Below are 57671 nucleotides of genomic sequence, written 5' to 3'. Positions count from 1 at the left end.
GCGGTGCCGGACGGTCTGTGGTTGGCGACCAGGCAGTACCTGGGGCGGATGAACCAGTTGGATCCGCAGGTCGGCTGGGCGATGGCGGAGCGCTTGGCCGGGGATCTGGCGGCGCTTACCGGGGTTCCTGTGCCTCAGGGCGTGCCGCCGGCGGCTTATCTGGCGGCGGTGGTGCAGGAGCGGCAGGTCCGGGAGTCGCGCCGGGCGTTCGGAGGCGGGGGTGGTGTCGGGCAGTCCGGCGTCGCTCATGTCCACCATGTCCCCGGTGCGCCGGGTGCGCCGCCTTCCTATGGTGCGCCGGTCGTGCCGGTCGACCAGCGGTTTGGTGCCGCCGACCGGGTTCCGCCTGCGGCGCAGGAGGCCTCCCATCGGGACAGGCCGGTGGCGCCTGCGGAGGGGATGCCGCCGGCCGAGCGTCCGGCCGAGCGTCCGGCCACGGGGTTCGTGCCGCCCGCCTAGCCCCTTCTCGGTCGACGGGTTCAGTCGAAGGTCGACGGGGGCGATTCGAGGTCTTCCAGCTCGATGCCGGGTGCCGCGAGGACCACGTCGCCGGCGATGTGGACGGCGTGCTGTTCGCCCGTGTCCAGGGCTGTGACCTGGTATTCGTCCACGGTCAGGGGGCCGTTGTCAGTGGCGTGTGCTTCTCTGTTCACCAAGGCCCAGGACTGGTCCACGGTGTGTGGGGCGAGGACCGGGTCGGTGAAGGCGACGAGGCGTACGCGGGTCGCGGACGTGGAGGGGGTGAGGCGTAGGAGTCGGCTGATGGCGATGAGGAAGGCGGGGGATGTGCCGGTGAAGGCATGGGCCTGGACGTTGCCTTCCGTGGCGTGGGTGCCGGTGGGGTCGGTGCGGACCCAGGTGACGCCGTCGAGGGCTGCGCCGCGGACCTGCCAGTTGCCGGCGTGGAGTTCAAGGCGGAGGGGGCGGCCGAGGGCGTCGAGGGTGAGGTCGACGGAGCCGGTGTGATCGCCGGTGGGGGTGGTCAGCTGGGAGACGTAGCGCCAGCCGGAGGGGCCGGGGGCGCACTGGAAGTGTTCGTGAGCGAGGGGGGTGTGATCGTGCGGATCGTGGAGCGAATAACGGCCGCGGGGCATGGGGGTCCTGGGATGTGACGGGCTGGTCCGGTCACCTCGGCGGCCGGCGTCGGCGCTTGTGGCGGCGGCCGGACGGAGGCCAATGGGGCAGGCCCCCGACACGGGGGTGCGGGGGCCTGCCTCGGAGGACCGGGCGCTGAGGGGCGCGTCAGTGCACGGGTGCGCTCCTCAGCGGCGGGGCTGCGGACTCAGTAGCGGTAGTGGTCCGGCTTGTACGGGCCCTCGACCTCGACGCCGATGTAGGCGGCCTGCTCGGGGCGGAGCGTGGTCAGCTTGACGCCGAGGGCGTCCAGGTGGAGACGGGCGACCTTCTCGTCGAGGTGCTTGGGCAGCGTGTAGACGCCGGTCGGGTACTCGTCGGGCTTGGTGAACAGCTCGATCTGGGCCAGGGTCTGGTCCGCGAAGGAGTTGGACATCACGAACGACGGGTGGCCGGTGGCGTTGCCGAGGTTCAGCAGGCGGCCCTCGGAGAGAACGATGATCTTCTTGCCGTCGGGGAAGGTCCAGGTGTGGACCTGCGGCTTGATCTCGTCCTTGACGATGCCCGGGACCTTGGCGAGGCCGGCCATGTCGATCTCGTTGTCGAAGTGGCCGATGTTGCCGACGATGGCCTGGTGCTTCATCTTGGCCATGTCCGAGGCCATGATGATGTCCTTGTTGCCGGTGGTGGTGATGAAGATGTCGGCCTTGTCGACGACCTCGTCGAGGGTCGTGACCTGGTAGCCGTCCATCGCCGCCTGGAGGGCGCAGATCGGGTCGATCTCGGTGACGATGACGCGGGCGCCCTGGCCGCGCAGGGACTCGGCGCAGCCCTTGCCTACGTCGCCGTAGCCGCAGACGACGGCGGTCTTGCCGCCGATGAGGACGTCGGTGGCGCGGTTGATGCCGTCGACGAGGGAGTGGCGGCAGCCGTACTTGTTGTCGAACTTCGACTTGGTGACGGCGTCGTTGACGTTGATCGCCGGGAAGAGGAGGACGCCGTCGCGCTGCATCTCGTACAGGCGGTGGACGCCGGTGGTGGTCTCCTCGGTGACGCCGCGGATCTCGGACGCGAGCTGGGTCCACTTCTGGGGCGTCTCGGCGACGGTGCGGGTGAGGAGTTCGAGGATGACGCGGTGCTCGTCGGACTCGGCGGTGTCGGGCGAGGGGACCTTGCCGTCCTTCTCGTACTCGACGCCCTTGTGGACGAGGAGGGTGGCGTCGCCGCCGTCGTCGAGGATCATGTTGGGGCCGCCGGTGGGGCTGTCCGGCCAGGTCAGGGCCTGCTCGGTGCACCACCAGTACTCCTCCAGGGTCTCGCCCTTCCAGGCGAAGACCGGGATGCCCTGGGGGTTGTCGGGCGTGCCGTCGGGGCCGACGGCGATGGCGGCGGCCGCGTGGTCCTGGGTGGAGAAGATGTTGCAGGAGGCCCAGCGGACCTGGGCGCCCAGGGCGACGAGGGTCTCGATGAGGACGGCGGTCTGCACGGTCATGTGCAGGGAGCCGGTGACGCGGGCGCCGGCGAGGGGCTGGGAGGCGGCGTACTCCTTGCGGATCGCCATGAGGCCCGGCATCTCGTGCTCGGCGAGGGTGATCTCCTTGCGGCCGAACTCGGCCAGGGAGAGGTCGGCGACCTTGAAGTCCTGTCGGTTGTCGACAGTCGTCATTGCGAGCTGCTCCTCGGGGTTGGGTCGAGGTCTGGGTACGGCTGGTCTGCGCGGCGGCGGACACAGGGGTGCCCGAAAGGGACACAGGCATGCCCGCGTGCGCGCAGCGCAGTCCGTCGGAGGCCCTCTCTCCCTCGGTCGGTCCGTACGGGACCGCCCGACCGCCATCAGCAGCGACGTCTGGCTCCGTTCCAAGCTACACCGGAGGCGCGGGGAGGCCCCAGTCCACCTCCGAACAGATCACGCCGATCACGCTGGGTGAGGAGGGGTGGGAGAGGGGGGAAAGCCGCGGGGCCCGCCGGTGTTCGGCGGGCCCCGCGGGGTGGAGTGTGGGTCAGTGGTCGGCCGCGGGGTGGGCCGGGCCGCCCGGGGTGGCCTCGGGGTCGGCGCCCTTGGCCGCCTCGGCCTCGCTGTAGATGTCGGGCTCGAGGTAGATGACGCGGGCGATGGGGACGGCCTCGCGGATGCGGGACTCGGCGGCGTCGATGGCGCGCGCGACCTCGCTGGCCGTGTCGTCGTGCTGGACGGCGATCTTGGCGGCGACGAGGAGTTCCTCGGGGCCGAGGTGGAGGGTGCGCATGTGGATGACGCGGGTGACGGTGTCGCCGTCGACGATGGCGGCCTCGATCCTCTGGGTCTCCTCCGGGCCGGCGGCCTCGCCGAGGAGGAGGGACTTGGTCTCGGCGGCCAGGACGAGGGCGATCAGGACGAGCAGGACGCCGATGCAGATGGTGCCGATGCCGTCCCAGACGCCGTCGCCGGTGATGATGGCCAGGCCGACGCCGATGAGGGCGAGGATGAGGCCGACGAGGGCGCCGAGGTCCTCCAGCAGGACGACGGGGAGTTCGGGGGCCTTGGCGCGGCGCACGAACTCCTTCCAGGAGTGGTTCCCGCGCAGGGGGTTGGACTCCTTGATGGCCGTCCGGAAGGAGAACGACTCCGCGAGGATCGCGAAGACCAGGACGCCGACCGGCCAGTACCAGTGCTCGATCTCGTGCGGGTGCTGGAGCTTCTCGTAACCCTCGTAGATGGCGAACATGCCGCCGACCGAGAACAGGACGATGGAGACGAGGAAGGCGTAGATGTAGCGCTCGCGGCCGTAGCCGAAGGGGTGCTGCGGGGTGGCCTCGCGCTGGGCCTTCTTGCCGCCGACCAGGAGGAGGGCCTGGTTGCCGGAGTCGGCGAGCGAGTGCACGCCCTCGGCGAGCATCGACGACGAACCGCTGAAGGCGAACGCCACGAACTTCGATGCCGCGATCGCGAGGTTGGCGGCGAGTGCCGCCACGATCGCCCTGGTGCCGCCTGACGCGCTCATGTGTTCGCGTTGTCCCTTCGTCCTCGGGGTGGTCCTCGGGGCCGCTCGTGCCCTTTGCCCGTCCTTTGCGGTGGGCATTGTTGCAGCCCGGACCGTCATCCGTGTGCCCGGTGGGCGGAGCGGGATGCGTCAGGCGACGACGGTGGCGCGGAAGACCGTACCCGTTCCGGACACTTCGGCCTTTTCGCCCGCGGGGACGAAGACGGAGTGGCCGGGGGTCAGCGTGTGGTCGCCCGCCTGTACGGAGCCTGCCGTGCAGAGGAGGATCTGCGGGGTCGCGAGGGTGAGGTCGTGGGGGGCGGCGCCCTCGGGGAGGACGTAGCGGGAGAGGCGGAACTCGTCGATGGGGGTTTCGTAGACCTCTTCGCCGTCCGGGGCGGCCTCGGGGCGCAGCACGCCGGGGTCGCCGGGCTCGAAGCGGACGATGCGCAGGAGTTCGGGGACGTCGACGTGCTTGGGGGTCAGGCCGCAGCGCAGGACGTTGTCGGAGTTGGCCATGATCTCGACGCCGAGGCCGCTGAGGTAGGCGTGCGGGATGCCGGCTCCGAGGAAGAGGGCTTCGCCGGGCTGGAGGCGGACGTGGTTGAGGAGCATGGCGGCGATGACGCCGGGGTCGCCCGGGTAGTGGTGGGCGATGCCGGCGTAGGGGGCGTAGTCGCCGCCGAGGCGGTCGCAGGCGGCTGCGGCGGCCGCGACGGTGTGGGCCATCTCCTCGGGGTCGGCGGTGAGGATCGCGGTGAGGACCTCGCGCAGGGCGGCGTCCTCGGGGTGGGCGTGCAGGAGGTCGACGTACGGCTTGAGGGAGTCGACGCCGAGGCCGTCGAGGAGGTCGGCGGCCCGGGCGGGGGCGCGGAAGCCGCACAGGCCGTCGAACTCGGTGAGGGCGCAGAGGAGTTCGGGCTTGTGGTTGGCGTCCTTGTAGTTGCGGTGCGGGGCGTCCACGGGGATGCCGCGGCGCTCCTCGTCCTCGTAGCCCTCCTTGGCCTGTTCCAGGTTGGGGTGGACTTGGAGGGAGAGGGGGGCGCCGGCGGCGAGGATCTTGAGGAGGAAGGGGAGGCGGGGGCCGAACCTGGCCGTCGCCCTGGGTCCGAGTTCGCGCTCCGGGTCGGCCTCGATGACCTCGACGAGGGTGCCCCGGGCGGTGCGGGAGGGTGCGCCCGGGTGGGCGCCCATCCACATCTCGGCCTGCGGCTCGCCGGTCGGTTCGACGCCGAGCAGGCCGGGGATCGCGGTCGGGGAGCCCCAGGCGTAGGGGCGGACGGTGTTGTCGAGGCGGTCCATGCGGTGTCTCTGCCTGCCTGTCTCTCGGTGTGTCGCGGCGGCCCGCGGCGGTCTCGGCTCTGCGCGACGGCCGGTCGTCGGGTGTCCGCGGTGGTCGGTCGTCGGGTGTCCGCGACGGGTGCCGTCCGTCTGCGGACGGTCGGTCGGACGGTCGCCGGATCAGGCTCCCGAGGCGAGCGCCAGGTAAACGGCGGCGAAATCCGTGACGGCGATCAGTTCGGCGAGGCTGACGAGTTCGTCGCCGGCCTCCGGTTCGAGTTCGCTGATCGGTGTGTCGTGGCTGAGGGCCAGGTCACGGGCGGCGGGGGCGGCGGTGAGGCCGCCGATGGGGCGGTCGCGCAGGAGCACCACGCGCGCGTGCAGGGCGGGCGTTTCCTCGACACGGTCGCGGAAGAAGTCGTCCGGGTCGGCGCTCGCGGCGAGGGGGCCGGCGAGCAGGGCGCTGTGGGAGGCGAGGGCCTCGGGCAGTTCGGAGACGACGGCGGGTCGGCCGGAGAGTTCGGCGAGCGCGGCGGCGAAGCGGCGGCCGGTGGGGCCGGCGGAGGTGCCCTCGGTCCAGATCACGGGCAGGGAGTCGGCGAGTTCGGCGGCCAGGGTCTTCGCGGGGTTGCTGTAGGTCGCGATGGCGGGGCCGCAGCGTTCGGCGATGTGGTCGAGGCGGTCGGCGACCTTTTCCAGGGCCTCCGGCGGGGCGGAGAGGAGCGCGATGCGGTCCAGGAGCGCGAGGAGGGGGGTGAACAGGGCCCACAGGACACCGGGGGCGGACGCGGTGATGGGGGGTTGCTCGTCGTGTTCGTACGGCGCGCTCGCCAGCGGTACGAACAGGCCGTGGGCGGCGGTCACCGCTTCGGTGAGCGGGGAGCGGGCGGGGGCGACGGCGACGACGGTGCAGCCGCGGCGGTAGGCCTGCTCGGCGAGGAGCGAGAGGCCGGGTTCGGTGCCGTCGGGGGTGGCGATCAGGAGGAGGTCCACGGAGCCGACCCAGCCGGGGAGTTCCCAGCGCAGGGCGCCTGCGGCGGGGGCGACGCCGGTGGGGGCGAGGCGGGTGACCGGGCAGGCGGCGCCGGCGAGGGTGGCGAGGAAGTCGGCGACGCAGGTGGCGGCGGCGCCCGGGCCCGCGATGAGGATCGCGCGCGGGCGACCGTCCGGTTTGAGCTGGGGGACGCCGGCCTCGGTGGCGTGCCGGACCGCGGTGCGGACGCGGGCGCCGGCCTCGGCCGCTCCGCGCAGGAGGGCGCGGTGGTCCGCCTCGGCCAGGGCCTCCGGCGTGTCGAGCAGCGATTCGTCGAGCATGGCGTCAGTTCTCCGATCGCCGGGTCGTCGTCGGTGTGCGGGCGCCGGGGGGTGCCGGGTGTCCGGGATGGGTGTTCCCTGCGTCGCCCTCGTCACCCCTGGAATGGGGCGCGGTGTCGGGGCTGGGCGCCGGGGGCCCTTACGCGGGGCGGCGGGCCTCGTCGATGAGGAGGACGGGGATGCCGTCGCGGACGGGGTACGCCAGGCCGCAGTCCTGGCCGGTGCAGATCAGCTCGGTGTCCTGCTCCTTGAGGGGGGCGTGGCAGGCCGGGCAGGCGAGGATCTCCAGGAGGCCGGCTTCGAGCGGCATGGGGTGTCCCTTCGGGTGGGGTGGGGCTGCGGTGTGGGGTGCGGCGGGTGTGTGGTTGTACGGATGTGCCTGGTCAGCGTACCGCTGGTGGGGGTGGGGTGTTGGGGTGACCGTCGAGGGGCTTGCGCCCGCCGCCCCAGCCGTTTCCCACCCCAGGGGCTCCCCCTTCTGGGGGCTTTCCCTGCGGCCTGCCAAGCAGCTTCGGCTCTGCCAAGCAGCTTCGGCCCTGCCAGGGACTTCGGCCCTGCCAGCAGCTTCGGCTCTGCCAGGGGCTTCGCCCCTTCGACCCCAGCGGGCCGTCCTTCGCCTGCGCGGTGGGGCCGAGAGGCGGAAGTACGCCGTGTCAGCCCCGCAGGGCCGCGGGGCCGGTCCGGCCCCGCGGGTGGGCGCGCCCACGAGCCCCTCGCCGAGCCGTCCCTCAGCCCCGGATGACCCCGAGCACCTCGTCCCGGATCTTCCGCATGGTCGCCTCGTCCCGCGCCTCCGCGTTCAGGCGGAGGAGGGGCTCCGTGTTGGAGGGGCGGACGTTGAACCACCAGTCCTTGGAGGTGACCGTGAGGCCGTCGAGTTCGTCGAGGGTGATGTCCTCACGGGCGCCGTACGTGGCCTTGATCGCCGCGATGCGGGCCGCCTGGTCGTCGACGGTGGAGTTGATCTCGCCGGAGCCGGTGTAGCGGTCGTACTGGGCGACCAGGGAGGACAGGGGGGACTCCTGGCCGCCGAGGGCGGCGAGGACGTGGAGGGCGGCCAGCATGCCGGTGTCGGCGTTCCAGAAGTCCTTGAAGTAGTAGTGGGCGGAGTGTTCGCCGCCGAAGATCGCGCCGGTGCGGGCCATCTCGGCCTTGATGAAGGAGTGGCCGACGCGGGTGCGGACCGGGGTGCCGCCGTTCTCCTTCACGACCTCGGGGACGGCCCAGGAGGTGATCAGGTTGTGGATGATCGTGCCCTTGCCGCCGTGGCGGGCGAGTTCGCGGGCGGCGACGAGGGCGGTGATCGCGGACGGGGAGACCGGGTCGCCCTGTTCGTCGACGACGAAGCACCGGTCGGCGTCGCCGTCGAAGGCGAGGCCGAGGTCGGCGCCCTCCTCGCGGACCCGCTTCTGCAGGTCGACGAGGTTGGCCGGGTCGAGGGGGTTGGCCTCGTGGTTGGGGAACGTGCCGTCCAGTTCGAAGTACAGGGGGACCGACGTCAGGGGCAGGCCGGCGAAGACCGTGGGGACGGTGTGACCGCCCATGCCGTTGCCCGCGTCGACGACGACCTTCAGGGGGCGGATGGACGTCAGGTCGACGAGTGAGCGGAGGTGTGCCGCGTAATCCTCCAACGTGTCGGCCCTGGTGATGGTTCCCGGGGTCGGGGCCGGTTCGGGGGCGCCCGACTCCGTCCACCGCTCAACGAGTTCGCGGATCTCCGCCAGGCCCGTGTCCTGGCCGACCGGGGCCGCACCCGCGCGGCACAGCTTGATGCCGTTGTACTGCGCGGGGTTGTGCGAGGCGGTGAACATGGCGCCGGGCAGGTTCAGTGCGCCCGAGGCGTAGTACAGCTGGTCCGTGGAGCACAGGCCGATCTCGGTGACGTGCACGCCGCGTGCCGCCGCGCCGCGGGCGAAGGCGCCGGACAGGCCGGGCGAGGAGGGGCGCATGTCATGGCCGACGACGATCGCCCGTGCGTCGGTGACCTGGGCGAAGGCCGCCCCGAACAGCTCGGCCAGCGACTCGTCCCACTGGTCCGGGACCACTCCGCGTACGTCGTACGCCTTCACGATCTGCGACAGATCAGCAGCCACGGCCAAACCTTCCTGAAAGTCCTGTGAGTCACCACAAACTACCCGGAGCGACCGACAGTCCGCTGGGGGTCCGCCGTGTCCGACCCACAGACGTCACCTCGCGTGTGATCCACCGCATAACCTCAGGTCAGAGCCGCCCTTACGGAAGCACCCGGTCCGGGTGCCGGTGAGCCCCGGCCGGCCACGACGAGGCCCGGGACGGCCGCCGTGGCCACCCCGTCGACACGGAGGCGCGGACCGCCTCGGGTCATCAAGCACGCGCGCGTGCGTACGGCGGCCAGGGCGGCGGCGTCGGCGTCGGCGTCGGCGTCGGCTGCGCCGACTCGGGCGAGTTACGCGGAGGCGTCAGGGCGGAGGCGGCGAACTGGTTGACGGCGAAGGCGATTCCGTACGCCGGGCGGGCGGCCAGGTTGCGCGCAGACCACGCCGGCCGTCCACAGGGCCGACCAAGACAGCGGCCACGGCAGGGAGATGGTGTGGGCAGTGGGCGTCTGACTCTCTGCCACCGAGGCCATGGCGTCCAGGGCCTGATCGATGACCTGACCGAGGGTCAGACCCGCGGCACCTGTCGCGGGCGCCCCTGCCACCCCGGCTCCGTCACACGGAAAGCGATTTCCCGCTTCCCGGCCGAGCGGAAGGGTCGTGTCCGTGCCAACAGCGCGTCACCGGGCGTGCGCCCGCTCTCGCGGCGCGGCGGCTCAGTTGTCCGGCGACCGTAGAACCCGCAGGTGGCCGCGGCGCGCGACCTCCATCGGGTCCGCGCCCCGGCCTCCGCCGCCGGCTCCGGCTGCACGTTCCTGCGGGCGGGCCGCTTCACGGACGGCGTTGGCAAGCGCTTCCAGGTCGTCGCCACTGGGGCGCGCGGGAGCCGAACCGTCGAGGAGGCGGACGACCTCCCAGCCGCGCGGGGCGGTGAGGCGCTCGGAGTGCTCGGCGCACAGGTCGTAGCAGTGGGGTTCGGCGTAGGTGGCGAGCGGGCCGAGGACCGCGGTCGAGTCGGCGTAGACGTACGTCAGCGTCGCGACGGCGGGTCGGCCGCAGGCGGTGCGCGAACAGCGACGTACAGGGCTCACGACGTTGGACGGTACCGCACTCTTGAGCGGGCCGCGACGACTCTCCACCAGGTCACTCCACCGTGTCGTGTTGTGAAACGCCCCACAGACCACTCCAGTCATACCCCGCTGACCTGCGTGAACGCCAGTCCTCGGGGCAAGGAAGGTCGTCTGGGCCGGTCACCACTCGGCACAAACACCATCAATTGCCATGAGTTCGCCGGTCTCGGAGAGATACGGAATCGAGCCCAACCTTGGCTGGAATGGTCATCCTGCGACATGCCGTGCGGAGCGTCCGGACGGCGGCGGGTCGCTGCGTGGGGTCGGGCGGCCGGGCCCGGCGGGGACTACGCTTCGGTAGTGATGGACAGCCCCGTACCGCCCCGTGCCACAGGCCCCGGGCCCCGTCGTCGTGATCGCCACGGCCGGGGCATGCGGGGGCCGATCGCGCCCCCTCAGGTGCCGTTGGCCGCGAGCCGCGCCGAGGTGTTCGCGGATCTGGTGCAGGACTCCGTGGAGCGGCTGGAGCGGCGGTGGCCGCAGCTCGCCGAGATCGACTTCCTGGTGCTGGAGGTGCCGCGGCTGGACGGGACTCCGGGACCGTGGAACGACGAGGCGGTGCCGCTGGGCGGGGCGATGCCCGCACGCGAGGGGCGTCGCGCGCGGGTCGTCGTCTATCGGCGGCCGGTCGAGATTCGCACCAAGGGGCGCGACGAGCGGGCCGCGTTGGTGCACGAGGTCGTGGTGGAGCAGGTGGCGGAGTTGCTGGGGCTGACTCCGGAGACGGTGGACCCTCGGTACGGGGAGGACTGAGCGGGCGGTGCCCCGCCCGGAGGGACGGCTGCCCTGCCGCCGCCGGCTGCGGCGGCGCCCGTGATCGGCGGCTCCCCGCAGCCTTACTTCTGCAGCACCGTCAGGTCCTCGTCCGCCTGCGGTACCGCCACCGTGCCCCTGTCGTCCGGGAGGGTCTGGATGGTGAAGCCCTGGAGGCCCTCCACTGAGGTTGTCAGGGTGCGGGAGGCGTAGACGGGGACAGGGGTGAGGGATTCCACGGTCAGGGCGTAGGTGCCCTTCAGGCCCGCGGGGACGGGGAGTTCGACGTCCTGGGTGGTGCCGGACTTGATCGTGTACGTCTTGACGGCCGCCGTGCCTCCCCCGGTGCCCGCCGAGGCGGTGACCTTCACCTTCGCGGTGCCCCTGGGGGCGGTCAGGGAGAGGGTGGAGCCCTTGGCGGTGTTGTCCGCGACGGACGCGCGCGTGCCGACCGGGCTCGCGGCGGGGATGAACGCCGACTCCTGCTTGTCGCCCTTGCCGCGCACGACCCGTACGGCGGCCACGACCGGCACGGACTGGTCGGTGGGGGTCAGGACGAGCGAACCTGCCTCCCCGCGTGTGATGCCGCCCAGATCCACAGCGGTCGTCATGCCCGCCTTGACGTGCAGCGTCTCCTGTCCGGCGGGGGTGATCAGACCTGAGGGGGAGGCGAGTTGGACCTTCAGGTCCGCGTCGGCGTCGCCCGGTGTGAAGGCGACCAGGCGGACGGCTGTGGCGTCCTTGGGGATGCCGGGGATCACCAGGCTGCTCGCCGGGTCGGTGGACGCGGCCAGCCAGTCGCCGCCGAGCTTGTCGTCCAGGGCCTGTACAGCGGCCCCGACGCGGCCGCCGCGGACGTTGACGTGGACGGTGAGGTTGTCCTGTTTCTCGTCGGTGAGCGTGGACAGCAGGATCGGCTCGCTGGAGTGCGGCGGGACGGTGATGTCCTCGCCGACCGTGGTCGCCACGGCGCCGTCCTTGTCGTAGAGCTCGATGTCGGCCACGGCGGCGGAGTCGTCCGGGTTGGTGAGATGGACGTAGTCCGTGCGGTCGGCCGCGGTGCTGACGCCGGGGAACCAGAACTCCGTGTCCGGCGCGGTGCAGGTGACGCCGAGCAGGCCGCGGCCGGTGCCGGCGGTGACCTGAGTGGTCTCCTGGACCGTCCAGCCGGGCGCGAACTTGCCCTCGGCGGTGCCGATGAGCGCGGGCGCGTCGCCGCCGGAGGTGTCGCCGGTGGCGGGCGTGCCGGGTGCCTTGGGGGTGAGGACGGGCTTGGCGGCGGTCTTCTTCTTGCCGCCCGCGGCGCTCCCGGCGGCGGGCTTCGCGGGGGCGGACTGGAGTTCGGCCGTGCCGTCGCTTCCCGTGCCCTTGGTGACGGGCGTGAACGATGTGTACGTCGTCTCGGCGAGGTCGGAGGTGCTGGGCGCCGGGCAGAGCAGGCTGGTGCGCTCCACGGGCAGGACGGCGGCCGCCTTGGCGGTGTCCGTGCCGGGGGCGGCCGGGTCGGTGAGCGTGGCGAAGCCGGTGACGGCGGCGAGCGCGGCCGTGCCGGCGATCAGGGACAGGGTCGTGCGCTTCACTGCTGGCTCCCGTCGGGGCGCTCGCTGCTGCCGGTGCCGTGGGGGTGCTGGGCGGCCGGGTCGTAGCCGGGGTCGTAGCCGCCCTGGCCGTAGGACGACGGGTCGTATCCCTGCTGGTAGGCCTGGTCGTAGGCGGCCGCGGCCTCGGGCCTGCCCTCGTAGGCGTACGGGTCGTACTGGCCGGACTGGTAGGGGTCGTAGGCCGCCTGGTCGTAGGTGCCCGTCGGGTACTGCTGCTGGGCGCCCTGGTACTGCTCGTCGCCGTAGCCGCCGTACTCGCCGCCCGGGTAGCTCGGCGTGTCCCACTCTCCGTAGGACTGCTGCTGAGGCACCGCGACCGGGGTCTCCTCCTGCGGAGGAGACGGGAGTTCCTCGTCCTGGGCGGGTTCCTCGGACTCGGCCTGGGCGCGCAGGCGGCGGGCGCGGCGGCCCTCGCCGGCGGTGGCCGGGGCGGGCAGCGGCTCCTCCTCGGGGAGGTCGTCGTCGACGTCTCGGCGGCGGCCGGGGAGGGCGAGGACGACGAGGACGAGGGCGAGGAAGCCCTGCGCCCACAGCCAGGCGGTGTGGGTGAACGGGTCGTCGTAGGTGACGTCCAGGGTCCCGCCGGAGGCGGGGAGTTCGAAGCCCTGGGCCCAGCCGTCGACGGTGGTGCGGGTGAGCGGCTTGCCGTCCAGGGTGGCGGTCCAGCCGTCGGCGGCGGCGTCGGCCAGGCGCAGGATCCGGCCGTCGGCGCCGTCCGGGATCCTGGTGTGGATGTCGACCGGGCCCGCGGCGACCGGAGTGGCCGTGCCCTTGCCGGACTCGGTGACGATCGCCGCGCGGGAGACCTCCCGGTTGACCCGCCACAGGGCGCTGCCGTCCTGCTGGCTGAGCCGCTTCAGGCCGGGCGTGGCGTCCAGGACGCGGGTGACCTCGCGGGGTGCGCCCTTGTGGACGAGGACGTAGCCGACGGCGAACTGGCCGAGCTGGTCGGCCTGGTCGGCGCCGGAGCCGGCGACGAGGTTGGCGACGACCTTGTCGAGCCGGGCGTTCTCGCCGTCGGCGGCGGCGAGTTCGGCGTCGCCGAGGCGGGCGCCGGAGCCGCGGACCAGCATGTAGCCGACGTGGGCGGTGGAGTCGCTGTCGAGGACGAGGGTGCGGGACTGGTCGCGGTTGCGGGCCTCCTCGGCGACGAACGCGGGCACCTGGACGGGGTCGCGGCGCTCCAGCGGGCCGTCGGCTCCGCCGAGCATCCAGCCGACGGCGACGAGCAGCGGGCCCGCGACCGAGGCGAAGGCGATGAGGGCGGCGACCGGCTGGCGCCAGCCGAAGCTCTGCTCGGCGACACGCGCGCGTGCGCCGTCGGCGCCGAGGACGGCGGCGGCGAGCAGGGCGATGCCGTAGACGAGGGTGGCGGGGCCGGCCCAGGTGGAGCTGTTGGACAGGACGGCGAAGACGAGGCCCACCAGGGCGACCGCCCAGGCCGTCCAGATCCCGAACTGGCGCTCGCCGCGCAGCAGGGCGGCGAGCGCCGCCAGCACGATGCCGATGAGCATCAGTCCGTCGACCGTGCCGGGGCCGCCGGGGCTGGCGCCGAGCAGGTCGAGCGCGGAGGCCGCCGAGGGGCCGTACTCCAGGCCGGCCTCGGTGAAGAAGCCGAGCGGCAGCAGCGACAGCGACCAGGGCGCGAGGATCAGCAGGGGCGTGCCGAGCTGGGCCAGGAAGCGCAGGCCGTAGGCAGGGATGTCGGTGCGGCGCACGGCGAGGACGGCGAGGCCGAGGACCAGGGCGACGGGCCAGACGATCGGCGTGAACGCGGTGGTGATCGTCAGCAGCAGCGCGTACGCCCAGGCGGCCCGCCAGCTGCCGCGCGCGCCGGAGGAGTGGGCGAGGCCGCTCGCGGCGATGCCCGCGCGCGCGATGAGCGGCAGCAGGACGGCCAGGACGGCGGTGCCGATACGTCCGCCGGCGAGGGCGCCGGTGGCGGCGGGCAGGAAGGCGTAGACGACGGCGCCCCACGCGCGCAGGAGGCGGGAGGCGACCAACGTGCGGGAGGCGAAGTAGGCGGTGACGCCGGCCAACGGCACCGAGCAGACGAGCAGGACGGTGACGGCGAGGCCGGTCGAGCCGAACAGCAGGGAGGCCAGCAGCGCGACGATCGCGAGGTAGGGCGGCGCTGACGGGGTGCCGCCCGCGCCCACCGGGTGCCAGGCGTCCAGATAGCGCGACCACAGTTCGGAGGCGTCGGCCGGGGCGGGCAGCAGGGCGCCGCCCGCGAGCGCGCCGCCGCCCAGGAGGTTGCGGCAGGCGACGAGGGAGACGAGCAGCAGGACCAGGAAGAGCACCGGTCCGGGCTTGCGGGCGACGCGCTTGAGGCGGGCGAACTGTTCGATCTCCAGGAAGTCGGCGTCGTCGCCGCCGGGGCCGGACTCGATGGCGCCGCCGTGCCGCCCCGCGCCGGTGGTGGTCTCGGCGTCGGAGGCGCCGAAGAAGTTGCCGGCGACCTGCTCGACGGTGGCCCGCACGGTCGCGCCGGGCGGTGGGAACAGCGTCCGCAGCTCGTCCTTGTCGACCTGCGGGCGGCCGCGCCTGCGCCGCCCGGCGATGATCTTCTCGGGCCGCAGCAGCGTGCCGAGCAGACCGCGGATCTCGTCGACGGCCTGTCCGGGCACCTTGCCGACGAGGTAGGCGACGGTCCGCAGCAGCGTGCCGAGGACCAGGCGGACCAGGATCCAGGGCAGCAGGGCGGTACGGCTGTTGACGAGGAGGGTGTAGACGGCGCCGGCCTTGTCGACCTTGTGCGGGGAGGCCGTGGTGCGGCCCGCGCAGTCGACCGCGCGCCGCTCGCGGGAGGCGGCCTCGGCGTGTCGTACGACGGCGTCGGGGGCGACGAGGACGCGGTGGCCGGCGGCGTGCGCGCGCCAGCACAGGTCGACGTCGTCGCGCATGAGGGGCAGGCGGCGGTCGAAGCCGCCGAGCTCCTCGAAGACGTCACGGCGGATGAGCATGCCGGCGGTGGACACGGACAGCACGGGCCGGACGTGGTCGTGCTGGCCCTGGTCCTGTTCCCGGCGGTCCAGGCCGGTCCAGCGGCGGCCGGAGTGGGCGATGGTGACGCCGACCTCGAGGAGCTGGCGGCGGTCGTACCAGCCGCGGAGCTTGGGGCCGACGACGGCCACGTCGTCGCGGCCCAGTTCGAGTTCGTTGTCCACGACGCGCAGCAGTTCGGCCAGGGCGTCTGGTTCGGGGGCGCAGTCGTCGTGCAGCAGCCACAGCCACTGGACGGGTTCGCCGTACGGGAGCTCCGGCAGGTCGTAGGCGTCGTCGCGCCAGGTGCGCGTGACGGGGTCCCAGCCGCTGGGGCGCTTCAGGTACGGCAGCTCCTCGGGGCTGAGGACCGGGGCCGTGCGGTTGGCCTCCTCGACGGCCTGGCCGAATCCGGTGCGCCGGGCGAGGTGCAGGACACGGTCGGCGCCGAGGGCGTCGGTGACCAGCTGCGCGGAGTCGTCCGCGCTGCCGGTGTCGGCGGCCATGACGGACTGGACGGGGCGCTCCTGGCCGAGCAGCCCGGCGAGCGCGTCGGGCAGCCAGCGGGCACCGTCGTGGGAGACGAGGACCGCGGTCACCACATGACGCGGGAACTCAGGTGTGGCAGCGTCGTGTTGGGCTGCCGTGTGGCTGTGCACGGACATCGAGGTACGGGCCCCGGTTCGATGGACTGCGGTGGGCGCCTGCGCCGCGTGAGGGCGGCGGGGCGTCTCGGACGAGCGACCACACTATCGGCTGGGCATGGCGGCGGCCCGCCGCCTGTGGACAACCCCACCTGCGACGGGCCGTCGCACCGCCTTGTGGATACGTGGTGCCGATGTCCGGCCGTACCTGGCGCGGCCTCTCAGACGGCGGCCTTCTTCAGCCGGCGGCGCTCCCGCTCGGACAGGCCGCCCCAGATGCCGAAGCGTTCGTCGTTGGCGAGGGCGTACTCGAGGCACTCGGAGCGGACCTCGCAGGCGAGGCAGACCTTCTTGGCCTCGCGGGTGGAGCCGCCCTTCTCGGGGAAGAAGGACTCGGGGTCGGTCTGGGCGCACAGTGCGCGCTCCTGCCAGCCGAGTTCCTCACCCGCGTCGTCGACCAGCAGTTGCTGCACCAGCTCGGTCATGTGCGCCCCTCGCTCTGTCTTTCGCAGTCCCCGTGACGTTGCCGTTACCGTTTTCGGCTGAACGACACGAGTGAAATTACAAGTGTGCTGCTCCGGGCGAGTCAAGCCGAGATCTGCTATTGGGCCCCTGATTCACTCTGCGGAACCAAGGCCATGCGGTAAGTGTTCAAATCACCATAAACCTTGACAGGCAGATGAGGCCCCGACGGACCACCGGCCCCGCACAGCGCCTGTACGGGGAAGGACGCCCAGGGGTTCGATCCCGTTCCGACACGCGCGCGGAAGCGAACCGGATCACAGTTGGATCACGGGGTCGCAACGAGGCTTGCGCGCCCGGCATGTGCGCCATGTGTCCCGGTGAGGGCCTGCACAAACCTTTCACCTGAGAGGTGAACCTGATGAGGTGAACCGGTCCCACATCCTGGCCGTCGAGTTGACAGCCAAGGTGTGAACCGGTGTCCTTGTGGGCATGCTCGCGAACTTGGCGCCCACCTCGACCCGCACCGCCGGGTCCCACGGTGCTGCCCGCGCTCGCTGTAGCTGTTGTTGCTGTTCCAGCTGTTGAGCCCCACGCGTTCCAGCTGCTCCTGAGTCCCTGCGACTCGGCTGCTTGTTCCCACGCCCGGACCCGGGCATCCCGCTCGCCCGTGACCCGGGCGGACGGTACGCGACACCCAGCCCCCCTCTTCTCTTCCGCCGAGGAACCACCGCACCCCATGAACAGCGACAGCGACCTCCAGATCGCCGGCGACATCCTCGAAGTCCCGCACCTCCTCCAGGCTCAGCGCGAGCACCCGGCCACCGTCGCCGAGTTCGTCGGCCTGGCCCGCTCCATCGCCGCCGACCGCTCCCAGTGGGAGCACCTCGTCCAGTACGACGCGACGACGCGCTGGTACCACCGGCTGCGCACCGGTCCCGGCTACGAGGTGTGGCTGCTGTCCTGGGTTCCCGGGCAGGGCAGCGGACTGCACGACCACGGCCGCTCCTCCGGAGTGCTGACCGTCCTGGACGGCGCGCTGACCGAGCGCACCGAGCGCGGCACGCGCGCGTTGGGCGCCGGAGCGCAGCGGGTGTTCGCGCCCGGCTATGTGCACGAGGTCGTCAACGACGCGCTCGAGCCGGCGGTCAGCCTGCACGTCTACTTCCCGGGCCTGACCGAGATGCCCATGCACACCGCCCCTCACTGCGACGGCCGGGTCGAGCCGCGCACGGTGACCGCCTGAAGACCCGAAGAACGACTTGCGCGACGGGTTGTCGTACCCGCCTGCAAGACTGTCCCACCCGTCGCCCGGCCACCACCCCTCAACGAGTCAGCCTGGCGGCTGACACACTGTTTCAATGCGCATTGTGGTTCTGGCAGGCGGCATCGGCGGTGCCCGGTTCCTGCGTGGTCTGAAGCGGGCCGTGCCGGACGCCGACATCACGGTCATCGGCAACACCGGGGACGACATCCACCTCTTCGGGCTGAAGGTCTGCCCGGACCTCGACACGGTGATGTACACGCTCGGCGGCGGCATCAACGAGGAGCAGGGCTGGGGGCGGGCCGACGAGACCTTCCACCTGAAGGAGGAGCTCGCGGCGTACGGCGTCGGGCCCGCTTGGTTCGGGCTGGGCGACCGGGACTTCGCCACGCACATCGTGCGGACGCAGATGATCGGCGCCGGGTATCCGCTGAGCGCGGTGACCGAGGCACTGTGCGACCGGTGGAAGCCGGGCGTACGGCTGATCCCCATGACCGACGACCGCGTCGAGACGCATGTGGCGGTCGAGGTCGACGGGGAGCGCAAGGCGGTGCACTTCCAGGAGTACTGGGTGCGGCTGCGGGCGTCGGTGCCGGCCGAGGCGGTCGTGCCCGTCGGCGCCGAGCAGGCCAAGCCCGCGCCGGGCGTCCTGGAGGCGATCGCGGCCGCGGACGTCGTCCTCTTCCCGCCGTCGAACCCGGTCGTGTCCGTCGGCACGATCCTCGCCGTGCCCGGCATCCGGGAGGCGATCGCCGACGCCGGGGTGCCGGTGGTGGGCCTGTCCCCCATCGTCGGGGACGCGCCCGTGCGCGGCATGGCCGACAAGGTGCTCGCGGCGGTCGGCGTGGAGTCGACGGCCGCGGCGGTCGCCGAGCACTACGGGTCGGGGCTGCTGGACGGGTGGCTCGTGGACACGGTGGACGCGGATGTGGTGGAGCGCGTCGAGGCCGCCGGAATCCGCTGCCGGGCCGTGCCGCTGATGATGACCGATCTCGACGCGGCCGCGCAGATGGCCCGGGAGGCGCTGGCGCTGGCGGAGGAGGTGCGGGGCGCGTGAGCGGAGCACCCGAGAACGGCTACCGGGTCTGGGCCGTGCCCGGCCTGCCCGAGGTGCAGGCCGGGGACGACCTCGCCAAGTTGATCGCCGCCGCCGAGCCGGGGCTCGCCGACGGTGATGTGCTGCTGGTGACGTCGAAGATCGTGTCCAAGGCCGAGGGCCGCGTCGTCCGGGCGGACGACCGGGAGGCCGCGATCGACGCCGAGACCGTCCGGGTCGTGGCCCGGCGCGGGGCCCTCAGGATCGTCGAGAACCGGCAGGGGCTGGTGATGGCCGCGGCAGGTGTCGACTCCTCCAACACCCCTTCCGGCACAGTGCTGTTGCTGCCCGAGGACCCGGACGCGTCCGCGCGGGCGATCCGGGACGGGCTGCGCGGCGCCCTCGGCGTCGACGTCGGTGTCGTCGTCACCGACACCTTCGGGCGGCCCTGGCGCGCGGGGCTCACGGACGTGGCGATCGGCGCCGCCGGGGTGCGGGTGCTGGACGATCTGCGCGGCGGTACGGACGCGTACGGCAATCCGCTGAGCGCCACGGTCGTCGCGACGGCGGACGAGCTGGCCGCCGCGGGGGACCTCGTGAAGGGGAAGGCCGCCGGGCTGCCCGTGGCCGTGGTGCGTGGGCTGGGGCACGTCGTCGCCGCCGACGGCGACGACGAAGGGGCGCGGGCCATGGTGCGCGGCGCGCGCGACGACATGTTCCGGCTCGGTACGTCCGAGGCGGTGCGACTGGCGGTCACCCAGCGGCGGACGGTGCGGTCCTTCACGGACGAGCCCGTGGACCCCGGTGCGGTACGACGGGCCGTCGCCGCGGCCGTCACGGCGCCGGCGCCGCACCACACGACGCCGTGGCGGTTCGTGCTGCTGGAGTCGCAGGAGGCACGGGTCCGGCTGCTGGACGCGATGCGGGACGCGTGGATCGCGGACCTGCGGCGGGACGGCAAGTCGGAGGAGTCGATCGCCAAGCGGGTACGGCGGGGGGACGTGCTGCGCAATGCGCCGTACCTGGTCGTGCCGTGCCTGGTGATGGACGGGGCGCACACGTACGGGGACGCTCGGCGGGACGCCGCCGAACGGGAGATGTTCGTGGTCGCGGCCGGGGCCGGCGTGCAGAACTTCCTCGTCGCGCTGGCCGGGGAGCGGCTGGGGTCGGCGTGGGTGTCGTCGACGATGTTCTGCCGGGATGTGGTGCGGGAGGTGCTGGAGTTGCCGCAAGGGTGGGATCCGATGGGGGCGGTGGCCGTGGGGCACGCGGCGGAGGAGCCCCGGGCGCGGCCTGAGCGGGATGCTGGGGGGTTTGTCGAGGTGCGGTGAGGGGCTGGGGGCTCGGTGGGGGCGCTCTGGTCGGCCTACCCTCGTAGGACTCCGGCGCTCGGCTGTGGGGCTTGCTGCTCCTCGCCTTCCGGATCCGGTTCTGGTTCTGGTCTGGTTCGGGTTCCGATTCTGATCTGGTTCTGGGTCGGGTTCTGGTCTGATCTGGTCTGGTTTCTCTCTCTTCCGTTTTCCGCTCCCCCAAGATCGCGTTAGGACCTATTCGTGGCAGGACGGTTCGCTCCGCGGCCCACCCGTACGACCGTGCGCGGTGGGGAAGTCGCCGTGCCCGCGGGGGTGCCGCGGCAGGGCTCTGCGGCGGGACGGGTGCGGACCTGGGTGCCTCAGGGGCCGCTCGATCTCGGGCTGGTGCTGGGGCCCTTGCGGCGTGGGCCCGGGGATCCGACCTTCCGGGCGATGCCCGACGGGTCGGTGTGGCGGGCCAGTCTGACGCCTGTCGGGCCCGGGACGTTGCGGGTCGGCGTAGCGGCTGGTGGCGGTGGTGTGCGGGGGGAGGCCTGGGGGCCCGGGGCGGAGTGGCTGCTCGATCAGATGCCCGAGATGCTCGGGGCGGCGGATGATCCGGATGCGTTCGTGCCTCGGCATCGGGTGGTGGCGATGGCGCGGCATCGGCGGCCGGGGTTGCGGTTGACGCGGACCGGGCTGGTTTTGGAGTCGTTGATCCCGTCGATCCTGGAGCAGAAGGTCACGACCGATGAGGCGTATCGGGCGTGGCGGTTGCTCGTGCGGAAGTTCGGGGAGCCGGCGCCGGGGCCTGCGGCGGGCGGGCGGCTGTGGGTGATGCCGGCGCCGCGGACGTGGGCGTTGATTCCGTCCTGGGAGTGGCATCGGGCGGGCGTGGACAACAAGCGGGCGTCGACGATCCTGCGGGCGGTTCGGGTGGCGGGGCGGTTGGAGGAGGCGGTGCGGATGCCTCCGGCGGAGGCGCAGGCGCGGTTGGAGGTTGTGCCGGGGGTGGGGCCCTGGACGTCGGCGGAGGTGGTGCAGCGGAGTCATGGGGCGGCGGATGCGGTGACTGTGGGGGATCTGCATCTGCCGGGGATCGTGGGGTGGGCGTTGGCGGGGGATCGGGGGGCGGACGACTCGGTGATGTTGTCGTTGCTGGAGCCGTACGCGGGGCAGCGGCATCGGGCGGCTCGGTTGATTCTGCTGAGCGGGAAGGTGCCGGAGCGGCGGGCGCCGCGGATGCCCAGGGGGGACATCGGGCGGTTGTGAGGGGCGGGAGGGGGGTGCCCTGGGGGTGTTTTCGCCCCCGCCGCCCCTACCCTTCCCGTCCTCCAGGGGCTCCGCCCCTTCGACCCCACCAGGGGGCTCCGCCCCCAGACCCCCGGCGGGGCTGCGGCCGTGCTCCGCTCCGGGCTGTCCCTGAACCTGGGAGGGCCGTGCCCCTGGGGCCCGGTGGAGCCGTGCCCCAGGATCCCGGCGGGCTGCGCCCCTCCTGCACCCCTGACAGAGCTCCTGCCCCCTGCACCCCCGACAGGGCTCCCCCAACACCCCTTCTCTCGCCACCACCCCGCCCCCGCTCCAGCCAAGCAAGTACGGAGGCGCCGCCCTCTGGGCGTGTGCCCCCGTACTTCCGTGTCTCGGTCTACTGGTCGGAAGAGAAGCGCACCGCGCCTGCGGGGATGCGGGCGTCGCACCAGACTCGGGCGCCTTCGCGGAGTTCGTTGTCGGGGCCGACGATGGCGCCGTCGCCGATGACCGTGCCGGTGAGGACGGAGCGTTCGCCGACGCGGGCTCGGGTGCCGATGAGGGAGTCGGTGATGACGGCGCCGGGTTCGATCACCGCGCCGGGGAGGATTGTCGAGCCGAAGACCCGCGCGCCCTCGGCGACGAAGGCGCCCTCGCCCACCACCGTGCCGCCGGTGAGTTTCGCGTCGGGGGCGACCGTGGCGGTGGGGAGGACGAGGCGGTCGCCGCAGCGGCCGGGGACGGCCGGGGACGGGGCGCGGCCGAGGACGAGGTCCGCCGAGCCCCGGACGAAGGCCGCCGGGGTGCCCAGGTCCAGCCAGTACGTCGAGTCGACCATGCCCTGGAGGTGGGCGCCGGCCGAGAGGAGGTCGGGGAACGTCTCGCGCTCCACCGAGACCGGGCGGCCCAGCGGGATCGTGTCGATGACCGAGCGGCGGAAGACGTACGCGCCCGCGTTGATCTGGTCGGTGACGATCTCCTCGGGGGTCTGGGGCTTCTCCAGGAAGGCCAGGACCTTGCCGGTGTCGTCGGTGGGGACCAGGCCGTAGGCCCGGGGGTCCGTCACCCTCGTCAGGTGCAGCGAGACGTCCGCCGACGACGACTCGTGGGTGGCCACCAGCCGTCTGATGTCCAGGCCCGTGAGGATGTCGCCGTTGAAGACGAGCACCGGGTCGTCGGGGCCCGAGCGCAGCCGGGACGCGACGTTGCGGATCGCGCCGCCCGTGCCGAGGGGCTCCTCCTCCGTGACGTACTCGATGTGCAGGCCGAGCGACGAGCCGTCGCCGAAGTACGGTTCGAAGACCTCCGCCAGATAGCTCGTCGCGAGGACGATGTGGTCCACGCCCGCCGCCCTCGCCCGCGCCAGTTGGTGCGTCAGGAACGGCACCCCCGCCGCCCTGACCATGGGCTTGGGCGTGTGCACCGTGAGCGGGCGCAGCCGGGTGCCCTTGCCGCCGACCAGGAGGATCGCTTCTGTCACCTTCGTCTCTGCTTCCTGCCGGGACCGGCCGAACTGTCTTTCGGCCGGCCAGTGTATGCAGACCGTTGCGTGGCAACTTCGATGGCCGTGCGGTGTTGCATGCGGTGTTCCATGCGCTGTCCCCCCGACGGCTGTGGAATGTGCCCCCCACTGGACGTGTCCTCCGCCGCCTCCGGTTTCCGCCGGGGCCTCCCCAGGCCCGGGCGTCCCGGGCCCGCCTCAACGACCCTGGTAGCGGGCCGCAGTCGAGCGGGCCGAGGCGAGCTTGCCGTAGAGCTGCCGTCCTGGGCATTCCGTGGCGAAACCGTCCCGGTGGCCGGAGATCACGTTCAGTCGTACGTTCTTACCTTTTGCGTAGAGATTGCCACCACCCGACTTCAGGTATGTCTTTCCGCGCGGATTCGCCCCGAACAGGCCAAGCTTCCACGCCGTCAGACGGGCGATGGCGTTCACCGCCGCGGCGGACGGCTTCGAGGCGCTGAACGTACCGAGAACGGCGATCCCCATGCTGTTGGTGTTGAAACCCAGGGTGTGGGCGCCCAGGATCGGCTTGGTCACTCCCCCGGCGCGGCCCTCGTAGATGTTTCCGCACTTGTCGACGAGGAAGTTGTAGCCGATGTCCCGCCAGCCCATGCTCTTGACGTGGTAGCGGTAGATACTGCGGATGACCGAGGGCGCCTGGGAGCACGTGTAGTTGTTGCCCGTCGCCGAGTGGTGCACGAAGGCCGCCTTGACCGTCCTCGTGTAGCGGAACGCCGTCTCCCGCATGCTCTCGTCGGCGCCCCAGCCGCGCCGGGTGACGATGCGCGGGCGCGGGCCGATGTAGGGCTTCACTCGCTGGCTGTCCGTCAGTTCCCCTTGGCGCAGGGAGAGAAGTTCGTGTTCGGTTCCTGTGCGGTCGAGGGCGGGGATCTCGGTGGCGCCGAGGGGGGCGAGGTCCGTGTTGGCGGCGGAGGCGGCGACGGCCCGAGTGGTCGTCGCGGTCGCCGTCCGCGGGGCGTCGACGGGGGCCTGCCGGGTCAGGGCACGGCTGCGGGGCGGGCCAACGGGCGCGTGGGCGGCGGGCTCCGTTCCGGGATCGACCAGTTCGGCGCGCAGGCCCGCGGGGAGCGGAAGGGCCGCCGACGCGGTGAGGGGGCCGCGGGCGGTGTCCTCCGTACGGATGCCGGCGGCGGGGACGACGCGGACCTCCACGCCGTCGGAGTCGCCCACCCACAGGGGCGCGGTGGCGCCGCGGACGCCGAGCGCGGTGCGTTCGGGCGTGTCGGGGTCGGCGCCGTGGTCGGCGTTGTGGGTCTCGAGGTCCTGCCAGCCGGACCAGGCGCCGGTGCCGACGGCGCGGGTGCGGACCTGGACGCGGCCGTGCAGTTCGGCGTTCGGGTCGTCCCAGACGACGCCCACGAGGGAGAAGGGGTGTACGTCCCGGCGGGGCAGGCCCTGTTGCTCCGCGCCGGGGGCGCGGTCGCGGGCGGGGGAGGTCAGAGGCAGCGACTGGGTACTGCCGGGGAGCGGGGCGGCGGGGCTCGTGGCCAGGGCCGCGGCGGCGGTCGTCTCCACGGTCGGCGCCGGTCGCGCCGTCGCCGCGGTGGCGGGCGGCGCCAACGGAAGGGCGAGGGCCGCCGTACAGGTGACACCGATCGAGGAAGCAAGCAATCCACGCATGCGACCGATCCTGGACAGGGCCATACATATCCGCACATCGGGGAACTGACGGGCCGTCGGGCGCGTTCCGCCGAACCGGTGGCCCGGCGGCGGGTGTCCGGCGCGGTCGGCGCGTACGCTTGCGCGGGTGACTGCCATCGACCGTACCCCTGCCGACCTGCTGCGTTCCGCGCTCGCCGCGGATCCCGCGCGCCCACTGGTGACCTTCTACGACGACGCCACCGGCGAACGTGTCGAATTGTCCGTGGCCACTTTCGCCAATTGGGTGGCCAAGACCGCCAATCTGATCCAGGACGGGCTGTCCGCCGAGCCCGGCGACCGGGTCGCGCTGCTGCTGCCCGCGCACTGGCAGACGGCGGTGTGGCTGCTGGCGTGTTCGTCGACCGGGGTCGTCGCGGACGTCGCCGGGGACCCGGCGCGCGCGGACTTCGTCGTCGCCGGGCCCGGTCACTTCGAGGCGGGGCTGGCCTGCCGGGGCGAGCGGTACGCCCTCTCGCTCGCGCCGCTCGGCCGACGCTTCGTCCCGGCCCCGCCGGACGGTTACGCCGACTACGCCGTCGACGTCCCCAGCCACGGGGACCGCTTCGTGCCGTACGCGCCCGTGGACCCGGAGGAGCCCGCGCTCATCGTGGCCGGCGCGGAGTACACGGGCGCGGAGATCGTGGAACGCGCCCGCGCCGAGGCGGCGGACCTCGGACTGACCGGCCCCGGCTCCCGGCTCCTGTCCGGACTGTCGTACGACACCTGGGAGGGCCTCAGCGCCGGGCTGTACGCGCCGCTGGCCAGCGGCGCCTCCGTGGTGCTCTGCCCGAACCTCGACCAGGCGCCCGAGGAGACCGTGGCCAAACGCATCGACAGCGAACGGGTGACGGCCACGGCTCGATAGGGACACGGCACGGCTGGGCCCCGGCTCGGCAGGGACCGGCGCGGCCAGGCCCCGGCTCGACAGGGACCGGCGCGGCCAGACCCCGGCTCGACAGGGACCGGCGCGGCCAGACCCCGGCTCGACAGGGACCGGCGCGGCCAGACCCCGGCTCGACAGGGACCGGCGCGGCCAGACCCCGGCTCGACAGGGACCGGCGCGGCCAGACCCCGGCTCGGCAGGGACCGGCGCGGCCAGGCTCGGCGCCCTCTCGGGCGGTGCCCGCCGGGCCACCGGAATCGTCGGCCGACCCCTCGCCGGACCTTCCCCCGGCCCCTCACCACCCCTCTCTCGCCGGCCCGGCCGCCACCGGCCCCTGCGCCCCCGAGCCGCCACCACCCCCGTCACCCATTTGGACCACCCCCACCCGCACCCCCGCCCCACCCGGGCCATCGTCGTAGGAGCGGCACGACGTTCGCGGCACGGCACGTCGTTCGTACGGCGAGCAGGAGGGGTGGAGTCCGGGGTGAGCAGAGACGCAGGCGTGTCCGGGGGCCTCGGGCCGGGGGCGGGGGGCTCCGGCTGGGGGCCGGGGGTCGTGCGGCGTCGGCGGCGGCGGTGGGTGCGGTACGGGGTGGGGGCGGTCGCGCTGCTCGTCGTCGCGAGCGGGGTGGCCGGGTGGGTGCTGTACGCGAAGCTCGACGGGAACATCACGCCCGACGAGGCCGCCGCGGCGGAGCTCGGGCGGTACGCGAAGGAGCGGCCGACCGCGTTGGTGAAGGACGCGCGGAACATCCTGCTGATCGGGTCGGACTCGCGCTCGGGGTCCGGCAACCGCGAGTACGGCCGGGACTCGGGGACCGAGCGGTCGGACACGACGATCCTGCTGCACCTGGCCGCCGGGCGGCGCAGCGCGACCGCCGTCTCGATACCCCGCGACCTGATGGTGGACGTGCCGAGCTGCCGGCGGTCGGACGGGACGCGGACCGAGCCGATGTTCGCGATGTTCAACTACGCCTTCCAGGCCGGCGGCTCCGCCTGCACGATCCGGACGGTCGAGAAACTCACCGGGATCCGCGTCGATCATCACGTCGTCGTCGACTTCAGCGGGTTCAAGGAGATGGTCGACGCCGTGGACGGGGTGGAGGTCTGCCTCAAGGAGCCGATTCGCGACAAAGCGGCCAAGCTGCGGCTGCCGGCGGGGCGGGTGAGGCTCAACGGTGAGCAGGCCCTCGGGTACGTCCGCGCCCGCAAGACCCTCGGGAACGGCAGCGACACCGACCGCATGGACCGGCAGCAGCGATTCCTCGGCGCGCTCTTCACCAAGATGCAGAGCAACGACGTGCTGCTGAACCCGGTGAAGCTGTATCCCGTGCTGGACGCGGCCACGTCGTCCCTCACCACCGACCCGGATCTGGCGAGCCTGCGCGGGCTGTACGCACTCGTGCGCGGCCTGCGGGACATTCCCACCGAACGCGTGCAGTTCCTGACCGTTCCGCGGGAGTCGTACGTCTACAACGCCAATCGCGACCAACTCGTGGAACCCGAGGCGGAGAAACTCTTCGAACTGCTGCGTACCGACCGACCCGTGACCGTCACCCCGGAAGGCCCCTCGAATTCGGGCTCTGCGCAGTCGTCCGATCACGAGCCGTACGGATCGTCGCCGTCACCGGTCCCCACTTTCCGGGGGAACACAGCCGCGGAGGACACCTGTGCGTAGGCCGCGCGGCACCGCGGCGAGGTAAAGCGCTTCCCAAGCGGGTCTTTCCGACGAACTCCAGTTCAAGGAATTGGGATGGATTGCCCGGTTGTAGGGACGTGGAATTTGTCACCGTCGTCGCCCGACGCTGAACTGGGCGGATAGTGTGAGCGATCCGGTGCACCCGGCCAGAGGACCGTCCTGGGGTCGTGCACTGTGTGACCGAGACCCGAGCGCCTTGAAGGGGGAAAGGCGCCGCGTGGCCCCGACGGAGGATTCGGACAACCGTGGACGCGCAAGGCCGTGGGCGGGCGGACAACATCGATCCCGCAGACCAGTGGGTGCTCAATCCGAACACCGGCGAATACGAACTGCGACTGACTCCTTCCGCACCGCAGTCGGCGGTCCCCGGACCCCGCAGAGCCGACTCCCCTGTCCCGGGGGACACGGGCGCGGTCCGCAGCCGTACGGCGGCGCCGGCCCGGGACACGCCGGGCGTGCCGGGGCCGCGACGGCGCCGGGGCGTGCCGGAGGAGCCGCCGCCCGGCCGGCGCGGGCGCCGGCCGGAGAAGAAGAAGTCGAAGGCGAAGAAGGTCCTGCTGTGGACCGGCGGGATCACCGCCTTCACCCTGGTGGGCACCGCCGGCGCGGCCTACCTCTATCTCGAGCACCTCAACGACAACATCACCTCCCTCTCGGACGACGGCGCGAGCACCGGTGGCTTCAGCAAGGACAAGGCGATCAACCTCCTGCTGATCGGCACCGACAAGCGCACCGGCGCGGGCAACGAGGGCTACGGCGACTCCGGCAGCGTCGGCCACGCGGACACGACGATCCTGCTGCACGTCTCCAAGGACCGGACGAACGCGACCGCGCTGAGCATCCCGCGCGACCTCATCGTGGACGTCCCGGACTGCCAGACCGAGCAGGAGGACGGCTCCACCAAGGTCATCCCGGGCACGGAGAACGTCCGCTTCAACACGAGCCTCGGCCAGGACGGCCGTACGCCCAGCTGCACCATGCGGACGGTGACGGAGCTGACCGGGATCACCCCGGACAACTTCATGGTCGCCGACTTCAACGCGGTGAAGACGCTGACCACGGCGGTCGGCGGGGTCGAGGTGTGCCTGGCGAAGAACATCGACGACCCGGACTCGCACCTGAAGCTGTCGAAGGGCACGCACACCATCGAGGGCGAGCAGGCGCTGGCGTTCGTGCGCACCCGGCACTCGGTGGGCTTCGGCGGCGACCTGAGCCGGATCGCGATCCAGCAGCAGTTCCTCAGCTCGCTGATGCGGAAGCTGAAGTCGAACGACACGCTCACCAGCCCCAGCAAGATGATCAAGCTGGCGGAGGCGGGCACCAAGGCGCTGACCGTCGACTCGCAGCTGGACAGCATCAACAAGCTCAAGGACCTCGGTCTGGAGCTGGGCAAGCTCAACACCAAGAACCTGACCTTCACCACGGTGCCGGTGGTCGACAACCCGGCCGAGAAGGTCAAGGCCACGGTCGTCCTCAACCGGGCGACGGCGCCCACCGTCTTCCAGATGATCAGGGACGACGTCTCCTTCACCGAGGTGAAGCAGAAGGCGCAGGCGTCGAAGAACGCCGCTGCCGCGGCCGCCGCCGCCCGCCTCAAGGGCACCCAGTCCGCGGCCTCCGAGGTGCGGGTGCGGGTGATGAACGGAGGCGCCGAGGCCGGCAGCGCACAGGCCACTCTCAGCTGGCTGCAGAATGATGAGGGCGTGACGAAGTCCGAGAACGCGGGCAACGCGCCTCAGGAACTCAGCAGGACGACGCTCGAGTACGCGCCCGACCAGGCGGCGCAGGCCCGCAAGCTCGCCGCCATCATGGGGCTGCCCGGGACCGCGCTGAAGCCGGGCAAGAGCGTCACCAACGCCCAGGGTCTGCCGACGATGACGCTGACGCTGGGCAAGGACTTCGAGGGCGCGGGCGTCTCGCTCACGGCTCCGGCCAAGGTGCCGGACTCGGTCGACAAATCCACGGCGGACAAGGTCGAGTGCGCCAAGTAGGTAACCCTGCGGGCCCGTCAAGCGTCTGACTTGACGCGGGACGGGCCCGCGTCATGTCAGCGCACGGCGGTGGAGGGCAGGGGAAGTGGCGCGGAGCAGTGTGCGGGGGGCGGTTCCCGAGGTCGAGGACAACACGACGTCCACGACGGCGGCGTCCGACCAGGACGCGGCCCAGGACGGGCAGAACCTGGACGGCGGCGGCGAAGGCAGCACGGACGGCGGGACAGTGAGCGGGTCGGCCGGCGGATCGGACGCCGGCCCCGACAGCGGCCTCGGCGAGGGCGACGGGGGGCGCAGAGCCGGCCGCAGACGGCGCAGACGGCGCGTACTGCGCTGGTCGGCATCGGTGCTGGCGCTGGTGATACTGGGCAGCGCGGGGGCGGGTTACCTCTACTACAAGCACCTCAACGACAACATCAAGAGCGACGACCTCAACATCGGCGAGGCCAAGGACCGGGCGGCCGAGACGAAGGCCAACGCGGCCGGGCAGAAGCCGCTGAACATCCTGCTGATCGGGTCGGACGCCCGCGACACCGCGGAGAACCAGAAGCTCGGCGGCGCCAGGGACACCTTCAACGGCATCCCGCTCGCCGACGTCCAGATGCTGCTCCACGTCTCCGCGGACCGCAGCAACATGTCGGTCGTGAGCATGCCCCGCGACACGCTGCTGGACATCCCCAAGTGCACGGACCCGGACACCAGGAAGGTGTACCCGGCGCTCACCCGGGAGATCACCAACGCGTCCCTGGGACGCGGCGGCCCGGGCTGCACGGTGGCCACGTGGGAGAAGCTCACCGACATCCACATCGATCACTTCATGATGATCGACTTCTCCGGTGTGGTGTCGATGGCGGACGCGATCGGCGGCGTCCCGGTGTGCGTGGACGCCAACGTCTACTCGCACACCCGGGACGGCAAGGGCTCCGGCCTCAAGCTGGAGAAGGGCACGCACGACATCAAGGGCAAGCAGGCCCTGCAGTGGCTGCGCACCCGCTACGGCTTCGAGGACGACACCGACCTCGCCCGCGCCAAGGCGCAGCACATGTACATGAACTCGATGGTCCGCCAGCTGCGCTCCGAGGCCAAGCTGACCAACCCGAACGGCCTGCGCAGGCTCGCCGAGGCGGCCACGAAGGCGATCACCGTCGACGACGGCCTGGACAGCATCAAGAAGATGTACGACCTGGCGACCGAGCTGCAGAAGGTCCCGACCGAGCGCATCACCATGACGACGATGCCCAACCGCTACGACACCGTCCAGACCGGCCGGGTCGTGCCCACCAAGGACGCCGAGAAGCTGTTCCGGCTGGTGCGCGAGGACATAGCCCTGGACGGCAAGGACACCAAGAAGCCCACCGCCACCCCGTCGCCGACGGCCACGGACCCGGCCGCGGCGGACGACGAGATCGCGGTGCAGGTCCACAACAGCACCTACACCGACGCGCTGGGCGCGGCCCGCGGGCGGGCGACGGCGGTGAAGCAGCTGCTGGTCGGCAAGGGCTTCACCAAGGCCGTGGCGGACACCTCGCCGGCCACCGCCGAGGAGAAGACGGTGATCCGCTACCCGAGCGCCGACCTCCAGGGCGACGCCCAGCGGGTGGCGAAGGCCCTCGGCATCCCGTCGAGCCAGGTGAAGAAGTCCACCGACGTCTCCGGGGTGACGCTGTTCGTCGGCGCGGACTGGCGGTCGGGGTCCGCGTACAAGGCGCCGAAGCAGGACGACAGGACGCCCACGTCGGCGCAGACGATGAACGCCGCCGACACCAGCCAGTGCATGCACGTGGACCCGGACTACACCTGGTAGCCCGGGTCCGGCCGGCGCCTCGCGTCCCTCAGCTCGTCTCCGGGCTGAGGACCGCGGGGCGCCGGGAGGCGATGACCTTCTTGGCCAGCGACTTCGGGCTGGTCAGGAAGCCCCAGCCCCACGACATGTGCATCGTGGCGAGCGCCACCGGGATCCGCAGCCGCGCCTTCAGCGGCAGCCCCCTGCCGGCCGGCAGCGATCCGGCGACGATCGCCGCGAGGTAGCCGCCGGGGACGACGAATCCGAGCGGGGTGACGGCCGCGCCGACCACGATCCCGGCCGCTATCGCGCACACCGCGGCCGGCGGGGCGAGGTAGCGCAGGTTGATGGAGCCCTCGTGGTAGCGGGCGACCACGTGCCGCCAACGGCCGTAGTCCTTGTACTGCTTGGCGAGCGCCTTCACGCTGGGCCGCGGCCGGTACGACACCTTCAGCTCGGGCGAGAACCAGATCAGCCCGCCGGCCTCGCGGATGCGGAAGTTCAGCTCCCAGTCCTGGGCGCGGATGAACTCCTCGTTGTAGCCGCCCTGTTGCTCCAGCGCCTCGCGCCGGAACACCCCGAGGTACACGGTCTCGGCGGGCCCGGCCTGGCCGCCGGTGTGGAAGGCGGCGTTGCCGACCCCGATCTTCGAGGTCATGGCGGCGGCGACCGCGTGCTCCCAGTCGTTCTCGCCCTCGGCGTGCATGATGCCGCCGACGTTCTGCGCGCCGGTCTCCTCCAGGAGCCGCACGGCGGTGGCGATGTAGTTCGGCGAGAGCATGCCGTGCCCGTCGACGCGGACGACGATCGGATGCCGGGAGGCCTTGATCGCGGCGTTGAGGGCGGCGGGCGTACGCCCCGTGGGGTTCGGCACGGTGTGCACACGCGCGTCTTCGGCCACGAGCTGAGCCGCGATCTCGTCCGTGCGGTCCGTGGACGGACCGAGGGCGATCACGACCTCCATCTCGCCGGCGTACTCCTGCGCGAGGATCGCTTGGACGGCTCCGCGCAGATGCCGCTCCTCGTTGAGGACGGGCATGATGACGGACACGGCGGGGAGCTGCACGTCGGACTTGGCGTTCATAGGGGGTTCACGTTACCGCGAACGGGGGACACGCTCGCGCCCCGCCGGGTGCGCTGCCCCGGACCACAGATCGTATGGGCCTACGGTGCTCACGGCTCCCCCTCGTACGGCCGTCGCCCGGAGGTGACCCGCTTTGCCCCCCACCCCGCCCCGGTCCCCCGCCTCCCGGCCCCAGCACCGCCCACGGCGTCCGCCGGCGCGCCCCGTACGGAGGAAACGTCCCCGCTGGGCCGTGCGGGCGGTGATGACCCTGTCGGTCGTGGTCCTGGCGTCCGCCGGCATCGGACACTCGGTGGTCAGCACCCTCGACGCGGACATCGCCCGCGTCGACCCCTTCAAGGACATGAAGAACCGCCCGCGGGCCGGGCACGGCATGAACGTCCTGCTGGTCGGCACGGACGGCCGCGACCGGATCACCGAGGAGGAGCGCCGCAGATACCGCCTGGGCGGCGCCCCCTGCCACTGCACCGACACCCTGATGATCGTGCACATCTCGGAGGACCGGGAGCGGGCGAGCGTGGTCAGCCTGCCGCGCGACTCCTACGCCGAGACGCCCCCGCACACCGACGGGACCACCGGCCGGGAGCACCACGGCCACCCCGTGAGGATCAACGCGGCGTACGCGGAGGGCGGGCCGCAGCTGACGGTGCGGACGGTCGAGCACATGACCCGTGTGAAGATCGACCACTACCTGGAGGTCGACTTCACCAGCTTCATGAAGACCGTCGACGTCCTCGGCGGTGTGAAGATCTGTACGGCGAAGCCCCTCAAGGACACGTACACCGGCCTGGACCTCCCGCCGGGCACCCACACCCTCAAGGGCGGCCAGGCCCTCCAGTACGTCCGCTCCCGGCACGCCGACGCCTCCTCCGACATCGGCCGGATGAAGCGCCAGCAGCGCTTCCTGGCGTCCCTGATCGACCACGCGACCTCCTCCGGCATCCTGCTGAACCCGCTGAAGTTCCGTGACGTGGCGCGGGCGGTGCTCGGCTCGGTCCGCGCGGACCGCGGCTTCGGCACGGACGAACTCCTGAGCCTCGGCCGCGCGATGCGCACCTTCTCCCCCTCCTCCTCGGAGTTCACGACCGTCCCCATCGGTGAGATGGGACACGTGGTGAAGGGCATCGGCTCGACCCTGAAGTGGGATCCGGTCAAGGCGGAGCGCCTCTTCCGGTCCCTGCGCGACGACAAGCCCCTCGCCACGACCGTCGCCCCGGTGCGCAGCACGGTCGTACGCGTCGAGGTGCCCCCGCAGCGGATCCGCGTCCAGGTCGAGAACGGCACCCGCACCCCGGGTCTGGCCAAGCGGGTCGACGCGGCCCTGGCCGCCACCGGCTTCCGCACCACCGGACGCCCGGCCACCGCCCCCGTCGACACCGTCCGGCGCACGGTCATCACCTACGACCCCCGCTGGGACCGCTCCGCGAAGTCCCTCGCGGCGGCCCTCCCGGGCAGCGAGCTGCGACCGGCGCCGGGCCTCGGGGCGACGCTGAAGGTGACGGCCGGCTCGGACTTCCGCCAGGTGCGCCGGGTGCGGGCGGAGGATCCGGTACGGGGGGAGTTCGCAGTGGTGCGGGGCAACGAGGTGGGGTGCTCCTGACCGGCCGCCGAGCAGGGCTGCGCCGTCGAGAGGGCTCACCCTGCTCAGTCTTCGGGCAGCGCGGGGAGCAGCCGGCCGAAGTTCAGTCGTCGAAGCCCTCCGCTGACCGGCGCTCCCGGAGCTCCATGATGGCGCGGCGGCGGGCCAGCCGGTGGGTGCGGCGGATCTGGGCCTCCTGGTAGCGGCGCTTGTCGCGCTCGGTCTCGGGGAGGACCGGCGGCACCCGGCGCGGCTTGCCGTCGGCGTCGACGGCGGCGAAGACGAGGTAGGCGGAGCCGACCTGGGTGGGCGGCGCGGACTCGTTCCAGCGCTCGGCGAGGACGCGTACGCCGACCTCCATCGAGGTCCGGCCGGTCCAGTTGACCTGGGCCTTCACATGGACGAGGTCACCGACGCGGACCGGCTCGAGGAACGCCATCTCGTCCATGGAGGCGGTGACGGCGGGTCCGCCGGAGTGCCGGCCGGCCACGGCGCCCGCCGCGTCGTCGACGAGCTTCATGATCACCCCGCCGTGCACCGTGCCCAGGAGGTTGGTGTCGTTGTGGGTCATGATGTGGCTGAGGGTGGTGCGGGACGCGGATGTGGGCTTGCCGGGGATGTCCGACTCCGCTGCGGTGACCTGGTCTGTCATGTCCTCCACCTTATGCCGAGGGGGACAAGCCGGGATTTTGTGTCAGCTTGGCAACAGCGGCGCTCTGATTTTCCGACGCCCCTTGTAAGGGACACTGCCCTGACCGGCAGACTGGGGCGCATGAACAATTGGCCCGAGGGACGGTCCGACGACAACCGCGGCACCCGGTACGGCAGCGGCAGCGCGAGCGCACAGCCCGAAGGCGCGCGCGTCATGCGGCAGGTCCGCCGCGGTCCGGCCGCCCCGCCGCACAACCCCGGCGTCCCGCAGCAGCCGTCGTACGTCGACGGCCAGGGATACGGCGGCGACTACACGAACGCGCGCAATACCGGGTACGACAGCGGCTACAACACGGGCCAGGTCTACGGCGGCGGCTCCGACGGGCCGGGCGGCCAGGGCACCCGCGCCCCGCGCCCCGCGCCGAACTGGCGGCGCCGCATCAAGTGGACGGCGATCACCGTCGTGACCGTGCTGGCCGTGACGACCGTCGCCACCTACTTCTGGGCCGACTCCAAACTGCAGCGCGAGGTCGACCTGTCGAAGGTCATCGACCGGCCGGAGCAGGGCGAGGGCACCAACTACCTCATCGTCGGCTCCGACAGCCGCGCCGGCATGTCCGCCGAGGAGAAGAAGAAGCTCCACACCGGCTCCGCCGAGGGCAAGCGCACGGACTCGATGATGATCCTGCACACCGGCTCCAACGGCGACACGCTGATCTCGCTGCCCCGCGACTCGGACGTGGAGATACCCACGTTCGTCGGCTCCGAGTCCGGCAAGACGTACAAGGGCACCGGCCGGCACGTGAAGCTGAACGCGGCGTACGCGGAGGACGGCCCCGAGCTGCTCGTCCGCACGGTCGAGTACAACACCGGGCTGCGCATCGACCACTACGTGGAGATCGGCTTCGCCGGCTTCGCCAACATCGTGGACGCGGTCGGCGGCGTCGAGATGGACATCCCGCAGGACATCAAGGACACCAAGTCCGGCGCGAACTTCAAGAAGGGCAAGCAGACGCTGAACGGCGAGGAGGCCCTCGCGTTCGTCCGCACCCGGTACGCGCTCGCGGGCTCCGACCTGGACCGTACGAAGAACCAGCAGAAGTTCCTCGCGGCCCTGGCCCACCAGGTCGCCACGCCGGGCACGATCCTCAACCCGTTCAAGCTCTACCCGACCATGGGCGCCGGCCTGGACTCCCTGATCGTCGACAAGGACATGGGCCTGTACGACCTGGGCTCCATGTTCTTCGCGATGAAGGGCGTCAACAGCGGCGACGGCAAGTCCATGAACATGCCGATCTCCGGCTCCACCGGCGGCAACCTCGTCTGGGACAAGGCGAAGGTGAAGCAGCTGGTGAGCCAGCTGAAGAACGACGAGAAGGTCACGGTGTCCGGGTGACCGACCTGCCCGGCACCGGACGGCCGTTCGACGCGGTCCTGTGCGACGTCGACAACGTGATACGGAACTTCGACTCCACGCACCTGGAGGCGCTGGAACGCACCGCGGGGCTGGCGGAGGGCACCACCAAGAAGGTGGCCTTCGCCCCCGAGGCCGTCGATCCACTGCTGCTGGGCCGGATCACCGAGCAGGAGTGGGTGGAGTCCATCGCCCGCGGGCTGGCCGGGCTCGTGGACGAGGAGACCGGCTGGGCGCTCGGCACCGCCCTGCTGGAGTCCCCCTTCCACGCCGACGAGGCCGTGGTGACCCTGCTGCGCCGGGCCCGCGTCCGGGTGCCTCTGGTCCTCGTCTCCAACGCCACGCTCGGTCTGGAGCGGGACCTCGACGCCCTGGGCCTGGCCGAACTCGCCGACCACGTCGTCAACAGCGCCCGTGTCGGCCTCGCCAAGCCCGACCCGCGCATCCTCGCACTCGGCGCGGAACGGGCGGGCGTACGGCCCGGGCGGTGCCTGTTCGTGGACGACACCCTGGAGAACGTCGAGGCGGCCGCGGCGCTGGGCATGACCGCCGTGCACTTCCGCGAGGCGGCCGACCTGGAGCGGGCGCTGGAGCCGCTGTTCGCCTGAGCCGGGAGGCCCGGTCCGGGAGGACGTCTACGCCCTCCCGGAGGCCAGCAGGGCGACGTGCGGCAGTGCCAGCCGCCCGTCGCCGTCGCTGAACCCGGCGCTCAGCCGCTCGTACTCCCGCCGGATCCGCGCACGCGTCGCCGGTGTCTGGGAGGTCACGACGAGCCCGATCGTGGCGATCCCGCCGGCCGCGCCGCCCCACCACTCGTCGACACCGGCCCGGTGGTCCCAGGCGAGCTCGACGACATCCGTGGCCTCGAAGCCGGCCTCGCTCAGCAGCTGCCCGAACCCGTCCGGGGTCCGCGTGAAGTCCTCGGCGGGGTCCAGCCGGGGCAGGTGCGGCGGGGGCACGGCACCGGCCGCCTCGCAGGCCCGTCCCAGCAGGTCCTGCCCGGCGCCGCGCCGGGCGCCCCACAGGGTGAGCGCGAGCCGCCCGCCGGGCCGCAGTACCCGCCTCAGCTCGGCGAGCGCGGCACGCGGCCGGCCCACGTGGTTGATCACGAAGTTCCCGGCGACGGCATCGAACTCCCCGTCGGGGAAGGGCAGTTCCGGCAGTACGGCCGGCCGCGCGTCGATGCCCCGCTCCCGGGCCGCCGCCACCATCCCGGCGTCGGCGTCCACGGCCACCACCCGCGCGCCCCGCTGCCCGGCCGCCAGGGCCGCCGTACCGGTGCCGGTCCCGACGTCGAGGACATACCCGCCGGCCGAGACCCCCGCCGCGTCCAGGAGCGCCTCGACCGGGTGGGCGCACAGGCGCGCGAAGCTCGCCGCGTACGCGTCCGCCCGGCCGGCCCACATCCGTCGCTCGGCGGCGTCGAAGGCCTCCGTCGCTCCCGTGTCGATCATGCCGCCCAGCCTGCCGCACCCGGGAACACAGGGACAAGGGCACCCGCGGGGGTGCCCTTGTACGCGTTCAGGCGGCGGTCACATCGAGGCGCCCGCCATCGCGCGGCACATCTCGGCGCAGCGACGACAGGACTCGGCGCAGCGCATCATCTGGGCGTCGTCCGGCATGGCCATACACGCCTCGGCGCACATGTCGCACGCCCTGGCGCACATCGCGCACATCTCGGCGGACAAGGGCGAGCGGCGCATCATCATGTCCGCGCACATACGGGTCGTCTCGGAGCAGTCCATGAGCGCGCGCATGATCTGCATCTGGGCCTGGCCACCCATCTGCATACAGGCGCTCATGGTCTCCTCGCACACGTTGTGGCAGGTCATGCACGCCTCGACGCAGTCCTGCATCTCCTTGCTCATCGCGGTCATGCCTGCGGGCTGGGTCATGGCTCCTCCTGGGGAGACAGGGGCGGGACCCGGACGGGCCCGGACTGCCCCTTCCGTCGTACGCCTCCCGACCGCCCCGCGCCATTGGAGGACAGCACAACGGCCCCCGGCACGAGCCGGAGGCCGTCGTCGCCACAGGACACGAGCGCTCGCGTCGCCGACGCGGCCCGATGATCCGTTACGGCAGGTTCCGCGCCATCACGATCCGCTGGACCTGGTTGGTGCCCTCATAAATCTGCGTGATCTTGGCGTCGCGCATCATGCGCTCGACCGGGTAGTCGCGGGTGTAGCCGTAGCCGCCGAGGAGCTGGACCGCGTCGGTGGTGACCTCCATGGCCACGTCCGAGGCGAAGCACTTGGCGGCCGCGCCCTGGAAGGTGAGGTCGCTGTCGCCGCGCTCGGACTTGGCGGCGGCGGCGTAGGTCAGCTGGCGGGCGGCCTCGATCTTCATGGCCATGTCGGCCAGCATGAACTGGATGCCCTGAAAGTCGGCGATCGGCTTGCCGAACTGCTTGCGCTCCTGGACGTAGTTCCTGGCGTAGTCGAAGGCGCCCTGGGCGACACCCAGCGCCTGGGCGGCGATGGTGATGCGGGTGTGGTCGAGGGTCTTCATCGCCGTGGCGAAGCCGGTGCCCTCCGCGCCGATCATGCGGTCGGCGGGGATGCGGACGTCGTCGAAGTAGACCTCGCGGGTCGGGGAGCCCTTGATGCCGAGCTTCTTCTCCGGCGCGCCGAAGGAGACGCCCGGGTCGGACTTCTCGACGACGAAGGCCGAGATGCCCTTGGAGCGCTTCTCGGGGTCCGTCACGGCCATCACCGTGTAGTACTCGGAGACGCCCGCGTTGGTGATCCAGCGCTTCACGCCGTTGAGGACGTAGTGGTCGCCGTCGCGGACCGCCTTCGTCTTCATGCCGGCCGCGTCGGAGCCCGCCTCCGGCTCGGAGAGGCAGTACGAGAACATCGCGTCGCCCTTGGCGAGCGGCGCCAGGTACTTCTTCTTCAGGTCCTCGGAGCCGGAGAGGATCACCGGGAGGGAGCCCAGCTTGTTCACGGCGGGGATCAGGGAGGACGACACGCAGACGCGGGCCACCTCCTCGATCACGATGACCGTGGCGAGCGCGTCGGCGCCCGCGCCGCCGTACGACTCGGGCACGTGCACCGCGTGCAGATCGTTGGCGACCAGCGCGTCGAGGGCCTCCTGCGGGAAGCGGGCCTCCTCGTCCACCGCGGCGGCAAACGGCGCGATCTTCGCCTCGGCCATCGAACGGACGGCGTCGCGGAGCATGTCGTGCTCCTCGGACGGGCGGTACAGGTCGAAGTCAGCCGATCCGGCCAAGGTCTCTCACGCTCCAAAACACTGGGGGCGATCTCGCTAATTACCGTTAAGTAACTCAAATTTTAGGGGTCCGCCCACGCGAGTGATACGTGAGCTTGGCGACAGGGGGAATACCACCGGAGACCTGCCCGGCGTGGGGCGTCGGTACGCCTCTCCTTACTATGCTCGGGCAGCGCACCCGATCCACGTCCAGCCCAGGAGCACTTTCATGGCCCTCAAGATCACCGTGATCGGAACCGGTTATCTCGGCGCCACACACGCCGCGGCCATGGCCGAACTGGGCTTCGAGGTCCTCGCCCTCGACGTCGTCCGCGAGAAGATCGAGATGCTGGAGCGGGGCGAGACCCCGATGTACGAGCCGGGTCTGCAGGAACTGCTGCGCCGTCACGTCGCCGGGTTCGAGGGCTCCACCGGGCGACTGCGCTTCACCCAGGACTGGGCGGAGGTCGGCGCCTTCGGCGACGTCCACTTCGTCTGCGTGAACACCCCGCAGAAGCACGGCGAGTACGCCTGCGACATGTCGTACGTCGAGTCCGCGATCGCCTCCCTCGCGCCGCATCTGTACGGGCCCGCCCTGGTCGTCGGCAAGTCGACCGTGCCGGTGGGCTCCGCCGACCGGCTCGCCCGCACGATCGCCGCGCTGGCGCCGGTGGGCGAGGACGCCGAGCTGGCCTGGAACCCGGAGTTCCTGCGTGAGGGCTTCGCCGTCCAGGACACGCTGCACCCCGACCGGATCGTCGTCGGTGTGCGCAGCGAGCGGGCCGAGAAGCTGCTGCGGGAGGTGTACGCCGGCCCGATCGGCGAGGGGTCGCCGTTCGTCGTCACCGACTTCCCGACCGCGGAGCTGGTGAAGACGTCCGCGAACTCCTTCCTCGCCACGAAGATCTCGTTCATCAACGCCATGGCCGAGGTGTGCGAGGCCGCGGGCGGGGATGTCGCCAAGCTCGCCGAGGCCATCGGCTACGACGACCGCATCGGGAAGAAGTTCCTGCGGGCCGGTATCGGCTTCGGCGGTGGCTGTCTGCCCAAGGACATCCGGGCGTTCATGGCGCGCGCCGGTGAGCTGGGCGCCGACCAGGCCCTGACCTTCCTGCGGGAGATCGACTCGATCAACATGCGGCAGCGCGGGCAGATGGTGGAGCTGGCCCGGGAGGCCCTCGGCGGCGGTCCCTTCCTCGGCAAGCGGGTCGCCGTGCTCGGCGCGACCTTCAAGCCGGACTCGGACGACGTACGGGACTCGCCCGCCCTCAACGTCGCCGGGCAGATCCACCTCCAGGGCGGCCAGGTGACCGTCTACGACCCGAAGGGCATGGACAACGCCCGCAAGGTCTTCCCGACGCTGGGCTACGCCCGTTCGGCCGTGGAGGCCGTGCGGGGCGCGGACGTCGTGCTGCATCTGACCGAGTGGCGGGAGTTCCGTGAGCTGGACCCGGCGGAGCTCGGGGAGGTCGCGGCGGCCCGGGTGATCCTCGACGGGCGCAACGCGCTGGACCCCCTGCTGTGGCGGCAGGCCGGCTGGACGTACCGGGCGATGGGCCGCCCGACCGCCTGACGGGCACCGGGGCGACGCCGGTTCGGCCGAGGCTCAGTCGGCCGAACCGGCGTCTGGGTGCATTCTGCCGTACCCGCGCGGCGTGTGCGGTCCGAACTCCCCCCGGGTTACGGCGGCCTCGCGGCGGGGCACTCGTCTCCTCCGTGTGCGCCGCGTCCGCCGGACGCCGGCCCGAGCGAGGAGGCCCCGCATGGCACCCGTCGTCCGTCTGCGTTCCGTCGTGCTCGACTGCCCCGATCCGCAGGAGCTGGCCGCCTTCTACGCGGCCCTCGTGGGCGGGACGCCCGAGGCCGACGAGGAGGACGACGACTGGGTCGTCCTGCGGGTCCCCGGCGGGACCCGGCTCGCCTTCCAGCGGGCGGACGGCTTCACCCCGCCCGAGTGGCCGCGCGCCGACCGCAACTCCCAGCAGTTCCACCTCGACTTCGACGCGGGCGCGACCTGGGAGGAGGTCGACGCGGCCCACGAGCGGGCGCTGACGCTGGGGGCACACCCGCTGGACCTGGAGGACCGGGAGAAGAAGGACTTCATGGTGTACGCCGATCCGGCGGGGCATCCGTTCTGCCTGTGCCGGATCGAGCAGCCCTAGGGCGTGTTTCGAAAGTAGCGTCGTCTGCCCGAAGGGCAGGCCTGGCGGCGTCTGGTGCGTGCGATCGCAAGGCGGAGGGTCGCCCCGATACTGGTTGTATCGGGGCGATCCCGACAACGTGGCGAGCGTGCGTGCCAGGCGTCGCCGGGCAGACGGGACTTTCGAAACACGCCCTGGCTTCCAGGGGCGTGCGGCCGGGGCCTTCAGCCGTCCAGCGCGGCGATCGTCGCGTCGGACGGCCCCCGGGTCGCCTGCAGGTCCCGTGCCACGTCCTCCGCCGCGCCCAGGACCCGTACCGCGTTCTGCCAGGTCAGCTTGGCGAGGTCGGGCTTCGACCAGCCCCGGTCGAGGAGTTCGGCGATGAGGTTCGGGTAGCCGGAGACGTCGTTCAGGCCCTCGGGGGTGAAGGCCGTGCCGTCGTAGTCGCCGCCGATGCCGAGGTGGTCGATTCCGGCGACCTCGCGCATGTGGTCGAGGTGGTCGGCGACCGTGGCGACGGTGGCGGTCGGGCGGGGGTGCTGTTCCTCGAACGCGCGGTGGACCTTCATCGCCTCGGGGGTCGTGTCCAGGTCGTGGAAACCGTGGGCGCGCAGGTTCTCGCCGGCCGCGGCCGTCCAGTCGACGGCGGCCTGGAGGACGAACTTCGGCACGAAGGTCACCATCGCGACGCCGCCGTTGGCGGGCAGCCGCTCCAGGACGTCGTCGGGGATGTTGCGCGGGTGGTCGCAGACGGCGCGGGAGGAGGAGTGGGAGAAGATCACCGGGGCGGAGGTGGCGTCCAGGGCGTCCCGCATGGTGGTCGCCGCCACGTGGGAGAGGTCCACCAGCATGCCCAGGCGGTTCATCTCGCGCACGACCTCACGGCCGAAGGCCGTCAGCCCGCCGGCCTTCGGCTCGTCGGTCGCCGAGTCGGCCCAGTCCACGTTGTCGTTGTGGGTGAGCGTCATGTACCGCACGCCGAGCGCGTACAGGCCGCGCAGGGTGCCCAGGGAGTTGGCGATGGAGTGACCGCCCTCGGCGCCCATGAGGGAGGCGATACGGCCCTCCGCCCGCGCCGCCTCCATGTCGGCGGCGGTCAGGGCGCCCCGGAGCGCCTGCGGGTGGCGGGCGACGAGCCGGCGTACGCAGTCGATCTGCTCCAGGGTCGCCGGGACCGCGTCGGGCAGGTCCGCGCGTACGTACACCGACCAGTACTGCGCGCCGACCCCGCCCGCGCGCAGGCGGGGGATGTCGGTGTGCAGGTGGGTGTGCTGGTCGGTGGCGATGTCCCGGGCGTCGAGGTCGTAGCGGACCTGCTCGCGCAGTGCCCAGGGCAGGTCGTTGTGCCCGTCGACGACCGGGAACTCGCGCAGCAGCTCGTGGGCCTCCTCCAGCGAGGTCATCGGCGTCACTTCCCGAAGCCGAAGCCGTTGCCGGATCCCTCGACCTTGGCGCGCAGCCGCTTGCCCTTCTCGGTGGCCTGGTCGTTGAGGTCCTGCTGGAAGTCCCGCATGCGGGCCAGGAGGTCCTCGTCGTGGGCGGCCAGGATGCGGGCGGCGAGCAGGCCCGCGTTGCGGGCACCGCCGACGGAGACCGTGGCGACGGGGACGCCGGCCGGCATCTGCACGATCGACAGCAGGCTGTCCATGCCGTCGAGGTACTTCAGCGGGACCGGGACGCCGATGACGGGCAGGGGGGTCACCGAGGCGAGCATGCCCGGCAGGTGGGCGGCGCCGCCGGCGCCCGCGATGATCACCTTCAGCCCGCGGTCGGCGGCCTGCTCGCCGTAGGCGACCATCTCGCGCGGCATGCGGTGCGCGGAGACGACGTCGACCTCGTAGTCGATCTCGAACTCGTCGAGGGCCTTGGCGGCGGCCTCCATGACGGGCCAGTCGCTGTCCGAACCCATGACGATGCCAACAACAGGGCTCATTCGGTGATCGTGCCTCTCAGGTAACCGGCTGCGTGACGTGCGCGTTCGAGGACGTCGTCCAGGTCGTCGCCGTAGGTGTTGACGTGGCCCACCTTGCGGCCGGGCTTCACGTCCTTGCCGTACATGTGGATCTTCAGCTGGGGGTCGCGGGCCATGCAGTGCAGGTACGCGGAGTACATGTCGGGGAAGTCGCCGCCGAGGACGTTGACCATGACCGTCCACCTGGCGCGCGGGCGCGGGTCGCCGAGGGGGAGGTCGAGGACGGCGCGGACGTGGTTGGCGAACTGGGAGGTGATCGCGCCGTCCATGGACCAGTGGCCGGAGTTGTGCGGGCGCATCGCGAGCTCGTTGACGAGGATGCGGCCGTCGCGGGTCTGGAACAGCTCCACGGCGAGGTGGCCGACGACGTCCAGTTCCTTGGCGATCGTCAGGGCGAGCTCCTCGGCCTTGAGCGCGAGGTTCTCGTCGAGGCCGGGGGCGGGGGCGATGACCGTGTCGCAGACGCCGTTGACCTGCTGCGACTCCACCACCGGGTACGCGACGGCCTGGCCGTGCGGGGACCGTACGACGTTGGCGGCGAGCTCGCGGACGTAGTCGACCTTCTCCTCGGCGAGGACGGGGACGCCGGCGCGGAAGGGCTCGGCGGCCTCCTCGACGTTGTCGACGACCCAGACGCCCTTGCCGTCGTAGCCGCCGCGGACGGTCTTGAGGACGACCGGGAAGCCGTCGCCCTCGGCGCCTTCGCCGCCGTCGGGAAGGCCTTCCGCCGCGAACGCCGCCACGTCCTGCGGGTCGCTCACGATCCTGTGCCGGGGGCACGGGATGCCGATCGCGTCCAGCTTCGCGCGCATCACGCCCTTGTCCTGGGCGTGCACGAGCGCGTCCGGGCCGGGGCGCACGGGGATGCCGTCCGCCTCCAGGGCGCGGAGGTGCTCGGTGGGGACGTGCTCGTGATCGAAGGTGATCACGTCGCAGCCCCGCGCGAAGGCGCGCAGCGTCTCCAGGTCGCGATAGTCGCCGATGACGACGTCGCTCACCACCTGGGCCGCGGAATCCTGGGGAGTGTCACTGAGGAGCTTGAACCTGATGCCCAACGGGATGCCCGCCTCGTGTGTCATACGAGCGAGCTGGCCCCCGCCGACCATGCCGACTACCGGGAACGTCACGCCCCTAGGGTATCGGCCACGCCGGACGGCCGGATTCCCACGTCTCTCACGCGGACCTTTCCCGCCTCTTACCCATCTCTTCCGGGCTTCTTTCCGGCTGGTTCGCGACCCGTGAGTCCCACCACAGGAAACCTGTAGGTGGGGTGGTTAGCATGGCTGGGTTGACGAAACCGACACCCGGACGGGGGCCTGTACGACCATGGGACATGGTTCCTCGGGGCAAGGGCGGCTGCGCAGACTCGTCCACGAGCTCGCCAAGTTCGGCGCCGTGGGCGGTGCGGGGCTTCTGGTCAACCTGGGCGTGTTCAACCTCGTGCGGCACGTCACCGATCTGCAGGTGGTGCGGGCCAGTGTCATCGCGACGGTCGTCGCGATCGCGTTCAACTACGTCGGGTTCCGGTACTTCGCGTACCGCGACCGGGACAAGAGTGGGCGGACGCGGGAGATGACGCTGTTCCTGCTGTTCAGCGCGGTGGGGCTGGTCATCGAGAACGGGTTGCTGTTCCTGGCGACGTACGGCTTCGGGTGGGACAGTCAGCTGCAGAGCAACGTGTTCAAGTTCCTCGGGATCGGGGTCGCGACGTTGTTCCGGTTCTGGTCGTACCGGACGTGGGTGTTCCGGGCGATTCCCGTGCGGGAGGCTGTGGCGGGGGCCGAGTCGATGCTGGCGGCTGAGTCGCGGCGGGCCAAGGCGAGGCAGCGGGTCAGCTGAGGCGGGGTCTCCTCGCCCCCTCCGCCCCTACCCTTCCCGACCCCCAGGGGCTCCGCCCCTTCAACCCCACAAGCCCGTCTGGGGGGCACCCGGGCTGGGTGGGGGCGGGGACGGTGTGGGCGTGGTTATCTGACCGTGGGCTCGTCCGGTTCGTCCGGCCTGTCCTCCGGGGTCGTGCGGGACAGGAACATGCCGAACACCGGGGGCTGGGCCTGGAGCATCTCCAGGCGGCCGCCGTCGGCTTCCGCCAGGTCCCGGGCGACGGCGAGGCCGATGCCCGTGGAGTTGCGGCCGCTGATCGTGCGCTCGAAGATGCGGGCGCCCAGGTCGGCGGGGACACCGGGACCCTCGTCGGTGACCTCGATGACGGCCTGGTTGCCGGTGACACGGGTGCGCAGGGCGACCGTGCCGCCGCCGTGCATCAAGGAGTTCTCGATCAGCGCGGCCAGCACCTGGGCGACCGCGCCCGGCGTGCCCACCGCCTGGAGGTGGCGTTTGCCGGAGCTGACGATGGCGCGGCCGGCGCTGCGGTAGGCGGGCCGCCACTCGGCGAGCTGCTGCTGGATGACCTCGTCGAGGTCGAAGCTGACGGCGGAGCCGGTACGGGGGTCGCGGGAGTTCGTGAGCAGGCGTTCGACCACGTCCGTGAGGCGTTCCACCTGGGTGAGCGCGATGGTGGCCTCCTCCTTCACGGTGTCCGGGTCGTCGGTGAGGGTGATCTCCTCCAGGCGCATGGAGAGGGCCGTGAGCGGGGTGCGCAGCTGGTGGGAGGCGTCGGCCGCGAGCCGGCGCTCCGCCGTCAGCATGCGGGCGATGCGTTCGGCGGAGGAGTCGAGGACGTCGGCGACCCGGTCCAGCTCGGGGACGCCGTAGCGCTTGTGACGGGGGCGGGGGTCGCCCGAGCCGAGGCGCTCCGCGGTCTCGGCGAGGTCGGTGAGCGGCGAGGCGAGCCGGTTCGCCTGGCGGATGGCGAGCAGGACCGCGGCGATCACCGCGAGCAGCGCCACCAGCCCGATGATCAGCAGGGTCCGGCCGACCTCCCGGGTCACGGAGGAGCGCGGCTCCTCGATGACGACCGTCTCCCCTTCCTCGCCCTGGGCGTCACCCCGGATCACATCGCCCTCGGGCCGGCTGCCGACCTCGATGCTGGGCTGGCCGGGGATGCGGATCACGGCGTAGCGGTCGTGCGTGACCTGGTCGCGCAGGACCTCCGCGTCGACGGTCCCCGCTCCCAGGAGGCGGCTGTCCACGATGCTGGCCAGCCGCGCCGCCTCCAGCTCGACGCGTTCCTGCGCACTGTTGCTGATCGTGCGCGTCTCGACGATGACGAGGGACACGCCGAAGACCGCGATGACGACGAGGACGACCGCGAGGGTGGACTGGATCAGACGGCGACGCACGGGCCTCTCCGGGCAGCGACATGAACGGTGACCAAGGTGCCCCCTCCGGCAGGGCCGCGTCCCTCGGGGCGAGTACCTCGGGGGGCGCATCCCTCATGGGGGCTGGGCGGCTGTGTCGGTGTGCGGCTTCGCCTTCCGGCGTCGGCGCGCGGGACCGGCCCCGACCCCCCGGCGTCCGACCGCGCCTCCGGGCCCGCACCCGGTGCCGTATCCGAACCCGGACAAGGGACCCGGACAAGGACCCCGGATCCCGGACCCGGCCCGGCCTTGGGGCGAATCCCGCGGCGGCGACGCGAATTCGCCGCCGCTTCCAGGATTCAGCTCTTCTCGAAGCGGAACCCGACTCCCCGGACCGTCGCGATGTACCGCGGGTTCGCCGCGTCGTCGCCCAGCTTCTTCCGCAGCCAGGAGATGTGCATGTCCAGCGTCTTGGTCGACGACCACCAGGTCGTGTCCCACACCTCGCGCATCAGCTGGTCCCGCGTGACGACCCGCCCCGCGTCCCGCACGAGGACCCGCAGCAGGTCGAACTCCTTGGCCGTGAGCTGGAGCTCCTCGTCGCCCATCCACGCCCGGTGCGACTCGACGTCGATGCGTACGCCGTGGGTGGCGGGCGGCTGCTGGGGTTCGGCGGAGCCGCGCCGCAGCAGAGCCCGGACGCGGGCGAGCAGCTCGGCGAGACGGAAGGGCTTGGTGACGTAGTCGTCGGCGCCCGCGTCCAGGCCGACGACGGTGTCCACCTCGTCGGCGCGCGCGGTCAGGATCAGGATGGGCACGGCGTGGCCCTCGGCGCGCAGCCGGCGGGCCACCTCCAGGCCGTCCATGCCGGGCAGGCCGAGGTCCAGCACGACCAGGTCGACGCCGCCCTGCATTCCTGCGTCGAGCGCGGACGGTCCGTCCTCACGTACCTCGACCTCGTACCCTTCCCGGCGCAGGGCACGGGCCAGCGGCTCCGAGATGGACGCGTCGTCCTCGGCGAGCAGTACACGGGTCATGAGCCGATGGTAGTCCGCACGGGGCTCGGCCAGAGGTGTGATGCGGACCCCGGTTTCTTACCGAGGGACATCCCGGACAGCGCCCCCTCCCCCCGATCGGCCGATCTTGGTACGGACCTGCGGTCCAGGGATGCCATGATGGTATGGACCTTGGAAACCCGGCATGCGGTTCCTTGATCACCTGTGATTCGCGTCTCAAGTCCTTCCATTTCCGGCACTGTCCTGCCGTATGGTGAAACAACGCCTGTAGCACCGCGGGGACCTTTGGCGCTCGACTTGACGCTGAAGGTCTCTTTTGTGTGCGGGCCGGCTTCCGCCGGCCTTCGAAAGGAATGACCTGTGGCCGGGCCCCCCACCGTCGAGGGGCGTGGATCCCGGTGGTCGCCGTCCGCCGCTTCCGAGACCCGGAGCGGACTCCCCCCGGGCGTGGGTGGACGGGCCGATCCCGCCGGTGCCGGCCTCCCCAACCGGGCGCACAACGCTCCACTCAAGCGTCCCGACCAGCAAGGAACGACCATGGCGTCCAGCCTGACGAAGGACTCGGCCCTGCCGGGCACCCCCGGCTCCGGGAAGACCTTCTTCGGCCACCCCCGGGGACTGGCCACTCTCTTCATGACCGAGATGTGGGAGCGGTTCTCCTACTACGGCATGAGGGCTCTCCTCCCGCTGTACCTCGTCGCTCCGGGCGGTCTGCACCTGAGCGCCGGCACCGCGACGGCGATCTACTCCGTGTACGTGTCGCTGGTGTATCTGCTCGCCATGCCGGGCGGCTGGTTCGGCGACCGCGTCTGGGGTCCGCGCAAGACCGTCGCCGTCGCCGGTGCGGTGATCATGCTCGGCCACCTCACGCTGGCCCTGCCGTCCTCCGGCACCTTCTACGCCGGACTCGGGCTGGTCGCCATCGGCTCGGGTCTGCTGAAGGCCAACATCTCCACAATGGTCGGCCATCTCTACGACGGCCCGGACGACCCGCGCCGGGACGGCGGCTTCACCGTCTTCTACATGGGCATCAACCTCGGCGCCTTCGCCGCGCCGCTGGTCATCGGCACCATAGGGGAGAACGTCAACTGGCACGTGGGCTTCGCGCTGGCCGCGCTCGGCATGGCGCTGGGCCTCGCCCAGTTCCTGATCGGCAGCCGCCACCTGGCCGAGCGCTCCAGCGTCGTGCCGAAGCCGCTGTCCGCCGAGGAGAAGACCTCGACGCTGCGCAAGGCCGCGATCTGGGCGGGTCTCGCCGTCGTCGCCTACGCCGCCGTGGGCATCTCCGGCCACTACACCCTGAACTGGATCCTGGTTCCGCTGACCCTGCTCGGCGTGATCATCCCGACCCTGGTGCTGGTCCGCATCAAGCGTGACAGGGAGCTCGACCCGTCCGAGCAGAAGTCGATGTCCGCGTACATCTGGTTCTTCGTCGCCGCGGCCGTCTTCTGGATGATCTACGACCAGGGCGGCTCGACCCTGTCGATCTTCGCCGACTCCTCGGCCGAGAACAGCGTGTTCGGCTGGGACTTCCCGGTCTCCTGGTACCAGTCGGTCAACCCGGTCCTGATCATGGCCCTGGCCCCGGTCTTCGCCTGGTTCTGGCTCGCGCTGAACCGGCGCGACAAGGAGCCGAGCACGATCGTGAAGTTCGCTTCGGGTCTGGTCCTGGTCGGCGCGTCCTTCTTCCTCTTCCTCGCCCCGCTGTCGATCGCCGAGGGCGGTCACAAGGCGGCCGCGATGTGGCTGGTGGCGATCTACTTCGTCCAGACCGTCGGCGAGCTGCTGCTCTCCCCCGTCGGCCTGTCCGTCACCACGAAGATGGCGCCCGCCAAGTACGCCTCCCAGATGATGGGCGTCTGGTTCCTCGCCGTCACCGCCGGTGACGCGACGACCGGACTGCTCTCCATCGCCGGCGTCGACCTGAACAAGACGGGCGTCGTGGCCCTGGAGGCCACCCTCGCGGTCGTCGCCGGTGTGGCGGTGTGGATGTACCGGAACAAGGTCAAGGAGCTGATGGGCAGCGTTCGCTAGAACCTGCCGGCCCGGCTGAACCGACGGAGGCCGCCGCACCCGCGTGGGCTGCGGCGGCCTCCGTCGGTTTTCGGGGGCTCTCGGTCTTCGGCGGCTCTCACAGGGCGCCGTACTCAGGTGCAGCCCCGCGCCCCCCGGGGTCCGCTACCGCGTCCTTCGTCCTGGCATGAAGGTGAACACCGCACCACCCAGGAGGACCGCCGTGCCTGCCACCAGGCCCAGCGCCTTCAGCGTCCCGTGGTCCGCGGCGCCCGTTTCGGCGAGGCCGCCGCTGGTCGACGTACTCCCGCCCGAGGACGACGCGTCGCCGCCGGACGCGCCGCTCGCCTGTTCCGTGGTGTCCAGGGTGAGCGAGACGGACGTGCTGTCCGGGACGCACGACGTCTTCGTGCCGAGGGCGTCGATGGTCAGGCCGCCCGGGGAGAGGGTGGTCACTCCGGTCGCGCCGGGTTTGTAGGTGCCGGTCAGGTCGGGGATCTCGATCGGGTCGCCCTGCTTGATCAGCGCCGAGTTCGTGGGGCCCTCCACCTTCACCGAACCCTTGTCCGCGCCGCCGAGCAGGACCAGCATGGTCGGCTTCACCGAGTTCGCCGGGATGTTGATCGGGCTGTTCATCACCGACTTCTTGAACTGCACGGTGAGGTCGTAGCTCCCGCCGTTCTTCTTCGCGTTGATCTGGATCGGCGAGGTCGCCTTCTGCTGCCCGATGGGCGACTTGCAGGTGTAGGGGATGTTCACGACCTTGCCGGTGAAGTCGGTCTGGCCGCTGCCGCCGGTCTCGCTCGCGGAGGCGCTGGGCGAGCTCGAAGCGCTCGGCGACGAGGACTGGCTCGGCGAGGCGGAGTTCGACGGGTCGGACGACGGGCTCGATGAGGGGGAGACGGACGAGGAGGGGGAGGTGGACGAGGACGGGGACGACGAACTCGAGTTGCCGCCCCCCGCCGTCACCGTGATGGTCGCCGCGGGCTGCACCGGCTCCGTCGGCGCGCACCTGGTGTCCGTGGAGAGGGCGTTGACGACGTACGCGTCCGGCGTCAGTGTCACCTGCCCCTCCGCCGTCAGCTTCAGGGTGCCCTTCATGTCGGACAGCGTCATCGCGCCGCCCTTGGGGATCGGCGGGTTCTCGCGCGGACCCTGCATCGCGATGGCCGCGGTCTGCGCGCCGGCCGCCTTGAGCGTGCCGGACGGCTGCACCGAGTTCGCGGGCAGGTCGATGATGTCGGGGTTCTTCGAGGCGGCCTGCGTGAACTTCCAGACCACGTCGACGGTGTCGCCGACCTTCGCCGTGGCCGGCGCGGTGATCTCGACCTTGGTGGTCCCGTTGACGTCGGGCAGGCCGATGCCCGAGGGCGGGACGCACTTGGTGGCGTAGGACACCTCGGCGGCCTGGGCCTGCCCGGCGGTCACGCCCAGCAGGGCGGCGGCCCCGGTGAGCAGGACGGCGGCGCCGGCCGCGGCAGCTCTCTTCCGCCGTCCGGTACCGGGCGGTGCGGCTCTCTCGCTCTCGCTCACGTGGATCCCTTCCTGGTCGAAGTCGTGGGACTGGTCGGACGGTCGTCGTGCGGTGCGGAGAGCCGGCCCGCCGTGCCCGGACCGGAGTCCGGGGTGAACCACGGCAGGGTCGAGTCCGGTGCGGGCGCCGCCCGGTCGGGAGCGTCCTTGCGCCGGGTGATGCGGGGGCGGCCGGCGGACGGACGCGGACCTCCTCGGTGGCCTCCCGCCGGGCGTGGCCGTACCCGGTCCACCACCGCCATCCCGACGCGGAACACCGCCGCCGGCACGACGAGGCAGAGCAGGATCCAGAACAGGGTCACGCCCCAGGGGCGGGCGACGCCCCACGGCTGTTCGGCGAGAACCTTCCCGCCGTACTTGACGGAGACGGTGTAGTCGCCGTGGGCGCCGCCGCCGAGTTCGACGGGCAGTTCGACGCGGGCCTTCCTGCCGGGGTCGATCGTGCCGCGCCACTGCCGTTCGTCCCACTGCGGGGCGAACACGCCGTGGGCGGTGCCGACGTGGAAGACGGGGTCCCGCACGGGCGCGGTGCCGACGTTGCCGACGGTGAAGACCAGCGTGCGGGCGGGCGGGGCGCCGAACCAGGTGAGCAGCCCGTCGTCGCCCTCCAGCCGAGTGTCGGTGAGCACCGACAGGCGTCCGCCGGACGCCTCGGCGGGCAGCGGTTCGACGGGATGCCCGGCCACCTGGAAGGCCGTGTCGGCCTGTGCCTTCGCCCCGGTCGCGGTGGCCACATGCACCACGCAGGGGCACGGCACCGGCGGCTCGGCCACCGGCAGCGCCCGGCTGAAACGGCCGTCGGCGTCGGTGGTCACGGCCCGGCCGTCCGCGTTGGCGCAGGTGTTGGTGCCGCCGACGATCCCCCTCGACGGCGTGGCCTGCCCGCAGATCAGCAGCATCAGCAGCGTGCGCGGCCGCCAGCCGCTGCCGCTGACGGTGATCGAGCCACCGGCCCCCGCCTGTGACGTGGACAGCTTCACGGCCGGGGTGTCGGCCGCCGAGGCCACCCCCGGCCAGGGCAGCAGGAACAGCGCCAGCACCGCCGCCAGCGCCGCGATCCGCACCTTCCCGCTCACGCCGGCTCCCCCTTCGCGCACGCGAGTCCGGCGGTACGGCGCCGACGACGGCGGACGGCGACGGGGGCGGCGGCGATCAGCAGCGCGCCGGCCGCCGTTCCCGCCGCCGCGTCCCACGGCACGAACCGCGCCGACGCCCGGCCGGTGGCGTGCGCGCCGCCGGACGCGGTCACCGTCAGACGGACGGTGACCGCGTCCAGGGCCGGGCGGTCGGGCCAGGGTTCGTCCAGGCGCAGGCGCCGGCCCGGGGGCAGGCGGACGGGCAGGGTGCGCGGGGCGCGGTCGAGGACGGCTCCCAGGACGCCGTCGGCGTGCACGGCGAGACGCGGGACGAGGGCGGTGGTGCCGCGGTTGACCAGCTCGTACGTGATGCGGTCGGCGTGCACGGTCACGTGCTCGACGGTCAGCGCGGGCAACTCGGGCCCGCCGACCCGCAGCAGCAGCCGTACGGTCGCCCGGCGGCCGCCCGTGTCCCGGACGACGAGGGCGCCGGAGCGGTCGCCGGGGGGCGCGTCCGGCGGGACGGTGAGGGTGAAGGGGACCTCGGCGCGGGTGCGGGCGGGGACGCGCAGGGCGGTCCGGGCGAGGGTGACCGGGAGGTTCGTGCCGTACAGCCGGACGGTGAGCGGACGGGTGCCCGGGTTGGTCACGGAGAGCGTGTCCTGGAGCACCGCGCCGGGCGCGCCCTCCGCGTAGAAGGACGGCCGTCCGCCGCCGGAGGGCGTGGCGGACCAGCCGTCGGCGGCGGGCTCGGCGGCCGGCACGAGCGGCAGGGTCAGCAACAGGGCACAGACGGCGGCGTACGGCATCGGCGGCTCCGTTGGGCCGGGGCGGCGCGAAGCGCCTCGTGGCGGGGTGGTGGTCGGTCGGGCGACGGGCGGGCCGGACGGAGGTGGCGGTCAGCGCGTCTGGTTGCGCCGGGTCAGCCACAGGGCGCCGGCAGCGCCCGCGAGGAGGACCGTGCCGCCGAGGGTGGCGAGGGCGATCGCGGAGTCCTCCGGGCCGGTCTGCGGAAGCTCACCGCCCGAGCCGCCGTCGTTCTGCGTTCCGCCGCCGCCCTTGGCCGTCACGTCGAGGGTGAGCGACGGGCCGGGGTCCTTGGTGGGGGTGCAGGTGGTGGTCGTACCGAGCGCCTTGATGGTGAGCACGCCCGGCGTGAAGGTGACCTTGCCGGTCTTCCTCGGGGTGTACGTGCCGCTCAGGTCGTTGATCTTGATGGGGGTGTCGGCCGGGACGGCCTCCTGGTTGGCGGGCCCCCTGACCGTGAGGGTGCCGCTGTCGGCGCCGCCCAGCTTGATGGTGGCGCTCGGGTTCATCGCGCCCTTGCCGAGCTCGACCGGGCTGGAGGAGACGCCCTTCTGCCAGGACATGGTGATCCTGTAGCCGCCGCCGCTCTCGACGCTCTTGATGTCGATGGGCGAGACGGCGCTCTTGTTGCCGATGGGCGTCTGGCAGGCGTAACTGACGTCGACGACCTCGGCGCGGGCCGCGGGGGCGGCCATCCACACCACCGGGCCGGCCAGGGCCGCGGCAGTCGCCAGCGCGGCGGTTCGCTTCCGGTACGACACGGTCCCCTCATTCCTGCAGGTCGCTTGCGCCAGTTCCTGACGGCGTATCAGATCGGGCCGTCAAGGTACGCCCGGGGCCGTGAGGAAGGAAGGGGAGGGGCACGCCGGAGTTGTGACGATCCGGCGGGCGCGGGAGGGGGGCGGCGTGGAGGACGCCGGTGCTCGGCGGCCCGGCGACGGGGGCGCCCGGGCGCAGGGGAGCGGCGTGGGGTGCGCCGGTGCTCGGCAGTCGGCGACGGGGGTGTCCGGGCGCCGCGGGCGGAGGACGTCCGGGAGCCGCGGAGCGGAGGGCATCGTTCGGAGGAGCGGGTTGGCGGGTGGCGGATCCGGCCACCGGCCGGGAACGGCTGCCCGGGCGCGGCGGGCGCAGGACGTCCCGGCGCCGCGGAGCGGAGGGCATTCAGAGGAGCGGGTTGGCGGGTGGCGGATCCGGCCACCGACCGGGACGGCAGACGTGGGTGCTCGCGAGGCGGGAAGCCGCATCGGCCAGGTCGGTCCCGGTTTCGGCGGGGACGGGTCGGATCCGGTTTCGGCAGAGATCGGTCGGATCCGGTTTCGGCAGAGACAGGTGGGATCCGATGTCGCCGGAAAGGTCCGGCAGAAACGATTCCCGCGTTACGCCGGAGCGCCCAGCTCCGCCCATACCGTCTTGCCGGAGACGCCCGGCGTCCGTACGACGCCCCAGTCGAGGCAGAGCCGCTGCACGATGAACATGCCGTGGCCGCCGGGGCGGCCCGCGCGGTGGGGGGTGCGGGGGGCCGGCTGACCGGTGCCGCGGTCGGTGACCTCGACGCGGATGACCTTGTTGTCGCAGCCGAGGAGGAGCTGATCGGGACCCTCGGCGTGCAGGCAGGCGTTGGTGACCAGTTCGGAGACGACGAGCAGCACGTCCTCGGCGGCGGCCCGCTGGTCGGCTGTGGCGGCGGGCAGCCAGCCCCACGCGTACAGCGCCTGGCGGGCGAAGTCGCGGGCGAGCGGAACGACCCCGCTCTCGCCGTCGAAGCTCAGCCTGCGGACCTGACGACCCGCCGACGCCCCGGAAGCGCCGCTGGGCTCCGGGCCGCGGTCGCCCGGCGAGTAAGGCCGGGTGGTGCTCATCAGCGCTTCACCTCACCGATTCACCAGTTCATGATTCACGATTCGAGATTTCAAGAGTGCGGAAGACTGCGGGAGTACAGGATCCAGTACACACGGTTCCCGGCCGTCGCACGGTCGGTCCGCTCATCCCGCCCCCTCCTCAACGTGCTGTGCCACCGACATGTTCAGGTTGTTCTCCTGCCCGACGGAACCGGCGGAACACCCCTCATTCGCCCGTATGTGACCTGTCCTGGGCACCCGCCGCCCGTCCGGCGCAGCCGTGACGCGTGGGACCGGCCGCTCGGGCGGTGTCGGCCGGGGCTCCCGGTGCGGGCCGCGGGCCGTGCGCGGGGTCAGCCGTCCCCGTCGGCGAGGGCCGCTTCGACCGTGTCGTGCACGGTGAAGACGGCGTCCGCGCCGGTGATCTCGAAGACCCGTGCCACCACGGGCAGCATGCCCGCCAGGTGCACCCCGCCCCCGGCCGCCTCCGCCTTCAGGCGGGCGCCGAGCAGGACGTTGAGCCCGGTCGAGTCGCAGAACTCCAGCCGGGAGCAGTCGACGACGAGTCTGTTCAGTCCTTTGGCGAGGCAGTCCTCGAGTGGCTCACGCAACAGATCGGCCGTGTGGTGATCCAACTCACCGGCCGGGGTCACGACGGCGCTGGAGCCCTCTTCCCGCACCTCCACCAGAAGCCGGCCAGACTGTGCGCTGCCGACCGTCCCGTGGTCCATGCCGTGTCTCTCCCGAGGTCGTGACTGCTTGCTGACGCCCTCGAACACTACGCCTTCGATACGCACTCCAACAGCCGAACAATCACCCACAAACGGACATAACTCAACAAAACGCACTTGCGATCCGCTGAGTAAAGCGGGTAGGGCTAGAGGAACACGTAACCGACACGGCCGGCTTTGGAGGCGCCGCACACCGTAGTGCACGCACTGGCTTCGGCAGCCATATGCCGAGAACGATGGAGGACATCATGTCATCCCGGCTCGACGCACCGCATACCCACAGGGAGACGTCGACACCCCCTCCGGAAGAACTGAATCCCCTCGCGCAGGGCGGCGAGCCCGCCGACGCACTCGCCGGACTTCCTGAGATCCCCCCGTACGACGAGGTCGGACCCGTCGACGCGCGGGCCCTTTCCAAGACCCTCTTCGAGCGGCTGGAGTCGCTGGAGGAAGGCACGTACGAGTACTCGTACGTGCGCAACACCCTCGTCGAACTGAACCTGGCGCTGGTCAAGTTCGCCGCCTCCCGCTTCCGCTCCCGCAGCGAGCCCATGGAGGACATCATCCAGGTCGGGACGATCGGCCTCATCAAGGCGATCGACCGATTCGAGCTCAGCCGGGGTGTGGAGTTCCCCACCTTCGCGATGCCAACCATCGTCGGCGAGATCAAGCGCTTCTTCCGCGACACGTCATGGTCCGTGCGCGTCCCGCGCCGGCTGCAGGAACTGCGGCTCGACCTGGCCAAGGCCGGTGACGAACTGGCCCAGAAGCTCGACCGCGCCCCCACCGTGGCCGAGTTGGCGGAACGTCTCGGCATCTCCAACGACGAGGTCGTCGAGGGCATGGCCGCCTCGAACGCGTACACCGCCTCCTCGCTGGACGCCCAGCCTGAGGAGGACGACTCCGAGGGCGCCCTCGCCGACCGCATCGGCTACGAGGACCACGGGCTCGAAGGCATCGAGTACGTCGAGTCGTTGAAGCCGCTGATCGCCGAGCTCCCGCCCCGCGACCGGCAGATCCTCTCCCTGCGCTTCGTCGCCGGCATGACCCAGTCGGAGATCGGCGAGGAACTCGGCATCTCCCAGATGCACGTCTCGCGCCTGCTCTCCCGCACCCTGGTACGGCTGCGCAAGGGCCTGACGCTGGAGGAGTAGGCACACCTCCGGCCACGCCTCCGCCCGGAGACCAGTGCGGCCCGCGCCCGGATGAGTGACGTCCTCTCCTCATCCGGGCGCGGACGTGCTCCCCGACCGCACTTCAGCGGTCCGGAAACCCGCCCACGAGGCCCCTTCCGGACCAGGATCACGTCACCGCGGACTGACCAGTACGTCAGCAACCGGGCGCCCGGTGAGGGAGGCGACCTCGGAGGTCGCCGGGGGCTTCGACGACGGCACGGGCGCGGACGGGATGACCCGGCCCGGGGGCTCACGCGGAAGGGCGAGGCCCGGCCGCGGGGTGCTCAGACGACCCGTACGCCCCGGCGCCACACCTGCGAGACCAGCGGCACCCCCGGCCGGTAGGCCAGGTGGACGTGGCTCGGGGCGTCCAGGAAGGCCAGGTCGGCGTACGCGCCGGGGGTGAGGCGGCCGATGTCGGTGCGGCGCAGGGCTGCCGCGCCGCCCGCCGTGGCCGACCAGACGGCCTCGTCGGGGGTCATGCGCATGTCCCGGACGGCGAGCGCGATGCAGAACGGCACGGACGAGGTGAACGACGAGCCCGGGTTGCAGTCCGTGGACAGGGCGACGGTGACGCCCGCGTCGAGGAGACGACGGGCGTCCGGCCACTCGGCGCGGGTGGAGAACTCGGCGCCGGGCAGGAGCGTGGCGACCGTGTTGCCGTTCGCGAGCGCGTCCACGTCCGCGTCCGTCAGGTGGGTGCAGTGGTCGGCGCTGGCGGCGTCCAGTTCGACCGCCAGCCGCACGCCGGGGCCGTAGGAGAGCTGGTTGGCGTGGACGCGGGGACGCAGGCCCCTGGCCTGGCCTGCGGTGAGGATCGCGCGGGCCTGGTCGCCGTCGAAGGCGCCCTCCTCGCAGAAGACGTCGATCCAGCGGGCGTGCGGGGCGCAGGCGTCGAGCATCTCACCGGTGACCAGGGCGACGTAGGCGGCCGGGTCGTCGGCGTGGTCCGGGGGGACGATGTGGGCGCCGAGGTAGGTGACCTCGTCGGTGTGGGCGGCGGCGATCCGCAGGGCGCGGGACTCGTCGGCGACCGTGAGGCCGTAGCCGGACTTCGTCTCGAGGGTGGTGGTGCCCTGGCGGAGGGCCTCGGTGAGGTAGCGGGTGAGGTTGCGTTCGAGGTCGTCGTCGGTGGCGGCGCGGGTGGCGGCGACGGTCGTACGGATGCCGCCCGCGCTGTACGGCCGCCCCGACATCCGGGCGTTGAACTCCTGCGTCCGGTCGCCCGCGAAGACCAGGTGGGAGTGGGAGTCGACGAAGCCCGGGACGACCGCCCGGCCACCGGCGTCGACCCGATTGTCAGTGGCGGGTGCTTTGCTTGATTCACCGGTCCACGCGACGCGGTCGCCGTCGATGACGACAGCCGCGTCCTGGATCAGTCCGAGGGGGGATCCTCCCCCGTTCTCGAATTTGCTCGAACGGGGGGACTTCCGTCCGAGGGAGGGGTCGTTGGTGACCAGGGCGGCGATGTTGGTGATGAGCGTGCTGGCGGTGCTCGCGGAGTGGGCGGGGCTGTCGGTCGTCGCGTTGCTCATGGCGTCCTTGCTGGCCTGGTCGGCGGTGGGGTGGGGTTCGGGGGCGGAGGCGGGGGGCCCC

The 57671-nt window shown here is 72.0% G+C and carries 48 protein-coding genes (1 of these 48 running past the window's edge); 18 read left to right on the top strand and 30 right to left on the bottom strand.

From position 1 onward, the window contains the following. Nucleotides 1-459, top strand: partial view of an RDD family protein gene (locus tag ACPT94_RS39255; protein ID WP_425247981.1) — the 3' portion only. Its footprint begins 531 nt before the window's first position; only the last 459 of its 990 coding nucleotides appear in the window; its start codon lies beyond the left edge, outside the window; it ends in the stop codon at nt 457-459. A gap of 20 nt (nt 460-479) precedes the next feature. Here ACPT94_RS39255 and ACPT94_RS39250 read toward each other — a convergent pair whose 3' ends face one another. The 8 genes from ACPT94_RS39250 to ACPT94_RS39215 all read right to left on the bottom strand — a co-directional run bounded on the left by ACPT94_RS39250 (nt 480) and on the right by ACPT94_RS39215 (nt 9843). After that, on the bottom strand, nt 480-1094 hold the full coding sequence (locus tag ACPT94_RS39250; protein ID WP_425247980.1) for a hypothetical protein: 615 nt from the start codon (nt 1092-1094) through the stop codon (nt 480-482). Between the two features lie 188 nt (nt 1095-1282). Beyond that, a complete protein-coding gene (gene ahcY / locus ACPT94_RS39245; protein WP_360347517.1) occupies nt 1283-2740 on the bottom strand; it encodes an adenosylhomocysteinase in 1458 nt (485 codons plus the stop codon). A gap of 334 nt (nt 2741-3074) precedes the next feature. Next, nucleotides 3075-4055 carry a cation diffusion facilitator family transporter gene (locus ACPT94_RS39240; protein WP_425247979.1) on the bottom strand — a complete coding sequence of 327 codons (981 nt, stop codon included), beginning with the start codon at nt 4053-4055 and terminating at the stop codon, nt 3075-3077. Nucleotides 4056-4184: 129 nt separating this feature from the next. Continuing rightward, entirely contained in the window at nt 4185-5336 is a 1152-nt protein-coding gene (gene manA / locus ACPT94_RS39235; protein WP_360347513.1) for a mannose-6-phosphate isomerase, class I, read from the bottom strand. A gap of 159 nt (nt 5337-5495) precedes the next feature. Beyond that, entirely contained in the window at nt 5496-6629 is a 1134-nt protein-coding gene (locus ACPT94_RS39230; RefSeq protein WP_360347511.1) for an SIS domain-containing protein, read from the bottom strand. Nucleotides 6630-6768: 139 nt separating this feature from the next. After that, complete coding sequence (locus ACPT94_RS39225; RefSeq protein WP_360347509.1) at nt 6769-6939, bottom strand: Trm112 family protein; 171 nt, start codon at nt 6937-6939, stop codon at nt 6769-6771. Between the two features lie 418 nt (nt 6940-7357). Next, entirely contained in the window at nt 7358-8722 is a 1365-nt protein-coding gene (locus ACPT94_RS39220) for a phosphomannomutase/phosphoglucomutase (RefSeq protein WP_425247978.1), read from the bottom strand. 698 nt (nt 8723-9420) lie between these two features. Then, nucleotides 9421-9843, bottom strand: a complete 423-nt coding sequence (locus ACPT94_RS39215; protein WP_187826098.1) for a DUF3499 domain-containing protein — start codon at nt 9841-9843, stop codon at nt 9421-9423. 294 nt (nt 9844-10137) lie between these two features. Here ACPT94_RS39215 and ACPT94_RS39210 point away from each other — a divergent pair, with 294 nt between their 5' ends. Then, nucleotides 10138-10587 carry a metallopeptidase family protein gene (locus ACPT94_RS39210; protein ID WP_360347503.1) on the top strand — a complete coding sequence of 150 codons (450 nt, stop codon included), beginning with the start codon at nt 10138-10140 and terminating at the stop codon, nt 10585-10587. An 83-nt stretch (nt 10588-10670) separates the two neighbouring features. Here ACPT94_RS39210 and ACPT94_RS39205 read toward each other — a convergent pair whose 3' ends face one another. The 3 genes from ACPT94_RS39205 to ACPT94_RS39195 form a co-directional block, all read right to left on the bottom strand. Further along, the gene (locus ACPT94_RS39205; protein WP_425247977.1) at nt 10671-12167 is read right to left on the bottom strand and encodes a DUF5719 family protein; all 1497 of its coding nucleotides are present in this window, start codon (nt 12165-12167) and stop codon (nt 10671-10673) included. Next, the gene (locus ACPT94_RS39200) at nt 12164-15838 is read right to left on the bottom strand and encodes a glycosyltransferase family 2 protein (RefSeq protein WP_425247976.1); all 3675 of its coding nucleotides are present in this window, start codon (nt 15836-15838) and stop codon (nt 12164-12166) included. Before ACPT94_RS39200 ends, ACPT94_RS39205 begins: the two co-directional genes overlap by 4 nt. 200 nt (nt 15839-16038) lie before the next feature. Next, a complete protein-coding gene (locus ACPT94_RS39195) occupies nt 16039-16302 on the bottom strand; it encodes a WhiB family transcriptional regulator (RefSeq protein ID WP_030792866.1) in 264 nt (87 codons plus the stop codon). Between the two features lie 716 nt (nt 16303-17018). Between ACPT94_RS39195 and ACPT94_RS39190 the strand changes: the two genes are divergently transcribed. The 4 genes from ACPT94_RS39190 to ACPT94_RS39175 all read left to right on the top strand — a co-directional run bounded on the left by ACPT94_RS39190 (nt 17019) and on the right by ACPT94_RS39175 (nt 21143). Beyond that, nucleotides 17019-17525, top strand: coding sequence for a cysteine dioxygenase (locus tag ACPT94_RS39190; RefSeq protein ID WP_360347496.1), 507 nt, complete (start codon nt 17019-17021; stop codon nt 17523-17525). Between the two features lie 115 nt (nt 17526-17640). After that, nucleotides 17641-18600 carry a 2-phospho-L-lactate transferase gene (cofD, locus tag ACPT94_RS39185; RefSeq protein ID WP_425247975.1) on the top strand — a complete coding sequence of 320 codons (960 nt, stop codon included), beginning with the start codon at nt 17641-17643 and terminating at the stop codon, nt 18598-18600. After that, on the top strand, nt 18597-19910 hold the full coding sequence (locus tag ACPT94_RS39180) for a coenzyme F420-0:L-glutamate ligase (protein WP_425247974.1): 1314 nt from the start codon (nt 18597-18599) through the stop codon (nt 19908-19910). The genes cofD and ACPT94_RS39180 overlap by 4 nt, the downstream gene beginning before the upstream one ends. Before the next feature lie 222 nt (nt 19911-20132). Next, nucleotides 20133-21143: a DNA-3-methyladenine glycosylase family protein gene (locus ACPT94_RS39175; protein WP_425247973.1), complete on the top strand. Its 1011-nt coding sequence runs from the start codon at nt 20133-20135 to the stop codon at nt 21141-21143. 373 nt (nt 21144-21516) lie between these two features. Here ACPT94_RS39175 and manB read toward each other — a convergent pair whose 3' ends face one another. After that, entirely contained in the window at nt 21517-22599 is a 1083-nt protein-coding gene (gene manB / locus ACPT94_RS39170; protein WP_360347488.1) for a mannose-1-phosphate guanylyltransferase, read from the bottom strand. 219 nt (nt 22600-22818) lie between these two features. After that, nucleotides 22819-24261 (bottom strand): peptidoglycan recognition protein family protein, encoded by a 1443-nt coding sequence (locus ACPT94_RS39165; RefSeq protein WP_360347486.1) that lies wholly within the window; start codon nt 24259-24261, stop codon nt 22819-22821. A 127-nt stretch (nt 24262-24388) separates the two neighbouring features. On the opposite strand from ACPT94_RS39165, the gene ACPT94_RS39160 reads away from it, so the two are divergent. The 4 genes from ACPT94_RS39160 to ACPT94_RS39145 all read left to right on the top strand — a co-directional run bounded on the left by ACPT94_RS39160 (nt 24389) and on the right by ACPT94_RS39145 (nt 30659). Further along, the gene (locus ACPT94_RS39160; RefSeq protein WP_360347484.1) at nt 24389-25147 is read left to right on the top strand and encodes a TIGR03089 family protein; all 759 of its coding nucleotides are present in this window, start codon (nt 24389-24391) and stop codon (nt 25145-25147) included. 502 nt (nt 25148-25649) lie between these two features. Beyond that, nucleotides 25650-26843 (top strand): LCP family protein, encoded by a 1194-nt coding sequence (locus tag ACPT94_RS39155; RefSeq protein ID WP_425247972.1) that lies wholly within the window; start codon nt 25650-25652, stop codon nt 26841-26843. A 266-nt stretch (nt 26844-27109) separates the two neighbouring features. Next, nucleotides 27110-28855: an LCP family protein gene (locus tag ACPT94_RS39150; protein ID WP_425247971.1), complete on the top strand. Its 1746-nt coding sequence runs from the start codon at nt 27110-27112 to the stop codon at nt 28853-28855. An 85-nt stretch (nt 28856-28940) separates the two neighbouring features. Further along, nucleotides 28941-30659 carry an LCP family protein gene (locus ACPT94_RS39145; RefSeq protein ID WP_360347478.1) on the top strand — a complete coding sequence of 573 codons (1719 nt, stop codon included), beginning with the start codon at nt 28941-28943 and terminating at the stop codon, nt 30657-30659. Nucleotides 30660-30687: 28 nt separating this feature from the next. Here the strand turns inward: ACPT94_RS39145 and ACPT94_RS39140 are convergent, their stop codons facing one another. Then, entirely contained in the window at nt 30688-31722 is a 1035-nt protein-coding gene (locus tag ACPT94_RS39140; RefSeq protein ID WP_360347476.1) for a glycosyltransferase family 2 protein, read from the bottom strand. Between the two features lie 133 nt (nt 31723-31855). Here ACPT94_RS39140 and ACPT94_RS39135 point away from each other — a divergent pair, with 133 nt between their 5' ends. After that, nucleotides 31856-33322: an LCP family protein gene (locus ACPT94_RS39135; protein ID WP_489686606.1), complete on the top strand. Its 1467-nt coding sequence runs from the start codon at nt 31856-31858 to the stop codon at nt 33320-33322. An 82-nt stretch (nt 33323-33404) separates the two neighbouring features. On the opposite strand, the gene ACPT94_RS39130 is transcribed toward ACPT94_RS39135, so the two are convergent. Beyond that, nucleotides 33405-33953, bottom strand: coding sequence for an acyl-CoA thioesterase (locus ACPT94_RS39130; protein WP_360347471.1), 549 nt, complete (start codon nt 33951-33953; stop codon nt 33405-33407). Nucleotides 33954-34073: 120 nt separating this feature from the next. On the opposite strand from ACPT94_RS39130, the gene ACPT94_RS39125 reads away from it, so the two are divergent. Both ACPT94_RS39125 and ACPT94_RS39120 read left to right on the top strand, forming a co-directional pair. Next, nucleotides 34074-35348, top strand: coding sequence for an LCP family protein (locus ACPT94_RS39125; RefSeq protein ID WP_360347469.1), 1275 nt, complete (start codon nt 34074-34076; stop codon nt 35346-35348). Beyond that, a complete protein-coding gene (locus tag ACPT94_RS39120; protein ID WP_360347467.1) occupies nt 35345-35974 on the top strand; it encodes an HAD-IA family hydrolase in 630 nt (209 codons plus the stop codon). Before ACPT94_RS39125 ends, ACPT94_RS39120 begins: the two co-directional genes overlap by 4 nt. 27 nt (nt 35975-36001) lie before the next feature. Here ACPT94_RS39120 and ACPT94_RS39115 read toward each other — a convergent pair whose 3' ends face one another. The 3 genes from ACPT94_RS39115 to ACPT94_RS39105 all read right to left on the bottom strand — a co-directional run bounded on the left by ACPT94_RS39115 (nt 36002) and on the right by ACPT94_RS39105 (nt 38597). Then, the gene (locus tag ACPT94_RS39115; RefSeq protein WP_425247970.1) at nt 36002-36820 is read right to left on the bottom strand and encodes a class I SAM-dependent methyltransferase; all 819 of its coding nucleotides are present in this window, start codon (nt 36818-36820) and stop codon (nt 36002-36004) included. A gap of 78 nt (nt 36821-36898) precedes the next feature. Then, nucleotides 36899-37261 (bottom strand): four-helix bundle copper-binding protein, encoded by a 363-nt coding sequence (locus ACPT94_RS39110; protein WP_425247969.1) that lies wholly within the window; start codon nt 37259-37261, stop codon nt 36899-36901. 178 nt (nt 37262-37439) lie between these two features. Continuing rightward, nucleotides 37440-38597, bottom strand: coding sequence for an acyl-CoA dehydrogenase (locus tag ACPT94_RS39105; protein WP_360347461.1), 1158 nt, complete (start codon nt 38595-38597; stop codon nt 37440-37442). A gap of 208 nt (nt 38598-38805) precedes the next feature. Here ACPT94_RS39105 and ACPT94_RS39100 point away from each other — a divergent pair, with 208 nt between their 5' ends. Both ACPT94_RS39100 and ACPT94_RS39095 read left to right on the top strand, forming a co-directional pair. After that, the gene (locus ACPT94_RS39100) at nt 38806-40149 is read left to right on the top strand and encodes a UDP-glucose dehydrogenase family protein (protein ID WP_360347459.1); all 1344 of its coding nucleotides are present in this window, start codon (nt 38806-38808) and stop codon (nt 40147-40149) included. Nucleotides 40150-40339: 190 nt separating this feature from the next. Next, entirely contained in the window at nt 40340-40738 is a 399-nt protein-coding gene (locus ACPT94_RS39095; RefSeq protein WP_425247968.1) for a VOC family protein, read from the top strand. A 203-nt stretch (nt 40739-40941) separates the two neighbouring features. Here the strand turns inward: ACPT94_RS39095 and ACPT94_RS39090 are convergent, their stop codons facing one another. The 3 genes from ACPT94_RS39090 to ACPT94_RS39080 are packed head-to-tail and all read right to left on the bottom strand — an operon-like array spanning nt 40942 to nt 43816. Continuing rightward, nucleotides 40942-42120, bottom strand: a complete 1179-nt coding sequence (locus tag ACPT94_RS39090; RefSeq protein ID WP_360347455.1) for a dipeptidase — start codon at nt 42118-42120, stop codon at nt 40942-40944. 5 nt (nt 42121-42125) lie between these two features. Further along, on the bottom strand, nt 42126-42650 hold the full coding sequence (gene purE, locus ACPT94_RS39085; protein ID WP_425247967.1) for a 5-(carboxyamino)imidazole ribonucleotide mutase: 525 nt from the start codon (nt 42648-42650) through the stop codon (nt 42126-42128). Next, a complete protein-coding gene (locus ACPT94_RS39080) occupies nt 42647-43816 on the bottom strand; it encodes a 5-(carboxyamino)imidazole ribonucleotide synthase (RefSeq protein WP_425247966.1) in 1170 nt (389 codons plus the stop codon). The genes purE and ACPT94_RS39080 overlap by 4 nt, the downstream gene beginning before the upstream one ends. A gap of 199 nt (nt 43817-44015) precedes the next feature. Here ACPT94_RS39080 and ACPT94_RS39075 point away from each other — a divergent pair, with 199 nt between their 5' ends. Next, nucleotides 44016-44528 carry a GtrA family protein gene (locus ACPT94_RS39075; protein ID WP_360347449.1) on the top strand — a complete coding sequence of 171 codons (513 nt, stop codon included), beginning with the start codon at nt 44016-44018 and terminating at the stop codon, nt 44526-44528. 125 nt (nt 44529-44653) lie between these two features. Here the strand turns inward: ACPT94_RS39075 and ACPT94_RS39070 are convergent, their stop codons facing one another. After that, a complete protein-coding gene (locus ACPT94_RS39070) occupies nt 44654-45928 on the bottom strand; it encodes an ATP-binding protein (protein ID WP_360347447.1) in 1275 nt (424 codons plus the stop codon). 317 nt (nt 45929-46245) lie between these two features. Then, on the bottom strand, nt 46246-46923 hold the full coding sequence (locus ACPT94_RS39065) for a response regulator transcription factor (protein ID WP_425247965.1): 678 nt from the start codon (nt 46921-46923) through the stop codon (nt 46246-46248). 516 nt (nt 46924-47439) lie between these two features. On the opposite strand from ACPT94_RS39065, the gene ACPT94_RS39060 reads away from it, so the two are divergent. Then, the gene (locus tag ACPT94_RS39060; protein ID WP_425247964.1) at nt 47440-48936 is read left to right on the top strand and encodes an oligopeptide:H+ symporter; all 1497 of its coding nucleotides are present in this window, start codon (nt 47440-47442) and stop codon (nt 48934-48936) included. A gap of 144 nt (nt 48937-49080) precedes the next feature. On the opposite strand, the gene ACPT94_RS39055 is transcribed toward ACPT94_RS39060, so the two are convergent. The 6 genes from ACPT94_RS39055 to ACPT94_RS39030 all read right to left on the bottom strand — a co-directional run bounded on the left by ACPT94_RS39055 (nt 49081) and on the right by ACPT94_RS39030 (nt 54900). Then, complete coding sequence (locus tag ACPT94_RS39055) at nt 49081-50373, bottom strand: hypothetical protein (protein WP_360347528.1); 1293 nt, start codon at nt 50371-50373, stop codon at nt 49081-49083. A 71-nt stretch (nt 50374-50444) separates the two neighbouring features. Further along, nucleotides 50445-51524, bottom strand: coding sequence for a hypothetical protein (locus ACPT94_RS39050; RefSeq protein WP_425247963.1), 1080 nt, complete (start codon nt 51522-51524; stop codon nt 50445-50447). Continuing rightward, nucleotides 51521-52333, bottom strand: coding sequence for a COG1470 family protein (locus tag ACPT94_RS39045; protein ID WP_360347441.1), 813 nt, complete (start codon nt 52331-52333; stop codon nt 51521-51523). The genes ACPT94_RS39050 and ACPT94_RS39045 overlap by 4 nt, the downstream gene beginning before the upstream one ends. Before the next feature lie 90 nt (nt 52334-52423). Continuing rightward, complete coding sequence (locus tag ACPT94_RS39040) at nt 52424-53092, bottom strand: LPXTG cell wall anchor domain-containing protein (RefSeq protein ID WP_360347439.1); 669 nt, start codon at nt 53090-53092, stop codon at nt 52424-52426. Between the two features lie 615 nt (nt 53093-53707). Next, nucleotides 53708-54190 carry an ATP-binding protein gene (locus tag ACPT94_RS39035; protein ID WP_360347437.1) on the bottom strand — a complete coding sequence of 161 codons (483 nt, stop codon included), beginning with the start codon at nt 54188-54190 and terminating at the stop codon, nt 53708-53710. Nucleotides 54191-54522: 332 nt separating this feature from the next. Next, entirely contained in the window at nt 54523-54900 is a 378-nt protein-coding gene (locus ACPT94_RS39030; RefSeq protein ID WP_360347435.1) for an STAS domain-containing protein, read from the bottom strand. Between the two features lie 236 nt (nt 54901-55136). Here ACPT94_RS39030 and ACPT94_RS39025 point away from each other — a divergent pair, with 236 nt between their 5' ends. Further along, nucleotides 55137-56054, top strand: a complete 918-nt coding sequence (locus ACPT94_RS39025; protein WP_360347433.1) for an RNA polymerase sigma factor SigF — start codon at nt 55137-55139, stop codon at nt 56052-56054. A 305-nt stretch (nt 56055-56359) separates the two neighbouring features. Here the strand turns inward: ACPT94_RS39025 and hutI are convergent. Beyond that, nucleotides 56360-57671 (bottom strand): imidazolonepropionase (gene hutI / locus ACPT94_RS39020; RefSeq protein WP_425247962.1); only part of this gene is annotated, 1312 nt, incomplete at its 5' end.

The organism is Streptomyces aurantiaciflavus, assembly GCF_049808595.1.
Lineage (GTDB): Bacteria > Actinomycetota > Actinomycetes > Streptomycetales > Streptomycetaceae > Streptomyces.
This window is presented reverse-complemented; position numbering and strand designations above follow the sequence as displayed.

Coding starts and splice junctions, on each gene's coding strand:
- ACPT94_RS39250 (WP_425247980.1), bottom strand. CDS start 1,094: ATGCCCCGCGGCCGTTATTCGCTCCACGATCCGCACGATCACACCCCC.
- ahcY (WP_360347517.1), bottom strand. CDS start 2,740: ATGACGACTGTCGACAACCGACAGGACTTCAAGGTCGCCGACCTCTCC.
- ACPT94_RS39240 (WP_425247979.1), bottom strand. CDS start 4,055: ATGAGCGCGTCAGGCGGCACCAGGGCGATCGTGGCGGCACTCGCCGCC.
- manA (WP_360347513.1), bottom strand. CDS start 5,336: ATGGACCGCCTCGACAACACCGTCCGCCCCTACGCCTGGGGCTCCCCG.
- ACPT94_RS39230 (WP_360347511.1), bottom strand. CDS start 6,629: ATGCTCGACGAATCGCTGCTCGACACGCCGGAGGCCCTGGCCGAGGCG.
- ACPT94_RS39225 (WP_360347509.1), bottom strand. CDS start 6,939: ATGCCGCTCGAAGCCGGCCTCCTGGAGATCCTCGCCTGCCCGGCCTGC.
- ACPT94_RS39210 (WP_360347503.1), top strand. CDS start 10,138: ATGGACAGCCCCGTACCGCCCCGTGCCACAGGCCCCGGGCCCCGTCGT.
- ACPT94_RS39200 (WP_425247976.1), bottom strand. CDS start 15,838: ATGTCCGTGCACAGCCACACGGCAGCCCAACACGACGCTGCCACACCT.
- ACPT94_RS39195 (WP_030792866.1), bottom strand. CDS start 16,302: ATGACCGAGCTGGTGCAGCAACTGCTGGTCGACGACGCGGGTGAGGAA.
- ACPT94_RS39190 (WP_360347496.1), top strand. CDS start 17,019: ATGAACAGCGACAGCGACCTCCAGATCGCCGGCGACATCCTCGAAGTC.
- cofD (WP_425247975.1), top strand. CDS start 17,641: ATGCGCATTGTGGTTCTGGCAGGCGGCATCGGCGGTGCCCGGTTCCTG.
- ACPT94_RS39165 (WP_360347486.1), bottom strand. CDS start 24,261: ATGCGTGGATTGCTTGCTTCCTCGATCGGTGTCACCTGTACGGCGGCC.
- ACPT94_RS39140 (WP_360347476.1), bottom strand. CDS start 31,722: ATGAACGCCAAGTCCGACGTGCAGCTCCCCGCCGTGTCCGTCATCATG.
- ACPT94_RS39130 (WP_360347471.1), bottom strand. CDS start 33,953: ATGACAGACCAGGTCACCGCAGCGGAGTCGGACATCCCCGGCAAGCCC.
- ACPT94_RS39125 (WP_360347469.1), top strand. CDS start 34,074: ATGAACAATTGGCCCGAGGGACGGTCCGACGACAACCGCGGCACCCGG.
- ACPT94_RS39115 (WP_425247970.1), bottom strand. CDS start 36,820: ATGATCGACACGGGAGCGACGGAGGCCTTCGACGCCGCCGAGCGACGG.
- ACPT94_RS39110 (WP_425247969.1), bottom strand. CDS start 37,261: ATGACCCAGCCCGCAGGCATGACCGCGATGAGCAAGGAGATGCAGGAC.
- ACPT94_RS39100 (WP_360347459.1), top strand. CDS start 38,806: ATGGCCCTCAAGATCACCGTGATCGGAACCGGTTATCTCGGCGCCACA.
- ACPT94_RS39095 (WP_425247968.1), top strand. CDS start 40,340: ATGGCACCCGTCGTCCGTCTGCGTTCCGTCGTGCTCGACTGCCCCGAT.
- ACPT94_RS39090 (WP_360347455.1), bottom strand. CDS start 42,120: ATGACCTCGCTGGAGGAGGCCCACGAGCTGCTGCGCGAGTTCCCGGTC.
- purE (WP_425247967.1), bottom strand. CDS start 42,650: ATGAGCCCTGTTGTTGGCATCGTCATGGGTTCGGACAGCGACTGGCCC.
- ACPT94_RS39075 (WP_360347449.1), top strand. CDS start 44,016: ATGGGACATGGTTCCTCGGGGCAAGGGCGGCTGCGCAGACTCGTCCAC.
- ACPT94_RS39065 (WP_425247965.1), bottom strand. CDS start 46,923: ATGACCCGTGTACTGCTCGCCGAGGACGACGCGTCCATCTCGGAGCCG.
- ACPT94_RS39060 (WP_425247964.1), top strand. CDS start 47,440: ATGGCGTCCAGCCTGACGAAGGACTCGGCCCTGCCGGGCACCCCCGGC.
- ACPT94_RS39045 (WP_360347441.1), bottom strand. CDS start 52,333: ATGCCGTACGCCGCCGTCTGTGCCCTGTTGCTGACCCTGCCGCTCGTG.
- ACPT94_RS39035 (WP_360347437.1), bottom strand. CDS start 54,190: ATGAGCACCACCCGGCCTTACTCGCCGGGCGACCGCGGCCCGGAGCCC.
- ACPT94_RS39030 (WP_360347435.1), bottom strand. CDS start 54,900: ATGGACCACGGGACGGTCGGCAGCGCACAGTCTGGCCGGCTTCTGGTG.
- ACPT94_RS39025 (WP_360347433.1), top strand. CDS start 55,137: ATGGAGGACATCATGTCATCCCGGCTCGACGCACCGCATACCCACAGG.